General features: G+C 72.8%; 52 protein-coding genes (1 of these 52 running past the window's edge). 24 read left to right on the top strand and 28 right to left on the bottom strand.

All coding sequences use genetic code 11. The features are described from left to right. On the top strand, positions 1-1208 hold the 3' portion of the coding sequence (locus tag BLV05_RS01600) for an MMPL family transporter (RefSeq protein WP_197683496.1). Its footprint begins 916 nt before the window's first position; only the last 1208 of its 2124 coding nucleotides appear in the window; the start codon falls outside the window, past its left edge; the stop codon is at positions 1206-1208. A 6-nt stretch (positions 1209-1214) separates the two neighbouring features. Here BLV05_RS01600 and BLV05_RS01595 read toward each other — a convergent pair whose 3' ends face one another. The 4 genes from BLV05_RS01595 to BLV05_RS01580 all read right to left on the bottom strand — a co-directional run bounded on the left by BLV05_RS01595 (position 1215) and on the right by BLV05_RS01580 (position 5792). Next, the gene (locus tag BLV05_RS01595) at positions 1215-2243 is read right to left on the bottom strand and encodes a glycine betaine ABC transporter substrate-binding protein (RefSeq protein ID WP_046773038.1); all 1029 of its coding nucleotides are present in this window, start codon (positions 2241-2243) and stop codon (positions 1215-1217) included. 63 nt (positions 2244-2306) lie between these two features. Next, positions 2307-3182, bottom strand: coding sequence for an ABC transporter permease (locus tag BLV05_RS01590; RefSeq protein ID WP_083421258.1), 876 nt, complete (start codon positions 3180-3182; stop codon positions 2307-2309). Further along, positions 3179-4228 carry a quaternary amine ABC transporter ATP-binding protein gene (locus tag BLV05_RS01585; protein WP_046772885.1) on the bottom strand — a complete coding sequence of 350 codons (1050 nt, stop codon included), beginning with the start codon at positions 4226-4228 and terminating at the stop codon, positions 3179-3181. Before BLV05_RS01585 ends, BLV05_RS01590 begins: the two co-directional genes overlap by 4 nt. Positions 4229-4532: 304 nt before the next feature. After that, positions 4533-5792 carry an acetamidase/formamidase family protein gene (locus tag BLV05_RS01580; RefSeq protein ID WP_046772884.1) on the bottom strand — a complete coding sequence of 420 codons (1260 nt, stop codon included), beginning with the start codon at positions 5790-5792 and terminating at the stop codon, positions 4533-4535. A 150-nt stretch (positions 5793-5942) separates the two neighbouring features. Between BLV05_RS01580 and BLV05_RS01575 the strand changes: the two genes are divergently transcribed. After that, positions 5943-6554: a hypothetical protein gene (locus tag BLV05_RS01575; RefSeq protein ID WP_152691133.1), complete on the top strand. Its 612-nt coding sequence runs from the start codon at positions 5943-5945 to the stop codon at positions 6552-6554. Continuing rightward, entirely contained in the window at positions 6551-7612 is a 1062-nt protein-coding gene (locus BLV05_RS01570) for a hypothetical protein (RefSeq protein WP_152691132.1), read from the top strand. The genes BLV05_RS01575 and BLV05_RS01570 overlap by 4 nt, the downstream gene beginning before the upstream one ends. Here BLV05_RS01570 and BLV05_RS01565 read toward each other — a convergent pair. From BLV05_RS01565 to BLV05_RS01555, 3 genes are all read right to left on the bottom strand, one after another. Next, positions 7603-9558 carry a sialidase family protein gene (locus BLV05_RS01565; RefSeq protein WP_152691131.1) on the bottom strand — a complete coding sequence of 652 codons (1956 nt, stop codon included), beginning with the start codon at positions 9556-9558 and terminating at the stop codon, positions 7603-7605. The two genes, BLV05_RS01570 and BLV05_RS01565, sit on opposite strands and share 10 nt — an antisense overlap. Before the next feature lie 178 nt (positions 9559-9736). After that, positions 9737-11938 (bottom strand): TerD family protein, encoded by a 2202-nt coding sequence (locus BLV05_RS01560; protein WP_046772880.1) that lies wholly within the window; start codon positions 11936-11938, stop codon positions 9737-9739. Positions 11939-11989: 51 nt separating this feature from the next. Continuing rightward, entirely contained in the window at positions 11990-12664 is a 675-nt protein-coding gene (locus BLV05_RS01555) for an RNA polymerase sigma factor (protein WP_046772879.1), read from the bottom strand. Positions 12665-12784: 120 nt separating this feature from the next. Here BLV05_RS01555 and BLV05_RS01550 point away from each other — a divergent pair, with 120 nt between their 5' ends. Further along, entirely contained in the window at positions 12785-13057 is a 273-nt protein-coding gene (locus tag BLV05_RS01550; protein WP_046772878.1) for a peptidoglycan-binding protein, read from the top strand. A 5-nt stretch (positions 13058-13062) separates the two neighbouring features. On the opposite strand, the gene BLV05_RS36810 is transcribed toward BLV05_RS01550, so the two are convergent. Together BLV05_RS36810 and BLV05_RS36805 are read right to left on the bottom strand one after the other, a co-directional pair. After that, positions 13063-13257, bottom strand: a complete 195-nt coding sequence (locus BLV05_RS36810) for a hypothetical protein (protein ID WP_197683494.1) — start codon at positions 13255-13257, stop codon at positions 13063-13065. Positions 13258-13402: 145 nt separating this feature from the next. Next, positions 13403-13576 (bottom strand): hypothetical protein, encoded by a 174-nt coding sequence (locus BLV05_RS36805; protein WP_197683493.1) that lies wholly within the window; start codon positions 13574-13576, stop codon positions 13403-13405. 58 nt (positions 13577-13634) lie between these two features. Between BLV05_RS36805 and BLV05_RS01540 the strand changes: the two genes are divergently transcribed. The 5 genes from BLV05_RS01540 to BLV05_RS35400 all read left to right on the top strand — a co-directional run bounded on the left by BLV05_RS01540 (position 13635) and on the right by BLV05_RS35400 (position 16463). Further along, entirely contained in the window at positions 13635-14183 is a 549-nt protein-coding gene (locus BLV05_RS01540; RefSeq protein WP_046772891.1) for a TetR/AcrR family transcriptional regulator, read from the top strand. Next, a complete protein-coding gene (locus BLV05_RS01535) occupies positions 14180-14875 on the top strand; it encodes an SGNH/GDSL hydrolase family protein (RefSeq protein ID WP_046772877.1) in 696 nt (231 codons plus the stop codon). Before BLV05_RS01540 ends, BLV05_RS01535 begins: the two co-directional genes overlap by 4 nt. Further along, a complete protein-coding gene (locus tag BLV05_RS01530) occupies positions 14872-15306 on the top strand; it encodes an SRPBCC family protein (RefSeq protein ID WP_046772876.1) in 435 nt (144 codons plus the stop codon). Before BLV05_RS01535 ends, BLV05_RS01530 begins: the two co-directional genes overlap by 4 nt. 337 nt (positions 15307-15643) lie before the next feature. Beyond that, positions 15644-16135, top strand: coding sequence for a GNAT family N-acetyltransferase (locus BLV05_RS01525; RefSeq protein ID WP_046772875.1), 492 nt, complete (start codon positions 15644-15646; stop codon positions 16133-16135). A gap of 145 nt (positions 16136-16280) precedes the next feature. Next, the gene (locus BLV05_RS35400) at positions 16281-16463 is read left to right on the top strand and encodes a hypothetical protein (RefSeq protein WP_152691130.1); all 183 of its coding nucleotides are present in this window, start codon (positions 16281-16283) and stop codon (positions 16461-16463) included. Positions 16464-16498: 35 nt separating this feature from the next. On the opposite strand, the gene BLV05_RS01520 is transcribed toward BLV05_RS35400, so the two are convergent. From BLV05_RS01520 to BLV05_RS01500, 4 genes are all read right to left on the bottom strand, one after another. After that, on the bottom strand, positions 16499-16999 hold the full coding sequence (locus tag BLV05_RS01520; protein ID WP_082155847.1) for a MarR family winged helix-turn-helix transcriptional regulator: 501 nt from the start codon (positions 16997-16999) through the stop codon (positions 16499-16501). Between the two features lie 5 nt (positions 17000-17004). After that, a complete protein-coding gene (locus BLV05_RS01515) occupies positions 17005-17616 on the bottom strand; it encodes a DJ-1/PfpI family protein (protein ID WP_046772874.1) in 612 nt (203 codons plus the stop codon). A 50-nt stretch (positions 17617-17666) separates the two neighbouring features. Further along, a complete protein-coding gene (locus tag BLV05_RS35395) occupies positions 17667-19241 on the bottom strand; it encodes an ATP-binding cassette domain-containing protein (protein WP_063932660.1) in 1575 nt (524 codons plus the stop codon). A 103-nt stretch (positions 19242-19344) separates the two neighbouring features. Continuing rightward, on the bottom strand, positions 19345-20454 hold the full coding sequence (locus BLV05_RS01500) for a sulfite oxidase (RefSeq protein WP_046772872.1): 1110 nt from the start codon (positions 20452-20454) through the stop codon (positions 19345-19347). Positions 20455-20684: 230 nt separating this feature from the next. On the opposite strand from BLV05_RS01500, the gene BLV05_RS01495 reads away from it, so the two are divergent. Next, positions 20685-22055: an FAD-binding oxidoreductase gene (locus BLV05_RS01495; RefSeq protein ID WP_046772871.1), complete on the top strand. Its 1371-nt coding sequence runs from the start codon at positions 20685-20687 to the stop codon at positions 22053-22055. Between the two features lie 124 nt (positions 22056-22179). Here BLV05_RS01495 and BLV05_RS01490 read toward each other — a convergent pair whose 3' ends face one another. From BLV05_RS01490 to BLV05_RS01475, 4 genes are read right to left on the bottom strand one after another with little or no spacing between them, the layout of a single operon-like run. Continuing rightward, entirely contained in the window at positions 22180-22551 is a 372-nt protein-coding gene (locus BLV05_RS01490) for a RidA family protein (RefSeq protein ID WP_046772889.1), read from the bottom strand. Between the two features lie 32 nt (positions 22552-22583). Then, positions 22584-23372 (bottom strand): ABC transporter permease, encoded by a 789-nt coding sequence (locus BLV05_RS01485; protein ID WP_046772870.1) that lies wholly within the window; start codon positions 23370-23372, stop codon positions 22584-22586. Then, a complete protein-coding gene (locus tag BLV05_RS01480; RefSeq protein ID WP_046772869.1) occupies positions 23369-24208 on the bottom strand; it encodes an ABC transporter permease in 840 nt (279 codons plus the stop codon). Before BLV05_RS01480 ends, BLV05_RS01485 begins: the two co-directional genes overlap by 4 nt. After that, complete coding sequence (locus tag BLV05_RS01475) at positions 24205-25296, bottom strand: ABC transporter substrate-binding protein (protein WP_052763189.1); 1092 nt, start codon at positions 25294-25296, stop codon at positions 24205-24207. The genes BLV05_RS01480 and BLV05_RS01475 overlap by 4 nt, the downstream gene beginning before the upstream one ends. A gap of 225 nt (positions 25297-25521) precedes the next feature. Here BLV05_RS01475 and BLV05_RS01470 point away from each other — a divergent pair, with 225 nt between their 5' ends. The 8 genes from BLV05_RS01470 to BLV05_RS01435 are packed head-to-tail and all read left to right on the top strand — an operon-like array spanning position 25522 to position 32073. After that, positions 25522-26376, top strand: a complete 855-nt coding sequence (locus BLV05_RS01470) for an ABC transporter ATP-binding protein (RefSeq protein ID WP_082155846.1) — start codon at positions 25522-25524, stop codon at positions 26374-26376. Beyond that, the gene (locus tag BLV05_RS01465) at positions 26376-27395 is read left to right on the top strand and encodes an alcohol dehydrogenase catalytic domain-containing protein (protein ID WP_046772867.1); all 1020 of its coding nucleotides are present in this window, start codon (positions 26376-26378) and stop codon (positions 27393-27395) included. The genes BLV05_RS01470 and BLV05_RS01465 overlap by 1 nt, the downstream gene beginning before the upstream one ends. Then, complete coding sequence (locus tag BLV05_RS01460; protein ID WP_046772866.1) at positions 27385-27981, top strand: OsmC family protein; 597 nt, start codon at positions 27385-27387, stop codon at positions 27979-27981. The genes BLV05_RS01465 and BLV05_RS01460 overlap by 11 nt, the downstream gene beginning before the upstream one ends. Next, positions 27978-29099 carry a CaiB/BaiF CoA transferase family protein gene (locus BLV05_RS01455; protein ID WP_046772865.1) on the top strand — a complete coding sequence of 374 codons (1122 nt, stop codon included), beginning with the start codon at positions 27978-27980 and terminating at the stop codon, positions 29097-29099. The genes BLV05_RS01460 and BLV05_RS01455 overlap by 4 nt, the downstream gene beginning before the upstream one ends. Then, positions 29096-29983: an amidohydrolase family protein gene (locus BLV05_RS01450; RefSeq protein ID WP_046772864.1), complete on the top strand. Its 888-nt coding sequence runs from the start codon at positions 29096-29098 to the stop codon at positions 29981-29983. Before BLV05_RS01455 ends, BLV05_RS01450 begins: the two co-directional genes overlap by 4 nt. Positions 29984-29985: 2 nt before the next feature. Further along, positions 29986-30831 (top strand): DODA-type extradiol aromatic ring-opening family dioxygenase, encoded by an 846-nt coding sequence (locus tag BLV05_RS01445; RefSeq protein WP_046772863.1) that lies wholly within the window; start codon positions 29986-29988, stop codon positions 30829-30831. Beyond that, entirely contained in the window at positions 30828-31163 is a 336-nt protein-coding gene (locus BLV05_RS01440) for a hypothetical protein (RefSeq protein ID WP_046772862.1), read from the top strand. Before BLV05_RS01445 ends, BLV05_RS01440 begins: the two co-directional genes overlap by 4 nt. 22 nt (positions 31164-31185) lie before the next feature. Then, positions 31186-32073, top strand: coding sequence for a LysR family transcriptional regulator (locus BLV05_RS01435; protein ID WP_046772861.1), 888 nt, complete (start codon positions 31186-31188; stop codon positions 32071-32073). On the opposite strand, the gene BLV05_RS01430 is transcribed toward BLV05_RS01435, so the two are convergent. From BLV05_RS01430 to idi, 4 genes are all read right to left on the bottom strand, one after another. Then, the gene (locus tag BLV05_RS01430; RefSeq protein ID WP_052763188.1) at positions 32068-32859 is read right to left on the bottom strand and encodes an endonuclease/exonuclease/phosphatase family protein; all 792 of its coding nucleotides are present in this window, start codon (positions 32857-32859) and stop codon (positions 32068-32070) included. The two genes, BLV05_RS01435 and BLV05_RS01430, sit on opposite strands and share 6 nt — an antisense overlap. A 25-nt stretch (positions 32860-32884) precedes the next feature. Continuing rightward, positions 32885-33523, bottom strand: coding sequence for a pyridoxamine 5'-phosphate oxidase family protein (locus BLV05_RS01425; RefSeq protein ID WP_197683492.1), 639 nt, complete (start codon positions 33521-33523; stop codon positions 32885-32887). Positions 33524-33544: 21 nt separating this feature from the next. Next, positions 33545-34057: a GNAT family N-acetyltransferase gene (locus BLV05_RS01420; protein WP_046772860.1), complete on the bottom strand. Its 513-nt coding sequence runs from the start codon at positions 34055-34057 to the stop codon at positions 33545-33547. Positions 34058-34222: 165 nt separating this feature from the next. After that, positions 34223-34825, bottom strand: a complete 603-nt coding sequence (gene idi, locus BLV05_RS01415) for an isopentenyl-diphosphate Delta-isomerase (RefSeq protein WP_046772859.1) — start codon at positions 34823-34825, stop codon at positions 34223-34225. 159 nt (positions 34826-34984) lie between these two features. Between idi and BLV05_RS01410 the strand changes: the two genes are divergently transcribed. From BLV05_RS01410 to BLV05_RS01400, 3 genes are all read left to right on the top strand, one after another. Continuing rightward, entirely contained in the window at positions 34985-35377 is a 393-nt protein-coding gene (locus BLV05_RS01410; protein ID WP_046772858.1) for a rhodanese-like domain-containing protein, read from the top strand. An 86-nt stretch (positions 35378-35463) separates the two neighbouring features. After that, positions 35464-37284, top strand: a complete 1821-nt coding sequence (locus BLV05_RS01405) for an AfsR/SARP family transcriptional regulator (RefSeq protein ID WP_046772857.1) — start codon at positions 35464-35466, stop codon at positions 37282-37284. Beyond that, positions 37281-37886: a carboxymuconolactone decarboxylase family protein gene (locus tag BLV05_RS01400; protein ID WP_046772856.1), complete on the top strand. Its 606-nt coding sequence runs from the start codon at positions 37281-37283 to the stop codon at positions 37884-37886. The genes BLV05_RS01405 and BLV05_RS01400 overlap by 4 nt, the downstream gene beginning before the upstream one ends. Before the next feature lie 313 nt (positions 37887-38199). On the opposite strand, the gene BLV05_RS01395 is transcribed toward BLV05_RS01400, so the two are convergent. After that, positions 38200-39048 (bottom strand): transposase, encoded by an 849-nt coding sequence (locus BLV05_RS01395; RefSeq protein WP_083421257.1) that lies wholly within the window; start codon positions 39046-39048, stop codon positions 38200-38202. A 272-nt stretch (positions 39049-39320) separates the two neighbouring features. Between BLV05_RS01395 and BLV05_RS01390 the strand changes: the two genes are divergently transcribed. After that, a complete protein-coding gene (locus BLV05_RS01390) occupies positions 39321-40550 on the top strand; it encodes an IS256 family transposase (RefSeq protein ID WP_083421475.1) in 1230 nt (409 codons plus the stop codon). Positions 40551-40583: 33 nt separating this feature from the next. Here the strand turns inward: BLV05_RS01390 and BLV05_RS01385 are convergent, their stop codons facing one another. The 3 genes from BLV05_RS01385 to BLV05_RS01375 form a co-directional block, all read right to left on the bottom strand. After that, positions 40584-41246, bottom strand: coding sequence for a transposase (locus BLV05_RS01385; protein WP_197683491.1), 663 nt, complete (start codon positions 41244-41246; stop codon positions 40584-40586). A 92-nt stretch (positions 41247-41338) separates the two neighbouring features. Beyond that, positions 41339-42574: a Dyp-type peroxidase gene (locus BLV05_RS01380; protein WP_046772468.1), complete on the bottom strand. Its 1236-nt coding sequence runs from the start codon at positions 42572-42574 to the stop codon at positions 41339-41341. Then, positions 42574-43380, bottom strand: a complete 807-nt coding sequence (locus BLV05_RS01375) for a hypothetical protein (RefSeq protein ID WP_052763116.1) — start codon at positions 43378-43380, stop codon at positions 42574-42576. The genes BLV05_RS01380 and BLV05_RS01375 overlap by 1 nt, the downstream gene beginning before the upstream one ends. Positions 43381-43669: 289 nt before the next feature. Here BLV05_RS01375 and BLV05_RS01370 point away from each other — a divergent pair, with 289 nt between their 5' ends. Beyond that, on the top strand, positions 43670-49048 hold the full coding sequence (locus BLV05_RS01370; RefSeq protein WP_046772467.1) for an SdrD B-like domain-containing protein: 5379 nt from the start codon (positions 43670-43672) through the stop codon (positions 49046-49048). Positions 49049-49313: 265 nt separating this feature from the next. Here the strand turns inward: BLV05_RS01370 and BLV05_RS01365 are convergent, their stop codons facing one another. Together BLV05_RS01365 and BLV05_RS01360 are read right to left on the bottom strand one after the other, a co-directional pair. Beyond that, positions 49314-49871, bottom strand: a complete 558-nt coding sequence (locus BLV05_RS01365; protein WP_052763115.1) for an RNA polymerase sigma factor — start codon at positions 49869-49871, stop codon at positions 49314-49316. A gap of 99 nt (positions 49872-49970) precedes the next feature. Further along, complete coding sequence (locus BLV05_RS01360) at positions 49971-52403, bottom strand: helix-turn-helix transcriptional regulator (RefSeq protein WP_152691093.1); 2433 nt, start codon at positions 52401-52403, stop codon at positions 49971-49973. A 270-nt stretch (positions 52404-52673) separates the two neighbouring features. Here BLV05_RS01360 and BLV05_RS01355 point away from each other — a divergent pair, with 270 nt between their 5' ends. After that, on the top strand, positions 52674-55439 hold the full coding sequence (locus BLV05_RS01355; RefSeq protein ID WP_082155798.1) for a helix-turn-helix transcriptional regulator: 2766 nt from the start codon (positions 52674-52676) through the stop codon (positions 55437-55439). A 180-nt stretch (positions 55440-55619) separates the two neighbouring features. On the opposite strand, the gene BLV05_RS01350 is transcribed toward BLV05_RS01355, so the two are convergent. Continuing rightward, positions 55620-56345 carry a GAF and ANTAR domain-containing protein gene (locus tag BLV05_RS01350; protein WP_152691092.1) on the bottom strand — a complete coding sequence of 242 codons (726 nt, stop codon included), beginning with the start codon at positions 56343-56345 and terminating at the stop codon, positions 55620-55622. Positions 56346-56403 lie beyond the last annotated feature (58 nt).

Genomic DNA, 56403 nt, shown 5'->3' with positions numbered 1-56403 from the left:
TGGCCAGCGTCGCCGCGACGCTGAGCCTGACGCCCGCCCTGCTGGGCGGGATCGGCCCACGGGTGGACTGGCCCCGGGTGCGCCGCGAGCGCACCGCGAGCCGGGCGTGGACCGCCTGGGCGACCCGGGTGGTCCGGGCGCGGTGGGCGGCGGCCGGCGCCTCGGTCGCCATCCTCGCCGCGCTGGTCGGGGCGTTCTTCGGGCTGCGGATCGGACTCGCGTCCACGGAGTCGCTGGCCCAGAACGGACCGGCGTACGAGGCGCTGCACCAGTTGACCGACGGCGGCGTCGTGCCGGGTCACCTGACCCCGGTCGAGGTGCTGGTGTCCTCCGGCGAGGCCGAGGCGGTGGCCGGCGAGCTGGCGCGGGTCGACGGCATCGACCGGGCGCTGGTGCCGACGGACGAGGCGAGCAACCGCGACGGCGAGACCGTCATCGCGCTGATCCCCGACGCCGAGACCGTCGACTCCACCAGCGTCGACGTCGTCGACCGGGTGGCCGAACGGGCCGGCGACCTCGACGGCGTGCTCGGCGTGTCCGGCGTCGGCGCCGTGCAGCTGGACTTCATGGACGCCGTCTACGGCAACTTCCTGCTGATGCTCGCGCTGATCGCGCTGCTCACGTACGTGCTGCTGGTGCGGGCGTTCCGGTCGCTGCTGCTGCCGTTGAAGGCGGTGCTGCTGAACCTGCTCTCGCTCGGCGCCGCGTACGGCCTGGTGGTGCTGTTCTGGCAGTACGGCTACGGGTCGGACGCCGTGTTCGGCATCCCGGAGACCGGCGCGATCACGTTCTGGGTGCCGCTGCTGATCTTCGCGTTCCTGTACGGGCTGTCGATGGACTACGAGGTGTTCATCCTGGCCCGGATCAGAGAGGAGTACGAGGCCACCGGCTCCACCGACCAGGCGGTCGTCCAGGGGATCGGGCGCACCGGGCGGCTCGTGACCAGCGCGGCGTTGATCCTGTTCTTGGCCTTCGCCGCCCTGGCCGCCAGCCCGGCCACCGACCTCAAGGTCATGGCGACCGGGCTCGGCTTCGGCATCCTGCTCGACGCGACGATCATCCGGTCGCTGCTCACGCCGGCGCTGGTGTCGCTGTTCGGGACGTGGAACTGGTACCTGCCGGACTGGACGGCGCGGCTGCTGCGCGTCGCGCCGTCCCGGCCCGCCGCGGCGGAGCCGGAACCCCGTCCGGTCCGGACCGCGACGTGACGGCCGTCAGGTCAGCGTGCCGGCCCGCCAGTTGGTGACGAAGTCCGGGTTCGCGTCCAGCCACTGGGAGACGGCGCCGGCGTTGTCCTCGCGGTTGTTCTGCACGACCATGAGGTCCTCGATCTCCAGCAGCTGCTCGTTGGAGAGGTAGAGGTTGCGGATCAGCTGGGCGGCGTTCGGGAACTCCTCGTGGAAGCCCGGACGACCGAGGCTGTAGAGCCGCTCGGCCTCGCCGAGCGCGCCCTCCGGGTCCTCCAGGTCGCGGATGTCGTAGGCCGCGTACGCCCAGTGCGGGTGCCACAGCGTGACGGCGATGTCGTCGCCCGCGGCCATCGCGCTGTCCAGCTCGGCGAGCATGGCCGGCGACGACGACGTCGGGAAGTCCCAGTCCTCCAGGCCGTACGTGGGGATGACCTCGTCCTGCGTCGTGGTGGTCAGCCCGGCGCCGGGCTCGATGCCGACCAGCCGGTTGCCGTACGCGTCGGCCTGGTCGCCCAGGTCGGCGAGGGACTGGGCCGGCGAGTCGGCGTTGACGGCGATCGTCAGGAAGCCCTCGTCGAACCAGCAGCCGACGTCCTCGAGGTCGTCACCGAACTGCTCGATGTAGGAGGCGTGCGTGTTGGGCAGCCAGGCGTCCATGACGACGTCGATGTCGCCCTGGGCGGCGCCGGTGTAGGCGGGACCGGCTTCCAGCTCCTCGAACTCGACGGTGTAGCCCTGCTCCTCGAGCGCGACCTTCGCCAGCTCGGCCACGACGTAGTTCTCGTCCCAGCCGCTGAACACGCCGATGGTCAGCGCCGTCTCGTCGTCGCCGGTGCCCTCGGCGTCGGGGAGCTCGGCGTCGCCGTCGGCCGGGTCGCAGGCGGCGCTGTCGACGTCGCCGATGGTCTGCACCTCGGCACCGCCGCCGGACCCGCCGGACCCGCTGGATTCGCCGTCAGCCGAGCCGCCGCCGTTGTCGTCGTCGCCGCAACCGGCGAGGACCAGACCGCTCGCGGCCAGACCGGCCAGGAGGGTGAGGGTGGACTTGCGCATGTTTCTCCTCTGTATTCGACTACCAGGCACTCTGGGTTCGAGGACCTACTCGTGAAGCGACGTTCAGGCGCGCACTCTCGACGCCCGGACGACCGGGGCGCGGTCGGCCAGGGCCGAGACCACGCGGTCCAGATAGATGGCCAGCACGACGACGGCCAGACCGGCCTCTACGCCGCGGCCCACGTTGAGCGACTGCAGGCCGGACACCACGTCCAGACCCAGTCCGGCCGCGCCGACCATGGCCGCGAGGACCACCATCGACAGCGACAGCATGATGACCTGGTTGATCCCGGCCATGATCGTGGGCAGCGCCAGCGGCAGCTGGATCTGCCGCAGGATCCGCGCCGGCGACGACCCGAACGCCTGGCCGGCCTCCACCACCTCGGTGTCGACCTGCCTGATCGCCAGCTCGGTGAACCGGACGCCCGGCGGCATCGCGAACACGATCGTCGAGATCATCCCGGGGACGACGCCGATGCCGAACGCGCCCAGCGTCGGGATCAGGTACACCATGGGCGGCATCGTCTGCATGAAGTCGAGCACCGGCCGCAGCACGTTGCTCACCGGCTGCGACCGCGCCGCCCAGATGCCCAGCGGCACCGCGATCGCCGTCGCGATGAACGCGGCCACCAGCACCAGCGACAGCGTCTGCATGGCGCCGTCCCAGCGGTCCATCGCCGCGACGAGATAGAAGCCGACGACGGTGACGACGGCGAACCGCCACGACCGCACCAGCCAGCCGAGTCCGGCGAACAGCGCGATCATGACGAGGAACGGCGGCGCGCTGAGCACGTCGAAGACCCCGTTGTAGGCGCCCTCGAGCACGGAGCCGATGACGTCGAGGACCGGCTGGAAGGTCTCGGTGAACCAGTCGAACGCGTCGGAGATCCAGGTGCCGACCTCAAGGCGCGGGTCCAGCGGGTCGAAGGACTCGCTCATCGGACCACCTCCGCCTCGGGCAGCGCCTCCGCCAGGCTGGCCATCGCGGCGAGCAGGGTCACCCGCGGGATGACGCCCAGCTGCCGGCCGTCGCCGTCGACCACCGCGAGCGGCTGGTCCGACCCGGCCGACGCCGCGAACAGCTCGGCCAGCGGCGTGTCGGGGCGGACGGAGGTGACGTCGCCGGCGCTCGCCTCGAGTGGCGCGGGCACCATGACGCTGGACGCGGTGAGCACGCGCGTGCGGTCTACGTCGGCGACGAATCGGGCGACGTAGTCGTCGGCGGGGTCGCGCAGCACCTCTTCCGCGGTCCCGACCTGCACGATCCGGCCGTCGCGCATGACCGCGACGCGATCGCCGAGCCGCATGGCCTCGTTGAGGTCGTGGGTGATGAAGACGACCGTCTTGCCCAGGCGCGCCTGCAGCTCCAGCAGCTGGTCCTGCATCTCGCGGCGGATCAGCGGGTCCAGCGCCGAGAACGCCTCGTCCATCAGCATGATCTCGCTGCCGGCGGCGAGCGCGCGGGCCAGCCCGACCCGCTGCTTCATGCCGCCGGACAGCTGGGCCGGATAGCGGTCCTCCCAGCCGCTCAGGCCGACCAGTTCCAGCGCCTCGGCGGCGCCGGCCCGCTGCTCGTCCTTCGACCTGCCCTGGACGTCCAGCGCGTAGGCCGCGTTCTCGGCGACGGTGCGGTGCGGGAGCAGGGCGAAGTGCTGGAAGACCATGCTGATCTTCTGCTGCCGCAGCCGGCGCAGCTCGGCCGCGTCGATGCCGGAGAGGTCGACGCCGTCGACGTGGACCTGGCCGGCTGTCGGTTCGAGCAGGCCGTTGAGCATCCTGATCAGCGTCGATTTGCCCGAGCCGGAGAGTCCCATGACGACGAAGATCTCGCCCGGCTGGACCTCGAAGCTCGCGTCGATCACCGCCGGGGTCGCACCCTGCGCGACGACGTCAGCGCGGCCGGCGCCGGCTCGGAGCCGTTGAACGGCGTCGTCGGCGTCTCGGCCGAAGACCTTGAACAGTCCTTCCGCGCGTACCGCGGTCACGCCCTCCCCTTCGTTCGTCTGCCACGCGACGCACCGGGTTCACCGGGCGCGCTTCGGCGCCCATGGATCGAGGCGGCCGGTGAGCCACGCGACGAGCGACGCGAGCGGGGACGAAAGCGGCACCGCGGGCTTGAGCCCGCACCGTCGGCCGACAACCCCAACCGCGTCTGGTCTGGTTCGGTCGCCGGTGACGTTAGCCAATGCGGCGATGGTCGGCCAAACCGACGCGGCTGGAGCAGCGGAAATGTGATGAGTGCAATGCCAAATGTTTACGTGCTGAGACGCGAGGTGTCCATCATCTGGACTATCGGCCGAAGACGCTCTTCGGGATGAAGCCGGTGACGACCTGGGTGCGGTCGACGACCTCGGCGTTGTGGTAGTTCACCGCTATGGAGGCGAACGAGTACGCCTTCGGGACCGTCATGCCCTGGGTGGTGACGAGGAAGTCGACGGTCTTCTCGACGGCGATACGCATGGCGCGGTCGAGGTCCCAGTGGATGCCCATCATGATCCAGTGGTCGTCGGTCTCGGCCCACGGCAGTTCGGTCTCGACGTTCTTGATCAGCGTGACGCGGAACGTGCCGGAGAGCGAGTGCTCGACGGCGGTGCCGCTGACCTCGCCGTCACCCTGGCAGCTGTGCGGGTCGCCGATGAAGATCTGCGCGCCGGGCTGGAAGACCGGCAGGTACAGGGTCGTCCCGACGGTGAGGTCGCGGACGTCCATGTTGCCGCCGAACTTCCCCGGCGGGGTCGAGTTCTGCACCCCGGTGGCCGGCGGCGGCGCATCTTCGGTGTTGCCGATGAACTCACCCGTCGGCGAGGCGACCGCGATGATCCCCGGGAACTTGTGCGTCGGGATGAGGACGTCGTCGGAGAAGAAGACCACCTCGCGGCCGCGGTGCATGCCCGTGCGGTACAGGTGGGTGCGCACGTCCGGCCAGACGCCGGCCGGCAGGTCGGGCGGGATCTGCGCCGGGATGTCCAGCCCGGCGTCGCCCTCGCGCCACCCCGGGTAGAACTCGGCCATGACGCCGCTGGTCGGCGCGGTGTTGTTGAACCCGTAGGGCACCCGGGTGTCGATGTCGAGGATGTCGATCGCGACGGTGTCGCCCGGCTCCGCGCCCTGGACGTAGATGGGGCCGGTGAGGACGTGGCCGCCGTACTGCCGGTTGGTCGCCTGGCGCTCGGGCAGCGCCTCCCAGAAGGCGATCCCGTCGGACAGGATCTCCCGCGGCCGCACCCCGAACGCACCGAAGTAGTCCCGCGGGTGCACGTTCGGGTTGGTGAAGCCCTGGTGGGACAGGGTGTCGACGCGAACGGTGCGGCCCGAGCGCATCGTCAGCGCCGGCTCCCAGCCGATCGGGAAGCCACCCCAGTGCAGGTGGTCGGGGGTGGACTTCAGGTGGTGGTCGTACCGCATCCGCCCACTCTGCCCGGTGGTGCTCGCGGGCCGGACGGGGGCGGCGCCGGCGGTCGCTTGGGCGAGGGCTGCGGCGAGCGGAACGGTGAGGCCGGCGGCCAGCAGGCTGCGCCGGCTGGCGGTGCTCCAGTGCTGCGTCGACATGACGACTTCCCTTCGGGCCGGGGGATGTCGCGGGAGGGAGTGAATCTTGTATCCGCGACCACGGATACAGTCGCGGACCCGTGTTGCGCCGGTGTGACGGTCGCGCTAACCCTGACGTGCCGGTCGGCGCGAGCCCGTACCGTGTCGTCCGTGCGTGGTGTGACGATGGCAGCGCTGACGCTGTCCCTGGTGGTGCTGGCGGGCGGGTGCAGCGACGACGACTCCGGTGACGACACCACCGTCGACCTGTCCGAGATCGCTCCGACGCCGCCACCCGGCGGTGAGCTGCTGTGCGACTTCCTGCCGCGCGAGAGCGTCGTCCTCGCCCTGGGCAGCGACGGTTTCGAGGAGTCCAGCAGCCTGCTGACCCGCGACTCCGCGGGCGAGCTGAGCGGCGCCGGCTGCAGCGTGACGCTCGACGGGCAGGACCAGCAGGCGCTCTCGGTCGACGTCGACTGGGCGCTGGGGATCCTGGGCAGCGGGTTCCAGGAGCGGCTGACCGCCGACGGCTACAACCAGCTGCCGGACGCCGCCGGTCTGGGCTTCACCTGGACGCAGGAGGAGACGCGTCCGGACGACAGCGAGGGCGACACCACCCGGGCCTGGCTGCTGCACGGCGACCGCATCGTCCAGGTGTGGGTCGCGATGCCGCCCGACGGCCGCGACAGCGAGGCCGACGCCGCGGCGCTGGCCCAGCAGGTCGTCGGCACGCTCGAGCTCCCGGCCGAGTGGACGCTGGCCGGCGCGCCCCCGGCGCGGTGACGACGCTTCGAGCGCGGGCCGCCGTCGCGGCCGTGCTGCTGGGCGTGTCCCTGACGGGCTGCTCCGCGGACGACGACGGCGGCGAGCCGGCCCCGTCGCCGGCCGCGACCGAGGCGACCGGGCTGCCCCCGGTGGCCGAGGGCCGGATCACCCGGATCATGGGCGACGGCACCTGGAACGTCCTGCACGGGCCGCGCTACTTCCCGGACATCAGCATCAGCGAGCCGATCCTGCTGGCCGCCGGCCCGGACGACCGTCTGGTCGGGCTGCAGTCGAGCGTCCCGAGCGTGTTCACGCTGGCGCCCGACGGCACCGCCGAGACGGCCGCCGAGCTCGGCGGCGACGACCCGCCCATGGTGTTCGGGACCGGGCCGAACGCGGCGGTCCCGGCCGGTGACGACGCGATGCTGCTGCTGTCCGGGTCCGGTGACGAGGCCCAGGTGGGCCTGCTCGGTCTGGCCGACGGCGCGTTCACCCCCGTCGCCACGCTGACCGGCGGGATCGACGACGCCGCGGGCGCGGTGATCCTGGAACTGCCCGGCGCCACCCACCTGCAGTGGAAGGGCACCTGGTGGACGCTGACCGGCACCGTTGCGGAGCCGACCGGCGCCGTGCCGGGCGAGCCGCCGGTGCCGGACATCCTCGTCGCCGCCCGGACCGCGTCAGGGGTGTCGGCGCTGACGGCGACGGAGCTCGTCGTGCTGGACGAGTCGCTGCGCGAGGTCGGCCGGTACCCGTTCGCCCCGCCGCCCGGCGAGGTGCCGGGGACGGTGAGCGCAGCGGCGGGCGACCCGGCCGGCGAGGGGCTGTTCGTCACGACGGCTGAGCGGGAGGCCGGCTCGGTGCTGCACGTCTCTCCGGCCGGCACGACGGTGCTGGCCTCCGGTTTCCCGCGCCGCGGCGGCACCCCGTCGACCGACTGCGACGACGCCGACGTCGAGACCGGGGACGCGCGGCTGGCACGGCCGGGGTCGATCGCGGTCTGGCAGGAGCGGCTGGTGGTCGCCAACCGCGGCTGCTACAGCGTGCTGCAGCTGCCCCTCCCGCCTCAGTCGTAGTCGGCGGCGGTGGTCCGGAAGGAGACGACGGTCCGGTTGGCGACGTCGAAGCCGAAGGAGAGGAACGAGCCGTCGTCGAGCTGGACGCTGGTCGGGTTGGCCTGGTCCTCCCAGCCTGAGTTGTACAGCGGCACCGGCCGGTGCTCCGTCCACGGGCCGGACGGGTCGTCGATCAGCACGCCGTATGTCGGGCGCCCGGCCTGGGCGTAGTTGCCGTACGTCATCAGCACCGAGCCGTCGCCGGTGAGCAGCAGGTGCGCCGACGACGCGGGGAGGCCGGTCGGCTCGGGGCTGGTCCAGGTATGGCCGTCGTCGTAGGAGCGGACGAGCACCGACTCGCTCTCGATGGCCAGCAGGTTGTCGTGCCGGCGGATCTGCATGACCAGCTCGCCGCTGGGCAGCCGGACGATGTTCGGCTCGCCGTTGGAGAACCGCTCGTCGTCCTCGACGACGGTGCGCTCGGCCGCCGCGGGGAAGGTGTGGCCGCCGTCGGCGCTGCGGGCGACGCGGGCGCCGTACCCGTACAGCGGCTGCAGGATGTCGCCGTTCGGCAGCTCGACGGCGGGACCGTGCTGCCAGGCGCCGGGCTGGGCGCTCTCGACCTGCGTGACCTCGGGGAACGTCAGCCCGCCGTCGGCCGAGCGGTAGACGAAGGTGCCGACGTTGCTCTCCGGCGTGGTCGACCAGTCGGTGCGGAACACCGTCAGCAGCACCGTCCCGTCGCGCAGCACGCTGAGCTTGGGGTCGCGGTTGTCGGCGCCGGCGGTCGCCGCGACGGTGACCGGGGCCGACCAGGTGGCGCCGCCGTCCGCCGAGCGGATCATGCGGACGACACCGTCGGCCTTCGTGTGCCCGTCGGCGTAGTGGTAGGCCAGCACGATCGTGCCGTCGGCCAGCCGGACGGCGTCGGGGAAGCGCGGCTCCGCGGCGCCGGCCGGCTCCTGCGCCACGACCTGCGCCGGGATCGGCGAGTACGCCTGGATCCGCATCTGGGTGGACCGGGTGACGCCGGTGCGCAGGTCGGTGAGGGTGACGGTCACCGGGTGCAGCCCGATGTCGTCGCCGTCGATCGGGGCGCTGACGACCAGCCGCCCGGCCTCGCCGTGCACTCGCCCCGCGAACGGCCCGTCCACGCCGTCGACGACGACCCGCGCCCGCACCTGCGCCGCCCGCACGCCGGGCGCGTCGATCGTCGCGACGACGGTCGAGGCCGGGTGCTTCTCGGCGACGTAGGAGGGGAGGACGCCGGTGACGGGCAGCCCTTCGGCCAGCGCCGGGCCGGCCGGGTCGAGGTCGCTCAGCGCGACGTCGTCGAGGTAGGCGTCTGAGCCGACCCCGGCGGCGCCGCTGGAGGCCAGCTCGAGGCCGGTGATCGCCGTCCCGCCGGACGCCCGGACGGTGGTACGGAACGACATTCCGTTCACTGTCAGCACGGCCGCGGCGGCGCTGGCGTCGATGCGGACGCGGCTCGGGTGGTCCCGCGCGGTGAGCATCGGGACGGTCGCCAGGCGCACGTACTGCCGCCCGTCGTACACCAGGACCTGGGCGGTGGTGCTGCCGCCGTACGCGTACACCGGGGTGATCATGAACCGGTACGCGCCGAGCGCCGGGTTGTCGCCCTCGGCGTGCACGGCGACGAACACCGCCTGCCGGGTCGTGTGCATCGCGAGGTCGACCTCGAATCGCCTGGCAGCGGCCGCGGGAGCGGGGATGTGCAGGCGCGACTGGAGCGTCGCCGTGTAGTCCGCCAGGTGCACCGCGCGGTTGCCGGGCCGGCCGAACGGCGCCTCGGCGACCGTCACGTCGCCCTGCGTCGTGTACCCGGCGGGTGGCGCGCCGATCGGCTCGTCGTCGAAGCTCCGTACGGCAGGCGCCTCGGCGCCCGTCGCTGGGAGGGCGGTCAGCAGCAGGGCGGCGATGATGGCGGCGACGGCGGTTCGCGGCATGCGGTCCACTCCCGGTCCGGGGTCAGCACAGCAGCATGGAACGTCGTGCCACGGTAGCCGCGAGGCCGTTCCATGCCAAGGGGCGACAAGGACGGGGTGGAGGAGAGCGAGAGAGCTGAATGGCCTGAGTAGGAGAAGGAAGCTCTCTCATGGCCTCCGAGCCGAGGCTAACCGGCGCCTACTGCGGGATCAACTCCTTGTGCCGGTCGAGGCCGTAGCAGTCCGAGCCCGCGGGCAGCCCGTCGGGCACCTCGATGCCGACGTAGGTGACCGGCACGCCCGGGTCCAGCCCCAGAGCGGCCGGCGACGGCGACACGGTGACGGTCCCGCCGCGCGCGGCCATGAGGTCGACCAGGTGCGACATCCGCAGGTAGGAGCGGCCGTCGATGGCCCGGGCCAGTGCCGACGCGGTGACCCGGATGCCCTCGACGGTGTTCCCCCAGGCCGCGCCGCGCAGATACACCTGCATCCACCGGGCCGACCACGTGCCGTCGTCGGCACGGGCGAACAGCAGCGGAACGGCCACCCGTCCCGTCCCGCGCAGGTCCGACTTCATCCGGACGGTGCGCGGCTCGAACGGGCGCCCGGCCTGTGCGGGGTCGCGGATCATGAAGCCGAAGAACGACTCCGCGACGGTGTCGAACCCCTCGCCGGAGTAGACGAGGATCTCCGGCACCACATAGCGGGCGGTCACCGCGCTCAGGTCCATGTCGATGAACTCCGACGCCCCGTCGGGCGCCTCGGTGATGTCGCCGGAGTAGATGGCGCCGCCGTCGGCCAGGTTGGTCCACGACACGTGTCCGGCGCTCTCGAAGTCGGCGTCGAGCAGCGCGACGGAGAGGTCGAAGTCGGTGCGCACGCGCTGCTGGCGCCAGTAGGTGAAGAACCGCACCGCCGGCCCGTCGACCGGCACGACCGAGCCGCGCGCCATGACCCCGAAGCCGCCGCCGGCCGTCTTGTCCGACAGCGGCACGGCGAGGTCGAGCACCTGCGGGTCGACGACGATCGTCCCGCGCTCGGGCAGCCGCCGGACGATCTCGCCGTCCAGCAGCGCGGTCAGCCGCTCGACCACCGCGGACTCCAGCGGCGGCCGCAGGTCCGGCTCCGACCACGCGCGGGCCGACCGGTTGACGAAGAAGCGGGTCGCCTCGGGCGCCGAGCGGTTCGCCAGGTGCTCGCGCAGCGACAGCAGCACCCGTCCCGACACCCGGCCGGCGACCTCCTCGACCGTCTCGAGCGCGAACGACAGATCGTCCGGCGCGGCTGTGCGCAGGATCCGGTCGAGCGCGCGCACCAGCAGTCCGGGCGCCGCGGACAGCACCGTCACCGCAGCACGGACGTCGCCGGCGGCGAAGGCGACCTCGGCCCGGGCGCTCAGAGACCGGGCCGTCTTCTCGCGTCGTGCGACCGCGAACACGTCCCGGGCGTGCGACAGGGCGGGGTACTCGTGCGGGTGTAGCCGCTCGCCCAGCCGCTTCCACGCCTCGCGGTGCCGGTGCACGTCGGCCAGCTTGGCCGGCGAGTCCGCGACGACGGCGTCGAGCGCGGTCAGGAGCGCCCGCCGCTGCGCCCGCCGGAACGAGGCGAACCGCGTCGGCTTCTCCAGCGTCACGTCGCCGTCCGAGAGTGCGCAGGCCAGCCGGAGCACATCGGTGACGGTGTCGGCGAGCAGCGGGCGGCCGGCCTCGAGCCGGACCCGGTTGACGACGGCGCGGCTCTCGCGCATCGGGACGGTCTCGGGCTGCGCGTCGTCGAGGCAGAGGCGGGCGAGGTCGGCGAGCGCGGCGAGGTCGTCGTCGCCGAGCGGCACCGGGCTGCCGGCGAGCGCCAGGTACAGCTCGTGCGTCTCCTCGGCCAGGCTCCGGCCGAGCCGCAGGACGGTGACGCGGTCCTTCAGCGACGGGATCAGCTCGTCGTGCGCCGCGAGCAGCTCGGCGTAGGTGTGCTGGTAGCGCCCGTACGCCGGCAGGTCCAACAGGCTGATCGGCAACCCGCCGGTCGAACCGTCGCCGTCGGACAGCACGTCCGGGACCGCCGCCCGCTCGATCGCGTCGCGCAGACAGGTGATCCAGAACTCGACGGTGTCGGGGACGCCCGCAGGGAAGTCGATGAAGTAGGCGTTGTGCTCGACGTGGTCGCCGACCAGCTCGCGCACGGTGCCGAGGACCAGGACTGACCGGTCGATCGCGGTGCCGACGTCGAGGCCGGAGAGGTGTTCGAGGAGGTCCCGCGCCGCCTTGAACCCGACCGTCGTGAGGACGGCGTCCAACTGCCGTGCCACGACAGCGCCGTCGCCGGGTGGGCCCGCGACCGCCGGGACTCGCAACGTCTTCCGGATCAGCAGCGGCTCGATCGTCGGCACCCGACCACCCTGACACATGCCCAGGATGGACGCCGCGCGGCCGGCCCGGAGAAGCCCGCGCGAACGCCGTCAGGCCGAGTCGGCGCGGTCCAGGTAGGCGTGCAACCGGCGCCGGACCCGATGCCGCGCGGTACCTAGCGCCTTCCGGGCGGCTGCCGGCTCGAGCCCGACGGTGCGGGCGGCGACGTCGAGCGGCACGTCCTGGACGTCGACCAGGTTCAGCAGCGTGGCCTGCGCCGCGGGCAGCTCGCCGAGCGCGGCGTCGACGACGCCGAACAGCTCCTCGGTGTCGATCTCCGCGTCGGGGCCGAGGACGCGGCTGCCGTCGGGCCAGGAGTTCGCGGAGTCGACCCAGTCGCCGAGGTCGATGGTCTCCTCGTAGAAGTCCGGGTAGAACAGCTCGTCGGGGCTGTCCTCGTCCGGGCCGGTGTCGGCGATCTCGGTGATGCGGTCCTCGCGCACCGGCTCGGTGTCGACGTCGGACCCGCGCTGCTGCTCGGCCAGCTCGGCCAGCCGCTCCAGCACGGCGGGCAGCTCCACCGAACCGGACCGCTCCAGGACGTCGGCGTACGCCGTCTGGACGAGGTCCTCGGCGTTGTCGGGGTCGATGGCGCGGGCCAGCGCCAGAAGCTGCGGCCCGCCGCCGGCGATGCTCTCGTGCAGGCCGGCGGGGACCTCATCGCTGCGCCGGCTGCGGAGGACGCCGAGGGTGATGCGCAGCTGGTCGTGGTGCTCCGTCGTCATGGGATCCTCCCGAATCGATGCCGCCGTGCGATGCCAGCGTACGAGCATGAACCGCTGCGCGGGCGGCTGGTCAGTCCCTACGCTGAGCCCAGGACCGTCACTGATGACGTTGGAGGGGACATGCCCGAGCCCGTGGTTGTCGAAGTCGTCCCGTACCCCGGACCCGATGTGTTCGGAGCCGGCAAGGAGAACGACTACGTGCTCCTGGTCGGCTCCGCGCTGGTGCTGCGCGCGAAGGAGTACCGCGACCTCTACAAGGAGGGCCCCAGCCGCAAGTGGTCCAGCGTCGACCAGGCCGCGGTCAAGGCGTTCCAGGAGGACCAGGGCTGGAAGGGCTCCGACGCCGACGGCATCCCCGGCAAGCAGACCTGGCAGCGGCTCGGCTTGGGCTGACCCCGTCACGGCTCGACGGTGAGGGTGGCCGGCCCGAGCCGCAGCACGCCGTCGTCCAGCGGGGTGCAGCGGATGCCGCCGCGGCCGCGGAGCCCGCGGAACGCGCCCGGCGCCAGCACGACGTCCATCCAGGCGCACGGGTTCGCCGGCCGGTTGGCCTGGAACCGGATCGGGCCCGCGCCGGAGTCGAGCGCGAACACCGCGCCGGGGGTCGGCCGCCGCGCCGCGAGCTCGTCGACGGGAAAGCCGCGGAGGACGATGTTGCGCTGGTCAGCAGCGGGTCCAGCGGCTGGTCCAAGCCGAGTCGCACGGCCAGCTCGTCCAGCGCGGCCGCGTCGATGACCGTCACGGCGGCGTTGCGGTGCGCCGGCCGGCCGAAGTAGCGGTCGCCAGCCCGAGCCCGGCCCGGACCGTCACTTCCGTGCGGGCGACGGGCTGTGCGTCGGGCCGTGGCCCGTCCTGTGGCCGTCCCTCGTAGGCGTGCTCCGGCGCGACCAGCAGCCCGACGATCTCGACCATCGCGCCAGTCTATGGACGACTTTGTAAGTAAGTACTTACTTCTGTCATGCTGCGGGCTATGGCACCGGTGCGCAGTACCGCGGCCCAGCGGCGGGCCGAGGCCGTCGCCGTGGCGATGCGGGTGGTCGCCGACGACGGCCTGACGACGGCGGCGCTGCAGCGCGTCGCGGACGAGATCGGGGTGTCGCAGCCGTACGTCTTCCGGCTCTTCGGCAGCAAGCAGGGACTGCTGCTGGCCTGCATCGACGAGGTGGGGTCGCGGGTGCGGACGGAGTTCCGCGCGGCCGCGGCGGGCCGGCCCGGCGACCCGATGACGGCGATGGGCGCGGCCTTCCGCGAGCTGCTCGCCGGCGGCGTCACTGGGGGCCTGTGGCTGCAGGCGTCCGCGATCGCCCGTCGGGACGAGGTGGTGGCGGCCCGCTGCCGCGAGGTCATCGCCGTCCTGCTCGCCGAGGCGGCCGGGCTGACCGGCGCCGGCGGCGACGACCTGGCCCGGTTCCTGGCCGACGGCGCGCTGGTGGTGCTGCTGCAGGCGATCGGCGTCGATCTGCGCGACGGCACCCGGGCCGCCGTCGGCACGCTGCTCCCCCGAGAGGACACCCCATGAACCGCTTGCTGTTCCCCCTCGTCGCGCTGCAGGGGATGTGGGTGCGGTCGACGTTCACGCTGGCGCAGCCGGTCGACGGGCCTTCGACCGGGACGCTCGGCGCCGGCTCGGGTGGGCCGCTGCGGGTGGCGATCCTGGGCGAGTCGACGGCGGCCGGGTCGGGCGTCGACTCCCACGACGACGGGTTCGCCGGCGGCCTCGCGTCGGTGCTGGCGGTACGGACCGGGCGCCCGATCGAGTGGGAGGTGGCCGCGCAGTTCGGCGCGACCGCGCGGCGCGTCCGGCATCGCCTGCTTCCCCGGCTGACCGGCGAGTACGACGTCGCCGTGCTGCTGGCCGGCGCAAACGACGTGCTCACCCGGCGCCCGCCGGCCGACTGGGGCACCGACCTCGCGGCGATCGTCGACGGGCTCGCGGAGCGGGCCGAGCGGGTCGTCGTCGCGGGCATCCCGCCGTTCGGGCTGTTCCCGGGGCTGCCGCGGACGCTGCGGCGCTACCTCGGCGAGCGGGCGGCGACCCTCGACGAGGTGTCGCGGACGGTGTGCGCGGGGCGGCCGCGGGTGACGTGGGCGACCAGCGCCGGCGACGTGTCGCCGTCGCTGGACTTCTTCTCGGCCGACCGCTTCCACCCGTCGTCGACCGGCTACCGCCTCTGGGCCTCCGCCGTCGCCGACGCGATCCCGCCGCGGTGACCGTCCTCCCCTTCGTCGACGAGCACCGGCTGCTGGTGCCCGCCCCGCCGGCGGCGGTGTGGCGCGCGCTGGCAGCGCATGTCGGCGCGATGACCGGGGCCGGGCCGCTCGCGTGGGCGCTTGGGACCGACCCGCGGCAGGCGTCCGGAACGCCGCTGCAGGTGGCCGCGACCGTCCCGGGGTTCGCCGTCACGGAGGTCGAGCCGGAGCGGCTGGTCCGGCTGACCGGCCGGCACCGGTTCTCCCGCTACGCGCTGACGTTCACGCTGGCCGCGGCGCCGGGCGGGACCATGCTCGGCGCCCGCACCGACGCGGCCTTCCCCGGACCTCATGGCCGCGCCTACCGCCTGCTCGTCATCACCTCCGGCGCCCACCGCCTCGCCGTCGCCCGCCTCCTCCGCGACATCCGCCGCCGTGCCGTCACACCGTGACGACCTGGTCGATCGCCTCGGCGCAGCTGCCGGCGATCGCCGACGGCCGGTACGCAGGCTCGGCCCAGGTGCGGGCGCGTCCTGGTCTGCCGTGATGTCGTGGTCCTGTGCCACGCGACACGCCTGATTCTTGCCCGAGAACGTGACTGGAGACCAGCAGGCGTGGGCGCCGACACCGATAGGCACGGCCGTCTTCAATAGCGAGGGTCGTGTTCTGGGCCTCTGTTGGGGTGTGGAGGACGGTTCTGACTATTGAGGTCGGCAGCGGCCATCGAGGGCGACCGGGACAGGGGGCCGCGAAACATTCGAGTGACATGCGCGTCCTAATGTCGTGACCATGCGGATCGCCGTTGACGACCTTCGAGGCGCCGAGATCGCCGCGTTCCTGGACGAGCACGTCAGGGAGATGCTGTCGATCACGCCGCCGGAGAGCAAGCACGCCCTCGACCTCGACGGGTTGCGACGCCCCGAGGTGACGTTCTGGGTGGTGCGCGACGACGACGGCGACATCGTCGGGTGCGGGGCGATCAAGCGGCTGGACGATCGGCACGCCGAGCTGAAGTCGATGCGGACGGCGGTCGCCCGCAAGCGCAGCGGCATCGCGTCGCTGCTGGTCGGGCACATCGTCGACGAGGCGCGGCGGATGGGGTATCGGCGGCTGAGCCTCGAGACGGGGTCCGACGAGTTCTTCCTACCGGCCCGGCGGCTCTACGAGAAGTTCGGCTTCGGGTACTGCGAGCCGTTCGCGGACTACGTGCCCGACCCGCTCAGCGTCTTCATGACCCGCACCCTCTGGGCGAATCGGGACGAAATCGGTGATGTGACGTAGATCACGGCGAGCCTCGCGTGCTGATCCGGGCGCCGGTGGTCTCCTTCTCGGTGAGGGAGTGCAGCCTCCTCCGGGCTCGCCGCGTGGTGGGACGCCGGCCGAATGGCCCGGAGGAGGTGCCCTCGCAGGGGAGGGAGGTCGCGACATGGCGACTCCGCGGCGGGGGAGGTTCCGGTTGCGCCGGCGGCGGTTCGCCGACGTCGTGACTCCGGCGTTCGCGCGTGAGCTGCGCGGGACGCTGCTGCAGGTCCAGGTGACCGCGTCGGCGGTGATCGTGCTCGCGCTGGTGGGCGCGGTGCTGGTGGCCGGGCTGCGGGTCGGCCCGTAGCGGCTCGACGGCGTCGGCTGCCGGCCGGACGGGGGTCAGTCGGCCGCCGGGCGGTCCGACTCGAGGACGGCGACCAGCGTGCGCATGGTGGCCAGCGCGTGCGTCAGGTCGTCGAGGTCGACCTGGCCGCCGATGTGCTCGGCCCACGGATGCTGCACCAGCGAGATGCGGCGGATCGCCCAGTAGCCGGCCTCGGTGCAGGCCAGCAGCTTGGCCCGGCGGTGCGCGGGGTTGTCGCGGTACTCCGCCAGCCCCTGCTCGACCAGCAGGTCGGCGACCCGGCGCACGCCTTGCCGCGACATCCCCATGAGCCGGCCTATGTCGGCGTGCGTGCGCGGCTGGTCGAGGACGCCGCCCAGTACCTGCCACCACGCGGCGGTGATGCCGCCGGCCGCGGCCATCTCCTGCGCGGCCTCCATGAGCCGGGCGTTGAGCCGGAACGTCGTCAACGCGATCTCCGTGAGGACCTGGCCGGCCGGACTGGCCGGAGACGGCTCCGGCCAGTTCGCCCGCGGCGGGATCTCCGTCGTCGTCATGCGGGTCAGTGTGCCTGCATGAGCACCGGGAAGGCGCTCGCGTCGGCGCGGTGGAACACGTCCTCATACGCCTGGAGCGTCTCGTTCGACGCCAGCCCGAGCCGGCTCAGCGTGGCGCGGGTGAACTGCACCGGCGAGTCCGGCCCGGCCGTGACGAGGTCGCCGCCGACGACGGCGCGCGCGTCGACATAGCGGTCCTTGCCCTGGTAGCCGGGCTGCGCCGTCAGGTACTCGACGGCCGCGCTGGTGTGGGCGCGGTCGTCCAGCAGCCCGGCCCGCGCGAGGCCGGCCGTCGCGCCGCAGATCGCGGCGACCGGCACCCCCGCGTCGAGGAACCGCCGCGCGGCGTCGGTCCAGACCTTGCCCTCGCCGGCGTCCCAGTGCTCCGCGCCGGCCAGCACCAGCAGGTCGCTCGCGCCCGGCGCGAGCTGGTCGAGCACCAGGTCCGGGACGACGCGCAGCCCGCCCATGGTGGTGATCGGCTCTGCCAATTCGGCGACCGTCACGATGTTCCACGGCGTGCCGGTGAACCGGCCGGTCCGGAGCTCGACCAGCAGGTGGCCGATCTCCCAGTCGGCGAGCGTGTCGTACAGGGCGATGTGTGCGGTAGTAGTCATGGACAACATGTTGTCATTTCGGGAACATGTTGTCAATAGGTCCTTGGCCGTCAGTCGTAACGGCGGACCAGGCGGATGTTCAGGAACAGCATCAGCGCGCCGAACGCCGCCACCACGCCGAACCCGCGCGCCAGCACGTCCCACTGCAGCTCCTGGAGGATCAGCGCCCGCAACGCCTCCATCACATACGTGACGGGGTTGAACGTCGCCGCGATCTCCATGGGCCGGGTCAGCAGCTCGCGCGGCACGAAGTTCGGGGTCAGGAACAGCAGCGGGAAGAACACCAGCCCGCCGGAGTTCGTGGCCGCCGCGCTGCGCGTCTTCAGTGCGATGAGCTGCATGAACCCGGCGAAGACCATGGCCCACAGGGACGTCAGGACGAGCAGCAGGACGAAGCCGAGCGGGCCGCTGGCGATCGACACCCCGAACGGCAGGGCGATGATGATCAGCGCGACGGTGAGCACCGCGGTCTTCAGACCCTCGGCGATCAACCGGCCGAGCACCAGCGCGCTGCGCGAGACCGGGGCCGCGCGCAGCTTGTCGAAGTAGCCGCCCTCGATGTCCTCGACGAGGTAGAGGGCGGCCGAGCCGAACGACGCGGCCAGCAGCAGCGAGCTGGGCAGCTGGAACGCCGCGTAGGTCTGCCCGAACAGGAACGGCGTGGAGTCGGACGGGAAGATGTCGCCGGCCTGCCCGAAGTTGACCACCAGGAAGAACACCGGGATGAACAACGTCGGCGCCAGGGCCTCGGGTGTGCGCAGCGACTCGCGGATGGCCCGCCGGCCGAGCAGTTCGGTCTGGACGAGGGCGCTCATGCTCGCACCTCCTGGACGTCGCCGGCCACGCGTTCGCGGGTGCGTCCGGTGGCGTCGAGGAACACCTCGTCCAGCGTCGGGTCGGGGGCGTCGCCGGGCAGCCCAAGCCGCTCGCGCAGCTCCTTCTTCAGCGACGCCGGCGTGCCGGAGCGGACGATGCGGCCGTCGTTCGATGATCGCCAGCCGCTCGCAGAGCTGGTCGGCCTCCTCGAGGTACTGCGTGGTCAGGAACACCGTGGTGCCGCGCTGGTTGATGCGCCGCACCTCGTCCCAGACGCCGAGCCGGCTGGCGGGGTCGAGGCCCGTCGTCGGCTCGTCGAGGAACAGCACCTCGGGCCGGTGGACCAGCGCCGACGCGAGGTCGAGCCGCCGCTTCATGCCGCCGGAGTAGCCCTTGATGCGCCGGTCGGCGGCGTCGGTGAGCTCGACCAGCTCGAGCAGCTCTTCCGCGCGCTGCTCCGCCTCGGCAGCGCTGCTGCCGAACAGCCGCGCCTGCAGCACGATCAGCTCGCGCCCAGTCTGGCGCGAGTCGAGCCCGGCCTCCTGCAGCGCGACGCCGATGCGCCGGCGGACGGTGTCGGGGTCGGCCGTGACGTCGATGCCGGCGACGCGCGCCGTGCCCGACGTGATGGTCAGCAGGGTGGTGAGCATGCGGACGGTCGTCGACTTGCCGGCGCCGTTCGGGCCCAGGAACCCGAAGACCTCGCCCGCGGCGACGCTGAGGTCCACACCGCGGACCGCGTCGACCGTGCCGGTGCGGCCCCGGTACTGCTTGACCAGGCCCTCGGCCTCGATGGCCAGAGCGTTCATCGTCCCTCCTCGTGGTCAGTGCCACAGGGGGCGCACGCTGCGTCCCCACCGAGACGTCGAACCGTAGTGGCCGATACCGACAAGGTCGGGCGAGGAGATTTCGTCAGCGGACGACGACGCTGACCCGCTGCGCGTGGTTGCTGGCCATGCCCTGCCGGTTCCAGGCCTGGTCGACGGGCTGCTCGTGGCCGGCGGCGTCGCGGGCGCGGGCCCGCAGCTCGTACCGTCCCGGGTGGGCGGCCGTCCACGCGTACCGCCACGACCGCCACGCGTACGGCGCCGGCTGCGGGCCCAGCTCGGCGGGCCGCCAGGTGGCGCCGTCGTCGGTGCTGACCTCGACGGACTCGACCGGCGCCCAGCCCGACCACGCCCGCCCGGTCAGCTCGACGTCCCCGCGGCCGACGACGCGGACCCGGCTCTGGAAGTCGGGCACCCCGGGCGGCTGGATGAGCGCCTTCGGCAGGATCCGGGTGACGGCCTCGCCGGGCTCGTCGGCCGTCTGCTTGACGCGATACGCCGTCACGTTCTGGAAGCCGTCGAACTCCGACTCCAGCACGGCGACGCCGACCAGCCACTTCACGTGCGCCATGCCGTACCAGCCGGGGACGATCAGCCGCACCGGCGCACCGTGCTGCGGCGGCAGCGGCCCGCCGTTCATCTCGTAGGCCAGCAGGACGTCGTCGCGCAGCGCCTCGGCGAGCGGCAGGCCGCGCCGGTAGGTCTGCTCGACGCCGCGCTCGAAGCCGCGGTCGGCGCCGGTGAACGCGACGTCGACGGCGTCGGCCGCCACACCCGCCTCGGCGAGCAGGCCGGCCAGCGGCGTGCCGGTCCACTCCGCGGTGCCGACGGCCTCGTCCAGCCACGGCTGACTGACCGGCCGCGGGCTCAGCCGGGCCCGGCCGTTGCCGGCGCACTCCAGCGTGACGCGGTGGGTCACCCGCGGCCGGGCGCGCAGCTCGTCGAGGCGCAGCGAGAGCGGCCGGGCGACCGCGCCGGACACCGTCAGCCGCCAGGCGGCCGGGTCGACCGCCGGGATGTCGTAGTGCGTCAGCAGGTAGTGCAGACCGGCCGGCGTGACGTCGTAGCGCAACGCCTCCAGCGGCAGGCCGTGGTTGCGCGCGGCGAGCCGCAGCTCGTCGGCCGAGATGCCCTCGTCCGCGCCGGCGATGCGCGCCGGCGCGCTCCACTCGTCGACATCAGTCGGTCGGCTCATGCGGCGACACCTCCTTCGCCCTTTTCGGCAAGCGGCCTGGACCAACGGCTCGGCGAGACCTCCGGCCCCGCGTCGCCGTCGGTGCCGCATGAGCCTCCTGGGGACCGTGCTCATCGTCCAGTCGTACTCCCGGCAGGACCGGCTGGCAACCGTCCGGGCAGGTCACACGCGGCGTCACACGCTTCAGTGGAAGAACCGGTGGGTGTTGGACACCAACGAGGGGGAACACCATGTCCGAATTCACGCTCGACCAGTTGCGCGAGCAGGTCCGCGGTCCGGTGATCGCCGCCGGCGACGACGGCTACGAGCAGGCCCGGCGCGTGTACAACGCGATGATCGACCGGCGTCCGCGCGTCGTCGTGCGGGCCGCCAACGCGGGCGACGCGGCGAGCGCCGTCCGGTACGCCCGTGAGAACGACCTGGAGGTCGCCGTCCGCGGCGGCTCGCACAGCGTGCCCGGCTTCGGCACCGTCGATGACGGCGTCGTCATCGACCTCGGCGCGATGCGCGGGCTCAGGGTCGACCCGGGCGCCCGGACGGCGCGCGCGGAGGGCGGCGCGACCTGGGGCGACTTCAACGCCGCGACCTACCCGTACGGGCTGGCCACGACCGGCGGCATCATCTCGACGACGGGGGTCGGCGGGCTGACGCTGGGCGGCGGGATCGGTTACCTGGCCCGCGGCTGCGGGCTGTCCTGCGACAACCTGGTCTCGGCCGACGTCGTGCTGGCGGACGGCCGGATCGTGGTCGCGAGCGAGCGCGAGAACGCCGACCTGTTCTGGGCGCTGCGCGGCGGCGGCGGCAACTTCGGCGTCGTGACGTCGCTGGAGTTCCGGCTGCACCCGGTCAAGGACATCTACGGCGGGCCGATGTTCTTCGCGCTCGACGACGCCGCCGACGTGCTGCGGTTCTACCGCGAGTTCATCCAGGACGCGCCGGAGCAGTTCGGCGGCTTCCCGGCGTACCAGATCGCGCCGCCGCTGCCGTTCATCCCGGCCGAGCGGCACGGCGAGCCGTTCCTGGCGTTCGTGTCCTGCTGGGCCGGCCCGCTGGAGGACGGCGAGCAGGCGCTGAAGCCGCTGCGCGACGTCGCTCCGGTCGTCGCCGAGCACGTCGGGCCGATGCCGTACCCGGCGCTGAACAGCGCGTTCGACGGTCTGGTGCCGCCCGGGCTGCAGCACTACTGGAAGGCGAACTTCGTCCGGTCGCTGACGGATGAGGCGATCGACGCGCACCTCGTGCACGGGCCGCAGGTGCCGGTCGTCAACTCGACGATGCACATCTACCCGATCAACGGCGCCGTCCACCGCGTCGCACCCGACGCGACCGCGTTCGCCTACCGCGACGCCACGTTCGCGACGGTGATCGCGGGTATGTGGCCCGACCCCGTGCAGAACGACGCCAACACCCGGTGGGTGCGCGACTACTACGCCGCGACCGCGCCGCACTCGGAGGCCGGCGGCTACGTCAACTTCATGGCCGGCGACGACCAGGACCGCGTCGCCGCCAACTACAAGGGCAACTATGAGCGGCTGCGGACGGTGAAGCGCGCCTACGACCCGGACAACGTGTTCCACCTGAACCAGAACATCGCGCCGTGATTCGCAGACCGATGGCATCCACGCTCTGGCGCGGGTGTGGCGCCGAGGCCTAGCCGGCTGTCGGCGCCAGCGGCCGGGTCGCTCGCGACCATCGGCCCGAAGACCGCATCCCGGAGCATCGCGATCACAGCACGGCGACGGCCTCGACCTCGATGCGGTAGCGGGCGTCGGCGAACCCGGCCACGCGCACCAGGGTGCTGGCCGGGAAGGTCCCGGTGAAGTAGCGCGACCGCACGTCGCGCAGTTCGTCACGGCGGGAGGGGTAGTCCTCGCCGACGTAGACGGTGACCTTGACGACGTCGTCGAGGGTGCCGCCCGCGGCGGCGAGGACCGCGCGGAGGTTGGCGAACACCAGGTCCGCTTGCTCGACGATGTCGTCGGGCATGGTGCCGTCGGGCCGGAAGCCCATGATGCCGCTGACGTAGACGGTGCTGCCGCCGGTCACCTTCACAGCCTGACTGAACTGCCAGGTCGGCGCGTACACGTCCGGCGGCATCACCACGTCTCGCTCCACCACAGAGAACCCCCTCAGCCGATCGACCGGACGCCGGCGTCGTACCAGGGCGCCCAGCGACGGCGCGCCGCGGCGATGGCGAGCAGCAGCCCGTTCGCGACGATCACCATGACCAGCACGATGGCCAGCGCCTCGTCCATCCGGAAGTCGAACGCGACCTGCTCCAGCCGGTGACCGAGCCCGCCGGCCCCGCCCAGGAACTCGCCCAGCACGACACCGGTGAACGCGAGCGCCGACCCGCGCTGGATGCCGGCCAGGGCGAACGGCAGCGTCGCCGGCAGCACGATCCGCAGCCCGAGCGCCGGGCCGCGGAAGCCGAACACCCGCCCGGCGCGGATCAGCGAGCCGTTCACCGTCTCGACCCCCTCCATGGTGTTGAGCAGGATCGGGAAGACCGCCAGCAGGAACGCCAGTGCGATCTTCGACGCGCTGCCCAGGCCCAGGGCCAGGATGAACAACGGCGCCAGCGCCACCTTCGGCGTCGAGTACAGCAGCCACAGGAACGGCGCGACGGTGAAGTGCAGCACGGGGAACCAGCCGACCACCAGCCCGACGGCGAGGCCGACGACGATCGCCAGCGCCAGCCCGGCGAACAGGTTCTGCAGGCTGAACACGAACGCGTCCCAGAACTCCGGGTCGCCGAGCAGGTCGACGAAGGCCGCGCCGACAGCCGTCGGCGGCGGCAGGAACGCCTCCTCGACCAGCCCGAGCCACGTGACCGCGAGCTGCCAGAACACCAGCAGGGTCACGACGACGCCAGCGAGCAGCAGGCTGTACTTCGCATCAGTGCGGCGACGGCTCATCGTGCCCCCTTCGTCCAGGGCGCGAGCCAGCGCCCGGCGCCGCCGATGAGCTGGGTCATGCCGACGCTCCAGATCACGACCATCGCGATGGCGGCGAACGACTGGTCGGTCTGGTAGCTGTTCGCCGTGCGGACGATCAGCGCGCCCATGCCCGTCGACGTGCCGGCCAGCTCCGCGACGACCAGCGCGATCGTCGCCATCACGGCGCCCTGCCGCATCCCGGCGATGAGGAACGACACCGTCGACGGCAGGAACACCTTGCGATAGAGCTGCAGCCGGCCGCCTCCGTACACCCGCGCCGCGTTGACCAGCGACGGGCTGGTGGTGCGCATGCCGGCGGAGACGTTGAGCAGGATCGGGAACAGCGCGCCCATGACCACCAGGAACACCACCGGCCCGGTGCCGAACCCGAACCACGCCAGCGCCAGCGGCTGGTATGCCAGCATCGGCGTCGCGTAGATCGTCCAGGCCAGCGGCCCGACGACGCGGTCGACGGCCAGCGACGTGCCCATCAGCAGCCCCAGCGGCACCCCGATCAGCGTCGCCAGCCCGAACCCGGTCAGCCACGACCGGATCGAGGTGACGACGTGCTCGCCGAGCTGGCCCGACGCCAGCAGCTCGTCCAGCCCCTCCAGGATGCTCAGCGGCGGCGGCAGGAAGATCGGGTTGACCACCCGCCACGACCCGACCAGGAGCTGCCAGGCAGCCAGGACGACCAGCACCTCGCCGAGGACGATCAGCGCCTTCTGCCACGGGTCGAGGGCGGCCAGCCGGGCGGCGAGGCCGGGCCTCGCCGCCGGCCCCGCCCCGGACGGACGCGTCGCGAGGCTCGTCATGGATAGGTCAGCTCGCCGGCCGGCATCGCGTCGTCCAGGCCCAGCAGCTCCTGCGCCCTGTGCAGGTAGGCGAGGTCGACGTGGTCCTCGAACGGCAGCGGCTCCAGCTCCTGCGTCTCGATGGTGGTGTCCCACGCCTCCTGGTCGAAGTAGAGGTTGGGGCAGGCCAGGTGCGCGTCCAGCACCCACGGGTGGTCCTGCGCCCGCAGGTCCTCGACCTCGAAGTCGTTGGCCGCGTAGATGTCGAGGATCTCGTCCTTGTTCTCCGGGACCTCGCCGACGCCGGGCGCGACGATGTGCTCGACCGCCTTCATGGTGGCGCGCAGGAACCGGACCGCGCTGTTGGGGTTCTCCTCGAGCCAGCCGGCGCCGGCGACGTGCAGGTCGTTGGCCCACGGACGCAGCGCCTCGATGACGATGTTCGCGCCGTACTCGTCCAGCGCCGGCCGGTCGTCGCCGTAGAACGGGATGAGCGAGACGCGGTCGGTGAGGAAGAACTCGCGCCAGGTGGCGGAGTCGGGGCCGGGGTAGACGACGTCGACGTCGACGCCGTCGAGGTCCCAGCCCTCCTCGCTCAGCACCCGCTGCCGCTGGAACTCCGCCGGGTCGCCCGTGGTGCCGGCGAGGACGACGTCGGTGCCGGTCAGCTGGTCGACGGACGTGACGCCGGGCTGCACGGCGAAGTCGAAGTTCTGCCGGCAGAAATGCCCGGCGAGCGGCATGACGCCGACTCCGCCGCGCACCGCTTCGATCACCGCGCCGGCACTTTCCACGCCGATGTCGGCGCTTCCGCTCGACACCGCGGCGTTGACGTTGTCGGCGGTGATCACTTCCACGGAAAGACCTTCGTCCTCGTAGAAGCCCAGTTCGGTGCCGATCACGTACATGGAGTACATGGTGATGTCCGGAAAGGGGATCGCCACCGTGATCTCGGTGTCCTCGGCGTCCCCCGGCTCGCCGTCGCCGAGCTCGGCGGCCTCGACCGGCCCGTCGTCCCCGGCGGTCGAGGGCACGTCGGTGCAGGCCGCGAGCGTGATCATGGCCGTGCCGGCGATCATGGCGGCTGGCAGCACCACTGATCTGCGCATTTTCACGTCTCCGTTCCTGAGGTCCACTCGTGGGCCCGCCGGGGTTCGGGGCCGTCGGTATTCGCATCACCATATTGATTGCGCCGCCACAGTCGAGGCCCGCGATCTCTCCATTTCCGTATCACCCGATGCGAATTTCGCCGGGTGCCTTTCTCTTCCGTCCGCGCCCGCCTTTTCCTACGCTCGACGAACGCACCTCGAGGTTTCACGACGGGAGAACACCGCATGGGCATCTCGCTCGCCACCGAGGCCGGCCAGCCGCCGGGGCGCCGCCCGCAGGACCGCCGGCCGCTCATCAGCGTCCGCGGCCTGTCGGTCCGCTACGGCGCGGAGCGGAAGGGCAAGCAGGTGGTCGCGATCGAGAACGTGAGCCTGGACGTGTTCCCCGGCGAGGTGCTCACCGTCCTGGGACCCAGCGGCTGCGGCAAGACCACGATGATGAACACCGTCGCCGGCATCGTGCCCGCGACCGAGGGCACCGTCACGGTCGACGGCGCGCCGGTCACCGGCCCCGGGCCGGACCGCGCGGTCGTCTTCCAGGACTACGCGCTGATGCCGTGGCGGACGGTCGCGGCCAACGTCCGGTTCGGCATGGAGATGCAGCCGAAGCTGCGCGGCGGTGACGCCGACCGCCAGGTGCGCGAGGCGATCGAGCTGGTCGGGCTGACCGGCTTCGAGAACGCGTACCCGCGCGAGCTGTCCGGCGGCATGCAGCAGCGGGTCGGGCTGGCCCGGGCACTGGTCGCCGAGCCGCGCATCCTGCTGATGGACGAGCCGCTCGGCGCCGTCGACGCCCTCACCCGCGAGGTGATGCGCGGCGAGCTGGAACGGATCATCTCCACGACCGGCAAGACGGTCATGTTCATCACGCACAGCATCGAGGAGGCGATCCTGCTCGGCGACCGGGTGGCGGTGTTCAGCAGCCATCCGGGCACCGTCGCGGAGATCCTCGACGTCGACCTGCCCCGGCCGCGGTCCGAACGGGCCGCCCAGGGCGACCCGCGCTACGTCCAGCTGCGCAACCACCTCTGGGACCTGCTCGAGAGCGACGCCCGCGACGCGGCGAAGGACCAGCGGTGATGTCCGCCGCGGCCCTGGTGGCGCCTGGAGACGCCGGCGGGGTCGTCGTCGGCCCGCTGCCGGTGCCGCGCCCGTCCGCCGGCGAGGTGCTGATCGCGGTGCGGACGGTCGGCGCCAACCACCTCGACCTGCATGTCATGCACGGCCGCGGCCCCGGCGCGACGGCCCGGCTGCCGCTGGTGCCCGGCATCGACCCGGCCGGCGAGATCGTCGACCAGGGCCCGGACGTCCCCGGCGACCGCCGCGGCGAACGGGTCGTCGTCAAGCCGAACATCGCCTGCGGGGTCTGCGTGTACTGCCTGGCCGGCGAGGAGGCCGACTGCACCGACCAGCGGGTCGTCGGCGGGCACCGCGACGGCGGCGCCGCGGAGTTCGTCGCGGTGCCGTCGCGTAACGCGATCCCGATCGGCGGGCTCGACTTCGCGACCGCCACCGCGGCGGTCCACAGCGTCCCCGTCGCGCTGCACGCGATCGAGGCGGCGGGCGGGATCGAGGCCGGCGCGACCGTCCTGGTGACCGGCGCGACCGGCGCCGTCGGAGCGGCCGCCGTGCAGCTCGCCCGGCACGCCGGCGCCCGCGTGCTCGCGGCGTCGACGTCGGCGGACGTGAGCACCGCGGGCGCGGAGCCGCTGCGCTACACCGACCCGGACGATCTGCCCGCGCTCGTCGCCGCCCGCGCTCCGGACGGCGCCGGCCTCGTCGTCGACGGCACCGGCCGCGGCGACGTCCTCACCGCCGCCGCGCGCTGCCTGGCCTGGCGAGGCCGGCTGGTCCTCTGTGCCGCGGCGTCGGCCGGTGACCTGCGTCTGGACCCGCGGACGTTCTACCAGCGACGTCACACGGTCGTCGGCGCGGCGTCGGCCTCCTACGCCGACGTCGCCCGGGCCTTGGAGCTGGTCGCCGCCGGCGTCGTCGTCCCCGAGATCGCCGCCGAGTTCCCGCTCGCGCAGATCCACGCCGCGTGGGCCGCCCTGGGCGATCGCGGCCGGCGCGGGAAGGTCGTGATCCGTGTCCGGTGAGCTGACCAACGCGCCGCACCTGCGCGAGGTCGTCCTGTCGACCCGCGAGCGGCTGGCCCGGGAGCCCGCCGCGGCGCGGATGCGGCCCTGGGTGTCCACTCGGCTGGAGCAGGACGTGCGCGCCGTCGCCCGGTTCATGCAGTACGACCAGCCGTACGAGTTCTACTGCGACGAGTCGGTGGCCCGGGCCGGCTTGGGCTCGGCGCCCAGCCCGATGCGCTACCTGCTCAGCGGCCTGGCGTTCTGCCTGCAGGTCTGGTGCGCGAAGGTGGCCGCGCTGCACGACGCCGCCCTGCACGAGCTGCAGATCGACGTCCGCACGCTGCTGGACATGCGCGGCGAGCACTTGGTCGACGACGTCCCCGCGCACCCGCAGTGGTTCGTGCTCGACGTCCGGCTGCGTAGCCCCGCGGCGCCGGACGCCGTGATCGCCGTCGTCCGCGAGGCGGCCCGGCGCTGCCCGGTCACCTCGCTGGTGAGCGAGGCCGTTCCCGTGCACCTGCTGATCACCCACAACGGCGCCACCACGTACGACGACCGTCCCGATGAGCTCAGCGAGGAGCACGAAGAGATGACGACCCGATGAGCGGCCCGCTGGCCGGCCTGCGCGTGATCGAGCTGGCCCAGTACATCTCCGGGCCGTTCGCCGGGAAGCTGCTGGCCGACCTGGGCGCCGACGTACTCAAGGTGGAGGCGCCCAGCGGCGACCCGATGCGCCGGTGGGAGGGCGGCGACGCCGCGAGCAGCCCGCAGTTCGCCGCGTACAACCGCAACAAGTCCGGCGTCGTGCTGGACCTGAAGACCGAGCCGGGCAAGGCCGAGCTGACCCGGCTGGTGGCGACCGCCGACGTGCTGATCGAGAACTTCCGGCCCGGCGTCATCGGCCGGCTCGGCTTCGGCTACCCCGAGCTGGAGCGGGTCAACCCGCGGCTGATCGTCTGCTCGATCACCGGGTTCGGCCCGGACGGCCCGTACGCCGGCCGGCCCGCGTACGACACCGTGATCTCCGCGCTCAGCGGCATGTACAGCCAGGTCGTGCCGGCCGGGACGATGCGCCCGCTGGGCCCGGCCTTCTCCGACCTACTCTCGGGGATGTCCGCCGCCCAGGCGGTCCTCGCCGCGCTGCACGCCCGGCAGCGCACCGGGCGGGGCGAGCACGTCGAGGTGTCCATGCTCGGTTCGGTCGTCGACTTCCTGACCGAGCCGGTGTCGACGTACCTGCGCACCGGCGAGATCGCCCGGCCGGACAGCCGGCCGCGGCGTGCCCAGGCGTTCGCCTGCGTCGGCTCCGACGGCGGCGCGTTCGTCGTCCACCTGTCCGTGCCGGAGAAGTTCTGGACGGCGCTGCTGGACGTGCTCGAGCGGCCCGACCTCGCGCACGACCCGCGCTTCGCCAGCCGGGAGAACCGGGTGCGGCACTACGACCTGCTCGACGCCGTGCTCAAGGAGATCACCGCCGCCCGGCCGCGGGAGCAGTGGCTGGGCCGGCTGGCCGCCGCCGACATCCCGCACGCGGCGCTCAACGACGTCGACGAGCTGCTGGCCGACCCGCAGGTCGCGCACCTCGCGCTGACCGCGCCGGTGGCCGAGCCGGACGGCCGCGAGGTGCTGCAGCCGCGGCTGTCGACGGTGTTCCACCGCAGCGGCGCGCCCGAGTACCGGCCGGCCCCGCCGCTGGCGGCCGGCGAGACGGTGGCGTCGTGACGGTCCCCGACGACCTGGTGGCGATCGACGTCCACACGCACCCGCAGACCGAGGAGTTCCTCGCCGCGATGGGGCCGCGCCGGGCGCAGATGGCCCAGCACTTCGGGCAGCAGCGGCCGGTCGTCTCGTTCGCCGAGCAGGCCGACCAGTACCGGTCCCGCCGGATGATGGCGGTGATCGTCAACTCCGACTCCGAGACCACGTCGGGCATCCGCGGCGCGCCGAACGACCTGCTCGGCAAGGCGCAGGCCGACCATCCCGACGTCTTCCTCGCCTTCGCCGGGATCGACCCTTGGAAGGGCGCGGCGGCGGTCGCGGAGATCCGCCGCTGCCACGGCGAGTACGGCATCGCCGGCGTGGGCGAGCTGAACCCGTCGCGGCAGCGGTTTCTCCCGAACGACCGGCGGTTCTTCCCGCTCTGGGAGACCTGCGCCGAGCTGGGGCTGGTGGTGATGTTCCACGGCGGCTTCCCCGGCGCGGGCGCGGGGACGCCGGGCGGGGGCGGCCACCGGCTGGAGAACGCCCGGCCGATCCCGTACGTCGACGACGTCGCGGCCGAGTTCCCCGAGCTGCGGATCATCTCTGCCCACCCCGCCTGGCCGTGGCACCTGGACAACATCGCCATGGTCTGGCACAAGTCCAACGTCTACCTGGACCTGTCCGGCTGGGGGCCGAAGTACCTGCCGCCGGAGGTCGTGCGCTACGCCGACTCGGTGATCTCCGACCGGGTGCTGTTCGGCACCGACTGGCCGGTCCTGACCGCGGACCGCTGGCTGGCCGAGTTCGACCAGCTCGGCTGGAAGGAGACGTCGCGGCGGAAGATCCTGCGCGACAACGCGGTGCGGCTGTTCGGGCTCGCCGGGTCGGGGTCGGGGGAGGACTGAGGGTGGCCGAGCTGGTGCTCACCGCGGCGACGCCGCACAACCCGCTGCTGTGGCGGGTGCTGACCGACCCGCCGCCGGACGACCTGCGCGGCGTCGCGGCCAACTTCGCCCGGATCCGCGCGGCGCTGGAGGCGGCCGCCGTCGACGTGATCGTGGTGATCGGGACCGACCACATCAGGCAGTTCTACGCCGACAACTGCCCGGCCTTCGTGATCGGGCTGGCCGACGGCTACCACGGGACGTTCGAGAACGAGGTGCGCACGTTCGGGCTGCCGTACCGCGAGGTCCGCGGCCACCGGGCGCTGGCCGAGGCGATCGCCGGGCGCGAGCTGCTGACCGGCCGGATCGACTTCGCCGTCAGCCACGAGTGGCGGCTGGACCACAGCTTCGTGCTGCCGCTGTTGTACCTCACGCCGGACTTCGACGTCCCCGTCGTGCCGATCCACGTCAACGGCGTCCTGCCGCCGCTGCCCGGCCCCGAGCGGTACGTCGCGCTGGGCGAGGCGATCCGCGACGGCATCGCCCGCTGGGACGCCGACGCCCGGGTGGCGCTGCTGACGTCCGGCCACATGGCGACGGAGATCGGCGGGCCGCGGCAGTTCCTCGGCGGCGCGTCGTCCGACCCCGGGTTCGACGCCGAGGCGGTCGGCTGGATGCGCGACGGCGACCTGGCCGCGGCCATCGCCGGCTGCACCTACGAGCGGGTGACCTGCGCCGGCAACATGACCTACCAGTACGTCAACGTGGTGGCCGCGCTCGCCGCGGTCAGCGGCCGGCCCGCGGACCTGGCCGAGGCGACGCCGTCGCGGTTCGCCCCCAGCCCCTTCTTCCTCTGGACCGGGCCATGAGCACGTACATGATGAACAAGTTCATGCGCGCGGTCGAGATGAGCGACGACGCCGTCCGGGCCTACGTCGCCGACCCGGCCGCGTTCGTCGACGCCTGGCTGGCCGGCGCGGCCGGGCCGGACCGGCGCACCGATGACCGCGTCCTGACCGACGCCGAGCGGGCGGCGTTCGCGGCCCGCAACTACGCCGCGCTCTACGCGCTGGGCGCCCACCCGTACCTGCTCTGGCACTTCACCGAGGCCGTCTACATCCACGAGGTCCCCTGGCCGGAGCTGAACGAGCGCTACCGTGAGGCAGTACGTCCGAGCGGCTACCCGGACGCGATCGTGTGACCGGCGGGCACGAGGATGAGGCATGGAGCTGGAGGACCTCACGGCGTACATCGCCGTCGTCGAGCACAACGGGTTCCGGCGCGCCGCCGAGGCGCTGTACGTCTCGCAGCCGTCGCTGACCCGGCGCATCGCCCGGCTCGAGCAGGAGCTCGGCGTGCTACTGCTGGAGCGCAGCCGGCACGGGGTCAAGGTTACGACCCAGGGTGAGGCGCTGCTGTCCACCGCGCGCCGGGTGCTGGCGACGGTCGAGGAGGCGCGCGCCGTCACGACCGGCGCGTGGTCGCACACCATCGTCGTCGCCTGCACGACCACCGCCGTCAGCACCTACCTCACCGACTTCCTGGCCGACTGGATCCCCCAGCACCGCTCGACCCGGGTCCGGCTGATCGAGGACACCCCGATCCGGACCCGGCAGCGGCTGATGGACCACGAGTGCGACGCCGCGATCGCGTCGCCGCCGGTGCCGCGCGAGGTCGACAGCCTGCCGATCACCCGGGTCGAGGTGAAGGCGCTGATCCCGAGTGGTCACCGGCTGCACGAACCGGGGCCGCTGCGGGTCAACGAGCTGGACCGCGAGCCGGTGCTCGTCATCGGCGAGCACTTCCGCTCGACGAAGCTGCTGCGGTCGGCCTGTCAGATGGCGGGCGTCCAGCCGGAGGTCATCTTCGAGTGCAGCGCCGGGCAGACGATCGCCGCGCTGGTCGCGGCCGGGGTCGGCATCGGCGTCCTCAGCGACGCCGTCGACCGCCGCAGCGGCGACCTGCTCACCCGGCCGCTGTGCGACGCGGACGGCCGGCGGCTGGCGTTCGACCTCGCGATCAACTGGGTGCGCGGCCGGACCCTGCGCCCGCTGGTGCACGAGTTCGTCCACGACCTGTCCGCGTTCACCCGTCAGCTGCGCGAGTCATAGCGCTAGGTCGGCGACGACGGCGAAGTGGTCCGACGCGTACAGCCCGTCGACCGGCTCGTCCACGACGGCGGCGTGGGTCACCGCGGGCGCCGGTCCACCCGTGGAGCGGCGGAACAGCACGTAGTCGATGCGGCGGTCCAGCTGCTTGACGGCGCCCAGCGGCGCGATCGGCAGCGCGGCGCTCAGCGTGACGCCGTCACCGTCGCCGCCGCCGCTCGCGGTCCAGGCGTCGACGATGCCGTCGTGCGAGGTGAGCGCAGCGATCTCGGGTGTGTCCGGGCCGGCGTTGAGGTCGCCGAGCAGCAGTACCGGCAGCGCGCTCCCGAGTGTGCTCAGTTCGGTGACCAGCCGGGCCAGTTCCCGCGTCTGCGCGAGGTGGTCGTCGGCGAGGTCGGCGTGGTGCTCGGCGCACACGCAGACGTGCAGCACGCCGTCGGGATGATCGACGGCGGCGACCAGCGCGACCGGCGGCGCGGCGCGGCTCGACGGCAGCCGGTGCGTCCACGAGTGCCGGATCGGCCAGCGGCTGAGGATCGCCAGTCCGAGGTCGACGCCGTCGTGGCCGGGTTCCTCGACCGGGTCGGGCAGGGACGGGCCGCCGAACACCGAGTGCAGGCCCAGGGGTGCTGCCAGCACCGAGGCCTGTGACGCCTCGCGGGCGGCCCAGGACTCCTGCAGGCCGACGATCTCCGGCTGGTGCGCGGCGAGCGTCGCGGCAATGGCGATCTGCCGCTCCCGCCACTGCTCGCCGAATCGCCACCACACGTTCCAGGTCAGTACGCGCATGCCGGGTCCGTACCCGCAACGCGGCTCAGTCAGACAGTGCGCGCACCGACGGCGGGACGGGGATGCCGGCGCGCAGGTCGGGCGCGGGGACGGGGTCTCGGTAGCCCTGCTGGAAGGGGACGATGCCGGCCCACGTCGGGCCCTCGACGTCCTCGGGGAGGTCGTCGGGCCAGCGTTCGGACACCTTGAGCGACCACTGGTCGATGGGCAGCCCGAGGATGAGCGTCGCGGCCAGCTCACGCTTCGTCGGACGGCGCAGCTCGGCGGTGCGGCCGGGCAGGATGCGGTCGACCAGCACGTCGAGCGCGCGCTCCTTGTCGTCGCCCGCGAGCGTGGTGAACCGGCCGAAGAGCACGGCGCTGCGGTAGTGGAACGACGACTCGAACGACGCGCGCGCCACCACGACGGCGTCCATCGCGGTGACGGTGACCGATGCGGGCGCCCCTGTGCTCAGCGCCCGCAGCCAGGACGAGCCGGTCGAGCCGTGCACCAGCAGCTGGTCGCCGTCGCGGGCCACGGCGGTCGGGAACGCGACCGGATGGCCGTCGACCACCACCGCCACATGCCCCAGCAGGACGTCGTCGAGCAGCGCGTGCAGCGCCGGGAGGTCGGTGACGGCCTTGTCGGCCATACGGGTCAGGCGGGTCGGCGGGGTCATCACCATTGGGGCATTCTGCCGTGTGGTTCAGCCGACCGGCGCCACGTCGAAGCGGATCCAGACGTCCGGCGCCAGGTCGGGCCGGCCCGGCACCGCCCGCCGCTCCTCCGTCCACCGCCGGCCGGCCAGGGCCGTGGCGACCCGGCGCCAGAACCGGACCGCGCCGGCGTTGGCCTCCTGGAACGCGACCTCCCACGCGCCCGGGTGCCGCTGGACGACCTCGCGGACGGCGGCCAGCCCGACCCCGCGGCGACGTACCCCGCGCACCACGAAGAAGCTGTTCAGCACCCGGGTGGGTTGGTCGAGGCCGCGGACGATCGCGAAGCCCGCGGGGTGGTCATCGCTGGTCAGGAGGTAGGCCAGCCGGTCGGGATCGGTGAGCGCGGCGGCCAGCCGGTCGCTGCGGAACGTGCCGTCGGGGTTCGGCAGTCCGCCCTGGAACTCGGACATGTCGTGCCGGAACATCAGCCAGAGCCGGTCGAGGACGGCCCGGTCGGCGGCGTCGGCGGTGTCGGCAGGACGGACGACGGGCATGGGCATGCTGCTCCCTCGGAGTGTGTGGTGTGGACGGCGGGCGCGGGCGACGCTGTCGCGAAAAGGGCCCAGAAACGCCGAATGCCTCCCGGGTCGGGTGAAGCCGAGCCGGAAGGCGTGCCGTACTCGATCATGATAGCGGTTCGGCGGGTGCGACGGTAGACCTGAGGCTCAGGCGGCGGAGCCGAGGGCGGCGGGCGGCAGCGCGGCCCAGTCGCCGGCCGGCCAGGCGAGCGGGTCGTCCGGCAGCGCGGCCAGCTCGGCCACCTGCCAGGCGCACCAGGGCGACACCTCGCGGCGGCCGGCCAGGACGTCGTCGCGGAACATCGACCAGGGGACCCACTCCAGGGCGCTGACCTCGGAGGCGTGCGGCTCGGGCGGATCGGCCGTCGTCGCGGCGAAGACCGGGCAGACCTCGTTCTCGACGACGCCGTTGGGCATCACCGCGCGGTAGCGGAACCGGGGGAGGACGGGGCGCAGGTCGCCCAGCCGGATGGTCAGCTCGTCGACCGCCCGCCGGGCCAGCGCCGTCGCGATGTCCTCGTCCGGTCCGGGGTGGCCGCAGAACGAGTTCGTCCACACGTCCGGCCAGGTCGCCTTGTGCGCGGCGCGCTTGGTGACCAGCAGCGATCCGGCGGCGTCGAAGACGTAGCAGGAGAACGCCAGGTGCAGCGGCGTCGCCGCGTGGTGGACCTCGCTCTTCAGCGCCGTGCCGACGGCGGCGCCGGCGGGGTCCAGCAGCACGACCCGCTCACCGACCAACGTCTCTGCCATCGCGCCGTCCCCCTTTCGCACAACGCCGTCGAAAGTGCGTCTGTGCAGGATGCCCCACGCGGACACTCCACGGCAATTGCCCATCACACGCGCTTTCACACGCCCGTGCCGGATCGTCCTGCGACGAACCGCACCACATCGACCAACGGGGGAACAACCGTGAGCACACAGCATTCCGTCCAGCACCTCGTCGCCGCTGCGAAGAGCGGCATCCGCAACCTCACCACCGACGAGGTGGCCGACCGGCTGGCGGCCGGCGGCGTCACGCTGGTCGACCTCCGCGAGCAGGACGAGGTCGGCCGCGACGGCGTCATCCCGGGCGCCGTGCATGCGCCGCGCGGGATGCTGGAGTTCTACGCCGACCCGGCCAGCCCGTACCATCGGGCCGAGTTCAGCCCGGGCGACCAGACCATCCTGTACTGCGCGTCCGGCGGCCGATCGGCGCTGGCCACGCGGGCTCTGCTGGGCCTGGGCTACACCGATGTCGCACATCTTGACGGCGGGCTGAAGGCATGGACGGCCGAGGGTCGCCCCGTCGCGCCGCCGGCCTGACCGGTGCGCGGCCGCGAACCGGCGGGCCGCCAGGCATTCCGCGGCCCGCCGTTCGGGGTCACAATCGACCCAGCGGGGGGTATCGCATGGGGACGATCCGGCTCCTGGGGCCACCGGCCATCGAGCGCGACGGCCGGCCCGTGCGCGCGCCCCGCGGCCGGAAGGCGTGGGTGCTGCTGGCCTACGTCCTGCTCGCGGACCGCCCGCCGAGCCGGCAGCGGCTGGCCGAGCTGTTCTTCGCCGACGCCGAGGACCCGCTCGGCGCGCTGCGTTGGACGCTGGCGGAGCTGCGCCGCACGCTCGGCCGGTCCGACGTGCTGACCGGCGACCCGGTCGCCCGCGGCGGCCTGCCCGACGACACCGTCGACGCGCGGTGGCTGGTCGACGAGCTGGCCGACCCGGCGCAGCTGCTGAGCGCCGGCCACGAGCTGCTCGAGGGCGTCCACGTCGCATCCTGCCCGGAGGTCGAGTCGTGGCTGGCGGTCGAGCGGCACCGGGTGTCCGCGCTGATCGAGGCGCGGCTGCGGCAGACGGCGGTGGCGCTGCTGGCCGGCGGCCGGGCCGCCGACGCCGTCCCGTACGCCGCGCGGGTGGTCGAGCTGAACCCGCTCGAGGAGGGCAACCACGAGCTGCTGGTCCGCAGCCTGGCGATGGCCGGGGACCGGACGGCGGCGCAGCGGCAGGTGGCGGCCGGCCGCGACGTGCTCATGCGCGAGCTGGGCATCGAGGCGTCGGTGGCGCTGACGGAGGCCGCGTCGGCCGCGTCGGACTCGCCCCGGACGCCGGCGCTGAGCGGCCGGGCGGCGGCGCTGAGCCAGCTCGACGCGGGGCGCGCGGCGATCCTCGCGGGCGCCGTCGACCCGGGCATCCAGTGCCTGCGCCGGGCCGTCGCCGAGGCGGCCCGCTGCCGGGACCCGCAGTTGCAGGCCCGGACGCTGACGGCGCTCGGCGGCGCGCTGGTGCACGCGGTGCGCGGCCGCGACGAGGAGGGCGCGCTGGTCCTGCACGAGGCGCTGCGGTTCGCGACGGCCGCGGGCGACCGCGTCTCCGCCGTCACGGCACATCGCGAGCTGGGCTTCGTCGAGGTGCAGGCCGGCCGCCGGTCGGCCGCCGCGACCTGGCTGTCCCGCGCCCAGGGGTTGGCCGAGACCGACGCCGAGCTGGCCGCGATCCTCGGCGTCCGCGGCCAGAACGCCTCCGACGAGGCCGACTACCCGGCGGCGTTCACCCACCTGGCCGACTCGATCGACCGGGCCCGCACCGCCGGCGACGACCGGCAGGAGGCCTGGTCGCTGTCGATCCTGGCCCGGGCACACCTGCTGCGCGACGAGCGGCACCAGGCCACCGTCGCCGCGGACCGGTCGCTGCGGATCGTCCACGAACAGCGCTGGCTGGCGTTCCTGCCCTGGCCGCAGGCGCTGCGGGCCGAGGTCGACCTGCGCAACGGAGAGCTCACCGCGGCCGCCGACGCGTTCGAGCAGTCCTGGGTGCTCGGCTGCCAGGTCGGCGACCCGTGCTGGGAGGGCTTCGCGGCGCGCGGGCTCGCCCTCGTCAGCGCCGGCCGCGGCGACGAGCGGGGGGCGGCGGAGTGGCTCACCGAGGCGACCGTCCGCTGCAACCGGGTGACCGACCGCTACCACTGGATGCAGGGCCACGTCCTCGACACCGCGATCGGCGCCGCGCTGGACCGCGGCGACGTCGACCTGGCCCGGCCGCTGGTCGCGTCGCTCGGCACGCTGGCCGCCCGCGGCAGCATGCGCGAGCTGGTGGTCCGCGCGCAGCTGCACCGGCACCGGCTCGGCGACGGCGGCGCGCTGGCGACCGCGCGCGTGCTCGCCGCCGACGTCGACAACCCCGCCCTGACCGTCCTGATCGACGCTCCCGACCGACCGAAGGTGACCCGATGACCAGTCCGCACTTCCTCGGCGACGCACCGGACTCACCCGCGGCGCAGCGCCTCTACGAGCACTACCTCGCCGAGGACGGCTACGTCATGAACGTGTCGCGGCTGTGGGCGTACGGCCCGGAGGACCACGAGAAGCTGTTCGACCTGATCACGCACGTGTGGGAGAGCAACGGCATGACGTTCCGGCAGCGCGGCATCCTGGTCGGCGCCGCCGCCTCGGCGCTCGGCAACTCGGTCTGCTCGCTGGTGTGGGGCACCCGGCTGGCCGGCGAGGCCGACCCGGAGACCGCGGCCGCCGTCCTCACCGGCCGCGACGACGGGCTGACCGCGAAGGAGCGGGCGATGGCGTCGTGGGCGCGCAAGGTGGTCCGCGACCCGAACGGCACCGCCCAGCGCGACGTGCAGGACCTGCGCGACGCCGGCTGGGCCGACGGCGAGATCTTCGCGATCACGCTGTTCTGCGGCCTGCGGGTCGCGTTCTCGACGGTGAACGACGCGCTCGGCGCCCGGCCCGACGCGGAGATCCTGGACCGCGCCCCGCAGGCCGTCCTCGACGCCGTCGACTACGGCCGGCCGGTCGAGGACGCCGTCACGGCAGGGTGACGCCGCCGCCGGGCTCGTCTCTGGTGGTGAGTTGGGCACGACCATGTCAGCCCAAGGGTTGGAAGCGCGCAGGACGACCCCGCGAGGCCGGGCGTTCCTGCTGTTCATCACGGATCCTAGGGAGCGCCTGGGCACCCAGCCGTGAATCAATCGGACCATCGCTGCCCGATCGAGGACGCCACCCGAGTTTCCATGATCATGTCCCTTCGCGGCGCTACAGAGCCCGTTGCTCTTTGCGGGTTGTGGGTGGCGGGCGTGGTTCTGGCTGATGGGCGCGGCTTCGTGGGCGTGTCGGGTCGGTGCTGGTGGCCTGTCAGGCGGTGGCAAGCTGGGTGGTGGTGATGCCGTTGGTGGCGATCTTGAGCAGGTTGGTGACGGCGGCGGCGAGGGAGAGTTCGGCTTGGACGGCGTCGATGCCGCGGCGGGCGAAGCCACGTCGTAGTCCGCGGCGGTCTTTGAGCCAGCCGTTGGGGGCTTCGACCATCGGGGCGCGGCGGGCGTAGAGGGCGTGCCCGTCGTCGGTGCGCAGCCGGTGGTCCATCTGTTCGCGGGTGGTGGCGTCGGGTGGTGGTGGGCCGGTGGCCGGGTCGGTGGCGGCGGCCTGGTTCAGGTCGCGTCGGGTGGCGTTGGCGATGAGCCGGTCCGGGCCGGGCGCGGTCAGGTTGGCGTGGCTGTCGTAGCCGGCGTCGCCGATCATGGTGCCCACGGCGAGGTCGTCACGGCCGGTGTGCTCGGCCAGCATGCCGGCGGTGGCGGTGACGTCGTTCATGGTCGGGACGAACTGGTGCACGTCGTTGGCGTCCTGGGTCGCGCGGGCGGAGATGATGAACCCGTCGGCGCTGGTCGCGGTCTGGCAGTTGTAGCCCTGCATCCAGCCGTTGCGGGTCTTGAGCAGCCGGGAGTCCGGGTCGGTCAGGTTCGCCCGGTGAGCGCTGGTGGTGGTGTCCGGGCCGGGTGTGGCCGGTTCGGCCTGGCGGGCCAGGGCGTCCTGGTAGGCTTGGCGCAGCCGCATCACCGTGGGGTGGTCGTCCGGTGCCGCGGTCGGGGTGCCGGGCAGCCGGTGTCCTCGTGCGGCCGCAGCGGCGGCCTTGACCTGGTAGGCGTCGAAGCGGGCCTGGGCGCGGTCGTGTTCACGCTGCCAGCGGGCCCGAGCCACCGCCACCGGGTCCGCGGCCTTCGGTGCCTGCCCCGTCGGAGCCCGGCCGGCCGGGTCACCGGCCTTCGCGACGTATTCCGCCGCCGCGGCCCGCTCGGCCTCGGTCCCGGCCTGCTCGGCGGCCCGGCGTCGTTCGATCTCGGGGGCGTGTTGAATCTTTCGTGTAAGGCCGGGTGGGCCAGGATTGGTCCGGGCGTGTTTGCGTCGTGGCCGCGAGAGGATTCTTTGTGTCGGAGCAGGAGAAGGTTGTCGATTCCTCGGATGAGGCAGCTCGTCGGTTGGCGGCGGTGTTGCCGGATGAGGCGATTGATAATCTGTTGGCGGATGCCGAGTCGTCCGGGACACCGGTTGATGGTGTTCATGGGTTGTTGAATCGGTTGACGTCGAGAGTTCTGGAGCGGGCGTTGGAGACCGAGATGACCGATCATCTCGGTTATGAGCCCGGTGATCCGGCTGGGCGCGGATCGGGGAACTCCCGGAATGGGCGTTCGGCCAAAACGGTCGCGACGACGGCCGGCCCGGTGAACGTGACCGTGCCACGAGACCGGAATTCGACATTCGCCCCGCAGATCGTGCCGAAACACTCCCGGCGTGTCGGCGCGATCGAGGACATCATTCTGTCGTTGTATGCGCGCGGGCTATCGACCCGGGAGATCGAGGCGCACCTGAAGGAGATCTACGACATCAACACGTCGCCGGCGCTGATCTCCAAGATCACCGACGTGGTCGTGGACGAGATCACACTGTGGCAGAACCGGCCGGTCGACGAGGTCTACCCGATCGTCTACGTCGACGCCATCCGGATCCGGGTCCGCGACCGCGGCTCGGTCACGCTGAAGTCCGCACACCTGGTCGTGGGCGTCGACGTCGACGGGTTGAAGGACGTGCTGGGGATCTGGATCGCCGCGGAGGAGGGCGCGAAGTTCTGGGCGCACGTGCTCACGCAGCTGCGCAACCGGGGCCTGCGCGACGTCCTCATCCTGTGCTGCGACGGGCTCACCGGGCTGCCTGACGCCGCGCGCAGCGTGTTCGACAAGGTCACCGTGCAAACCTGTGTCGTGCACGTCATCCGCAACACGATGCGATTCATCTCCTACGGCGACCGGAAAAAGGTCGCCACGGCGATGCGTCACATCTACACCGCTCCCGGCGTCGCGGCGGCCGAGATCGCGTTGAAAGAATTCGAGCAGAATTTCGGGCAGCAGTATCCCGGCGCGATCGAGGTGTGGAAGAATGCGTGGAACGAGTTCATCCCGTTCCTGGATTACCCGGCCGAGCTACGCCGAATCGTCTACACGACGAACCTGATCGAATCAATCAACTACCAGCTGCGGAAGATCACCAAGACTCGCGGCCACTTCCCCGACGATGACGCCGCCATGAAGCTGCTCTTTCTCGGGATCCGTAACATCAGCCGGAAACGAGGAGGAGCATCAGGCACCGGAACCCATGGATGGAAGAAAGCACTCAACTTCCTGGTCGTGGAATTCCCAGGACGACTCACCTAGAAAAGTCACATCAAGGTAAAGGTTTGCCCTGTCTTACACGAAAAACTTGACAGGCCCGATCTCGGCCAGCGCCTGGCTGATCCGCTCACCGCGGCGGGACCGGTCGGTCAGGTCCTCGGGCAGCTCGTCCCCGCGCTGGTCCTCGCCGAACAGCTCATCTTCGGCGTCATCGGTGGCCGCGGCCCGACCCAGATACTGCCGGGCGAGTTTGCGCAGGTGCGCCTCGGACCGGTTCGCTCCCATCGACGCGTTCGCGGCGATCTTGGTGCCGTCGAAGGCCACCGTCCCGAGCCGGACCATGCCCAGTTCCGTGGCCAGCAGCAGCGACGCGGTCAGCAGGTCTTCCAGCGCCTGCCCGTGGTCGCGGCGGAACCGGGCCAGCACCGTGTGGTCGGGCACATCGGAGGCGCAGATGATCCGGAACGCCACATCGGTGCCGCACAACCGTTCGATCTGCCGCGACGAGGACACCCCGTGCGCCATCGCGTAGATGAACAAGGTGAGCAGCATGTCCGGGTCGAAGCCCCGCCGGCCCACCGAGCCGAGCCTGGCCCGGGCGTGGAACGCGGTCGTGTCCATCCGCTTCACCGCCGCGATCACGAACCACACCAGATGATCACCGGGCAGCCAGTCCGTCATCGACGGCGGCAACAGAAACGCCTGGTCACGATCGACCGGCCGGTATCCCTTCGCCATGACCCGCACCATTCCAAACCATGATCAACCAGGCCAGACGCCACGCCGAGACAAAAAGCAACAGGCTCTACAGCGACCGCGAAGGGACATGATCATGGGAGTGACGCGCCGAGGGGGTGGTCGGCGTCGAAGCCGGGCAGGACGAGGAACGTCGCGCTGCCGGTGGGGGTGACGTACTCGCCCAGGTCGTCGACCTCGTCGAGGCGGAACTGGGTCTGCGCGAACGTGCGCAGGTCGCGCTGGAAGCAGATGAACAGCAGCCCGGCGTCCGTCGCGCCGTCGTCGAAGGCGTAGCCGCGGCGCAGCATCAGGGCGCTGCCGGTGACGGACGGGTGCGCGGCCCGCACGTGCGACCGCGCCGGCGTGACGTACTGGCCGTCGGGCGTCTTGGCCAGCAGGTCGACCTCGCCGGTCGGGCCGCCGCCGGACAGCGGTGAGCCGTCGTTGCGGTGCCGGCCGACGACCGCCTCCTGCCGCTCGACCGGCTCGGCGGTGAACCGGGCGGCGTCGAGGCAGAGCCGCCGGACGACGCAGATCGAGCCGCCGGCCAGCGGGCCGTCGGCGATCCACACGTGTTCGTCCTGCTCAGCGGCGTCGCGCGGGACGATGACGCCGTCGTGGAAGCCGAGCGGGTTGCGCGCGATGGTGTCGGTGCCGGGCGCCCGGAAGCCGCGTTGCGACCAGCGCGGGACGGCGTCGGGCGCGGCCCGCTCGGTCAGCCAGGCGGCGGCCCGGTGCACGTCGTTCGGGTCACTGGCGTAGACGGCGATCAGCAGGTCGCCGCCGGTCCGTTCGGGCGGCACCGAGGCGTCGGCGGCGAACACCGGCAGCGGCTCCGCGCCCGGCAGGTCGGCGCCGAACGCCGCGACCACCCGCGGGCCGAGCCCGACCGTCGCCGTGAGGTCGCCCGGCCCGTCCAGCAGCCCGGCCTCCGCGGCTCGCTCACCGGTGAGGTCGAGGATCGCGGTGCCCAGCCGCGCGCACAGGGCACGGACGGCGTCGCGGTACGGCGCCGTGGGTGACGGCGTCGCGACGAGGTCGAGGACCAGCAGCAGGCCGTGCGGCTGCGGGGTGCCCGGACGGGCGATGCCGGCCTGGTGGGCGCCGGTCGCGTCGACGGCGTCCCGTCGCCCGCCCGCTGCGGCCGGGGTGGAAGGCTCCTGCGACGCCGCCGCCCGCCGGTCGCCGTCGTCGGCCGTCGCACGACCGGCGGCCAGCCCCGCGGCGCCCGCGAAGCCCGCGGCCGCGCCGGCCGCGGCCAGCCCGCGCAGCAGGTCGCGGCGCCGGGTGCGGCCGGCCGGGGCCGGCGGCTCGGTGGGCTCGCTCATCAGCCGCGCGCCGTGGTCGTGAGGAACGCGGAAGCGACGTCCACGCCTTGCGCCTCGGCGAAGTCGACGGTGGTCCAGTCGCCCGCGCCGCCGAGGCGCGTCTCGAGCCGCAGCAGCCGGCCCTGCTCGTCCAGCCAGTACCGCACCGTCGCGTCGCTGCCGTCCGGCGCGGTGGTGGCGGTCGCGGGGTCGTAGGCGCGGTCGGCGGTCGGCCCGGCGACGACGTCGACCCGCACGCCGTCGACCTCGTCGGAGCGCAGCCAGCGCGCGTCGGTCTGCTGCAGCAGCAGCGGGTTGTCCGGCCGGTCGCTGGCGGCCTGGAAGACCAGCGCCAGCACCGCGTGCAGCCGGGACTGCTCCGGCACCAGCGTCGACGACGTCCACGCGGTGTCGTCGGGCGGCGGCAGCGGCGGCCCGGCCTCGCCCGCGGGCCCGACCGGCGCGTGCGACGTGAGCTCCGACAGCGTCCACGCCACCAGCTCCGGGTCGGCGCCGTCCTGGCTGACGTTCGCATAGCCGACGTGCTGGGCGAAGTCGGCCCAGCCGTCGACGGTGTACGTCCGGCCGCTGTCGGTCACCTCGAACCGGACCGCGCGGACGCCGTCGGTGTAGTTCGTGTATCGCATCATCGACAGCCGCTGCGCCTCGTCGCCGGTCAGCGGCCGCGGCCCCTCGCCGGACTCGGACGGGCCAGACGCGCTCGGCGCGGCGCCCGGATCGTCGTCGCCGGAGCAGCCGCCCAGCGCGACGAGCGCCGCGAGAAGTGCGGCCGTGGCCAGCGCCGCACGGCGCCCGGGACTGCTCATGGGCCCGAGTGTAGGCACGGCCGCGGCTCGCTCACCTGGCAATTCGGACACTCGGGTCACGGAGTTCCGACCTGAAACGTGATCTGTGTCACACCGCGTGCTGAACGCCATGCGGACGGACTCTTCATGGTCAGCGCCGTCGTGTACCCCCGCACGGGAGCACGCCGGCTCGGGATGTGCAACCGCAGTTGTGCGACAGTGACGGAGGACCCCCGTGAGATCGCTCCACGAACGAGGCCACGGCCATCCGGCCCCCGCTCGCCCGAAACGGGCCCGGTCAGCGCTGAGCGTGTTCGCATCGCTCGCCGTCGTGGGTTCCGTGCTCGGCGCCGCCGGCGCATCGACGATCCCGGCGCAGGCCGCGGTCGGTGACCCGATCACCGGCACGATCTGGCAGGACTACGACTCCGACGGCACGTACGACACGTTCGAGGCGTCGGGCCTGCTCGAGGGCATCGAGGTCTACGCCTACGACGCCGACGGCAACGTCGCCGGCCCTGCCATCACGGACGCGAGCGGCAACTACTCGCTGCCGGTCACGAGTGACGCCGGCCCCTGGCGGGTCGAGGCGAACGTGCCCGACACACCCGAGTGGGCCGAGTGGCGCGACTCCGTCGTCGGCCGGGCGGCCGGGCGCAGCAACGGCACCACCGTGCAGTTCATCGACACGGTCCCCGCGACCCAGGTCGACTTCTCGTTCCAGACACCCGGTGCGTTCGTCGAGAACAACCCCTACGTCTACCTGCCGGTATTCCGGTTCGGCGGTCACGACGGCGTCCACTCCACCGAGTTCGCCGGCGCGGCGCACGAATACGAAGCGATGAGCCCGAACACCACGACCGCGGTGCCGACCAGCATGCAGGTGCCGTTCGGCCAAATCGGCGCCACCTACGGCACCGCGTGGCAGCGGGCCGAGGAGCCTGGCGGCGTCGGCACCGTGTTCGCCTCGGCGTACGTCCGGCGGCACACGGGTCTCGGCCCGGGCGGGATCGACGCCGTCTACCGGGTCACGCCGGACGGCGGGTCGCCGGCCTCGCCGACGGCCAGCGCCGATCTCTTCGTGAACCTGTCGGACTACGGCGTCGACCTCGGCAGTGACTCCGACCCGGGCGCGCTGCCAGGCGACCCGAACGGCTTGCGGCCGGTCATGGCCCTGGACAACCCGGCCTACGACTGGCTGCGGGACGCCCAGGCGTGGGACACGGTAGGCCGCACCGGCCTCGGCGCGATGGAGATCTCCAACGACCAGGAGTCGCTGTTCGCGGTCAACCTGTACAACCGGTCGCTGGTCGAGGTCGAGATCAGCCGCGACGGCACGCAGGTGCTCGGGGTGACCGAGCACGAGTTGGACGCGTACTTCCCGGACGGCAGTGACCTACGCCCGCACGGCATCTCGGCGAACCCGTTGACCAACGAGATGTACCTGACGGTCACCAACACGGCCGAGTCGACCGGCAACCGCGCCGACCTGCACGCCTACGTGTACGCGTTCGACCCGGCCGACCCGACGAACCTGACCGAGGTGCTGGACTTCCCGCTGGACTACAACCGTGGCCTGTTCGCGGGCCTCTACCCCGCGAGCTACCAGCCGTGGACCACCAATTCCGCGCAATGGGCGACGTTCCTGCAGGGACAGGTCATGTACTCTTCCGTGCCGATCGTCGCCGACGCGCGCTATCTGCACGGCGACCTGATCGTAGGCGTCCGCGATCTCGGTGGCGATCTCTTCGGCCACCTGGCCTACCTCGCCCCGGACGACGACACGATCGTGGTCCCCCGGTCGCTCGGCGGTGAGCTGCTGAAGGCCGGCTCCAACGGGGACGGCACCTGGTCGATCGAGCAGAACGGCGTGGTCAACGGCCAGCCAGGTGCGGTGACGAATCAGGTGACGCTGAACGGTCCCAATGGTCAGCCTGGCAAGTTCTTCATGGACACCTGGGTGAACAGCGCTGAGCACCTCGGTGCGACGCTGGTGGTGCCCAGCCGCGCTGACGGCATCATGGAGACAGGGATCCACGTCGCCGAGGCCGGCTTCCAGGCCGGCACCCGCCGGTACTTCCAGGACAACGGCACGCTCGTGGAGCCGCGCGGTGCGGCCGTCATCGTCGGCACCAACGACATCGGCGAGACCGGCAAGGGCAACAGCCTGGGCGAGCTGACGGCGATGGCGTCGGCGGCGCCGATCGAGATCGGCAACTACGTCTGGTTCGACAACGACAACGACGGCATCCAGGACCCGGACGAAGAACCGGTGCCGGGCGCGACCGTCAACCTGTACGAGGTCGACGCCGACGGCAACCGCACTCTCGTCAGCACCACGACGACGGACGCGAACGGCGAGTACTACTTCTCGTCCAACGACCAGGACTACCAGCTCCAGACGCACACCGACTACGTCGTCGGCGTCGACAACCCGGCCGACTACGAACCCGGCGGGCCACTGGAGAACTGGTATCCGACGGTGCCCGACACCGGTGACCCGAACTCCGTCGACGCGAACCGGAACGACTCCGACGGCCTGGTGGAGACCACCGAGGACGGCGACTTCCCGTACGCCGGCATCACCACCGGCGGACCGGGCGAGAACGACCACACGATCGACTTCGGCTACGCCAACATCGACTACGAGTTCGACAAACGCACGGTGTCCGGACCGACGGAGAATCCGGACGACGACGGCACGTGGACGGTCGTCTACGAGCTGGTCGCCGAGAACACCGGGATGATCCCGGGGGCGTACCTGCTCACCGACGACCTGACCGGGTACGGCGACGGCATCGAGGTGGTCGACACGCAGGTGGTGTCCGGTCCGCCGGAGGCCGACGGGCTGCTGAACCCGAACTGGGACGGCACGACGGATCTCAACGTCGTCACCGGCGAGGTGCCGATCGCGCCGCAGTCGACCGTCGAGAACGGCAGCGAGCACGTCTACACGCTCGAGGTCACCGTCGCGCTGACGACCGACCCGGAGACCGGCGAGGTGACGGCGCCGCCGGAGAACCTGGCCTGCACCGACGGCCAGCAGGCCGGCGACCCGACCACGGGGCTGTTCAACCACGCCACGATGTCCCCCGACAACCACGAGGACCTCACCGACGACGAGTGCGGCGACCTGCCGATCGTCACGCTCGACAAGACCGTCGTCACCGAGCCGCACGTGGTGGACCGGGAGAACCAGCCCGGCGTCTGGGAGATCACCTACGGCCTCACCGTCACCAACGAGTCCGAGGTGCCGACCGACTACGACCTCGAGGACGCGCTGCGCTTCGGCACCGGCATCGAGATCGTCGACGGCTCGGTCGTCGCGGCGAACACCGTCCCGGGCACCATCACGACCCGGCCGGAGTACGACGGCGTCACCGACCTGCTGATCGTCGAGGACGAGCCGATCGGCGCGCTGGAGTCGCACGAGTACACCGTCACCGTCCAGTTCACCGTGAACCTGCCCAACCCGCCGGCCCAGCCCGACCCGTCGGACTGCACGCTGGCCGGCGACGGCGGTGAGGATGGCACGGGGCTCTACAACGACGCGAACTCGTCGTTCAACGGGTACCCGGACACCGACACCGAGTGCCGTGAGGTCGGCCAGCCGACCCACGACAAGACGCTCATCTCGGCCACGCCGATCGGCAACGGCCAGTGGGAGATCGTCTACGGCATCGACGTGACCAACAAGGGCGTCCAGGCGACGCTCTACGACCTGGCCGACGAGCTGCACTTCACCGACCAGGTGACCATCGTGTCCGCCGACGTCACCGCGTCGCCGGCCGAGGCCACGCTGTTCGACCCGCCGTGGAACGGGCAGGACCAGCTGGTCATCGCCGAGCAGGTGCCGTTGCTGGGCACCGACGACGACGGGTACGCGCCGCACCACTACGAGCTGACGGTGATCGCGGAAGCGCCGCTGCAGCTCGTGCCCGGTGAGGGCGGCGAGGACCCGACGGCCTGCCCCGGCGAGGGCGAGGACCCGACGTCGGACACGGCGTTCAACAACACGTCGACGCTGACCGACGAGTCCGGCCTGACCGAGGACGACCAGGCCTGCGCGCCGCTGCCGTCGATCGACATCGAGAAGACGGTCAGCGCCGGCCCGACCGCCAACGGCGACGGGACGTGGACCATCACCTACGACCTGGTGGCGTCGAACACGGGCGCGGCTGACGGCGACTACACCATCAGCGACCAGCTCCGGTACGGCGAGGGGATCCTCGTCGAGGACGCCCAGGTGGTCACCACGCCCGAGGGCGTCACCGCGCTGGACACCTGGACCGGCCAGGGCGCTGACGGCGACCCCGTCAACGTCATCGCCGAGGACGTGCCGCTCGCCGCCGGCGGGGTGCACACCTACCAGGTGCAGGTGGTCTTCTCCCTCGACGAGGAGACGCTCACCGAGGAGTCGATGACCTGCCCCGAGCCGGACTCCGGCGAGAACGGCGGGCTGGCCAACAGCACCGGCATAGAGCACAACGACCTCACCGACGACGACGAGGCCTGCCTCTCGCTCGGCGAGCCGGACCTCGACAAGGAGCTGGTGTCCGCCGAGCCCGTCAACGACGGTCAGTGGGAGGTCGTCTACACCCTGACGGTGAACAACCTGCTGCCGGGCGAGACCACCTACGACCTCGAGGACGAGCTGCTGTTCGGCGACACCGTCGAGGTCGACTACGCCGAGGTCACGGACTTCCCCGACGGGGTCTCCGTGAACGAGGACTGGGACGGTCTCGAGGACACCCTCATCGCCGAGGATGTGACGCTGCCCGGCATGAACGACGAGGGCTACGCGCCGCACGTCTACACCATCACGGTCGTCGCCGACGTCCCGCCGAACTTCGAGGTGGACGACGACGGCAACACGGCGGCCGCGTGTGCGGGTGAGCCCGGCGACAACTGGGAGAACGGCGGTCTGAACAACGGCGCCACCCTCACCACCGAGGGCGGCGACGAGATCACCGACACCGACTGCGCCGACCTGCCGTCGATCCACCTGGATAAGACGATCGCGTCCGGGCCCACGTCGACCGGCACGAACGCCTACACGATCACCTACGAGCTGGAGGTCCAGAACGACGGGGCCGCGGCCGGGGACTACGTCCTCAGCGACCAGCTCAACTACGGCGCCGGCATCACCATCGTCGACGTCACGGCCGAGAACACCGAGCCCGGCGACGTGCCGACCCTGGACACGTTCACCGGTCAAGGTGAGGAGCCGGACGCGCCGGAGAACGCCATCACCGGCGACGTCACCATCGACGTCGACACGACGCACACCTACGAGGTGACCGTCGCCGTCACGGTCGACCCGGCCACCGCGACCGCCGAGTCGGTCCAGTGCCCGGACGACCCGGGTGCCGGCGAGAACGGCGGGCTGCTCAACCTCGGGCTGCTCGACCACAACGGTCACGAGCTCGACGCCGACGCCTGCGCGCCGCTCGACCCGCCGACGCCCCCGGAGACCCCGGGCACGCCGCCTCCTGGTGGCGACGACGGTGACGACGACGGCAACGGCGATGGTGGCGGCGGCGGTGACGGTGGCGACGACGACCTCGCCGACACCGGCAACGGCCTGTCCGTGCTGCTGGCGCTGGCCGGAGCGTTGCTGATCATCGTCGGCGGGACGGCCCTGGTCGTCACCCGCCGCCGGACCGGGACGGGAGGCCTGACCGGCTGACACACGACCGCGGGGCCGGCACCAGCAGCCGGCCCCGCGGTCGCGTCGTCAACGCGAAGGCCCGATCGTCGCGCACGCCGCGGCGGCCGGGTCTTCGCACGTTCAGTGTCCTGTCAGCGGCGCTGGTGCTCTGCCGTCTCATCCGACTGCAGAGCACCATCGCGCGCGATGGAGGTCTGCCGTCTCATGCGACGGCAGAGCACCAGCAGGTGTGGATGAGCACTGACCGGCGACGATGTGGGGCGGCCAGGCCCTGGCGTGCGGGTCAGGCGGCGTCGGCGGCCGTCTCGAGGTAGGCGGCGCGCAGGGCCTTGCGGGCCCGGGCTGCCAGGCTGGAGACGGCGTTCGGGGTCATCGACATCCGCGAGCCCAGCTCCGACGGCGAGTAGTGCTCGACGTCGACCAGCCAGAGGACGTGGCGCCAGCGGGCCGGCAGGCTGGCCAGCGCGGCCGCGACCCGCCCAGCGTCCGCGGCGTCGGAGCCGGGCCGGCCGAGAAGCGCGTCCCAGGCGGCCGGGTCCTGGACGATGACGGTGCGGCCGCGCGCGGTCGAATGCCGGTAGGCCAGCCGCTTCACCGTCGACAGCACGTAGCCGGGGAACGACGAGCGCGGCCCGCGGCCGGCCCGGACGGCGTTCAACACGAGGCAGAACGTCTCCTGGACCAGGTCGTCGGCGGCGTGCCGGTCACGCACGATGTGCTGGGCCGCGCGGTGGGCCATCGGCGCCGTCTTCTCGTAGAGGATCCCGAAGGCGTCGTCGTCGCCCTCGTGGGCCCGGTCGAGCAGGATGGCGAACTCCTGATGATCCCACTCAGCTGCCATGGAAAGAACCTGGTGGCAGGCGGGTCCCCCGCGCGTCGGCACTCCCCGCAGAACTTCCTAGGGGGATTCACGATCTTGCCGCAAACCGGGAGCAACCGATCAGGTGACGGGCGGCAGGATCCCCAGCGCCCGGGCCACCGTGACGGCCTCGTAGCGGTCGGCCGCGCCGAGCTTGCGGTAGAGCGATCGGGCCGTCGTCTTCAAGGTGTTGCCGGAGATGTACATCGATTTAGCGATCTCGCTGAGCGTGTCGGGCCCGTCGAGCGACAGCAGCACCTCGGTCTCGCGCTCGGACAGCGCGGGCGCGCCGGCGGTGTTGGCGCGGTGCAGCGCCGCCAGCTCGACCGCCAGCGTGCTCAGCGGGCCTGACGGCGGCAGCGGCAGCTCGCCGCCGGTGAGCGCCGCCCGCAGCAACGGCGGCAGCAGCAACTGCCGACGCGCGCCGGTCCGCTCGGCCAGCGCCAGCAGCTGGTGGACGTCGCCGTCGGCGCTGACGCCGCGCTGCAGGGCGCTCTCGACGTGCAGGGCGAAGACGTCGGCGCGGACTGTCAGCGAGACGGCGCCGAGGTCGCCGAGCGCGGCCAGTTCGCGCCCGGCCGCCAGCGGGTCGTCGGCGGCCAGCAGCGCCCTGGCCCGGGCGACGGCGAGCAGGGCGGCGTGCCCGGGCGGCGCGATTGCGGTGTCCAGCACAGCGGACGCGGCCTTGGGGTCGTCGCGGGCCAGCAGCGCGTACGCGCGGGCGATCGTCGCGAGCAGCCGGTTGAGCGGCAGCCGGTTGGTTGTGTAATCGTCGCCGGTCAGCAGCTCGGCGTGCCCGGCGGCGGTGCGGTCGCCGGCCAGCAGCGCGAGGGTCGACCACGCGAGCGCGAGCCGCGCGGCCGGCGGGACGGCGTCGCGGTCGACCCGGCGCTGGGCGCGGTGCAGCCGCTCGGCGACGCCGGTGGTGCGCCCGTGCTCGAGGTCGAGCGCGCCGCGGGTGAGGTGCACGTGGTCGGTGAACTGGTTGTCGGCCCAGCCGTGCCGGCGGGCGATCTCCGCCGCCGACCGCGTCTGCCGGGCCGCGCCGGCGAGGTCGCCGCGCAGGAACGACGTGTACGAGCGCAGCGCCTCGCTGTTCGCCTCGTGCCAGGCGATGCCGTGGTGCCGGGCCTGGGTGGCGGTGTGACCGAGGACGGTCTCGGCGGCGTCGAGGTCGCCGGTCGCCAGCCGGTTGGCGCCGGTCTGCCAGTCGAAGTAGACGATGCGGTCGAGGTGCTCGCGCAGCTCGTCGTCGCCGGCGGCCTCGATCAGCGCCTGGCCCATCCGCTCGACGGCGAGCGCGGCGGCCGCGTCTCCCCGGGCCCGGGCCAGCACCATCTGGAAGCACCGGATGGTCAGCAGCGTCCCGCTCAGCATGTGCTGGTCGACAAGCCGGTCGGCCTGCGCGACCCGGCGGGCGAACGTGTCGAGATCGGGCGGCGGCGCGACCGCGGAGATGGCCGCCAGCAGCAACAGCACCGGGTCGGCGGCGACGACGTCGTCGGGCAGCGTGTTCACCGCAGGCAGCAGGTCGTCGAACTGGCCACGCGCGACCGCCGGCTCCCAGCTGGCCCGCACCACGCTGCCGGCGGTCGCCTTGTCCAGCGTGGAGTCGACCACCAGCGGCAGCGCGTCGGTCGTGCGGCCGCGGGCGACCAGCAGCCGGACGGCCCGCGTCACCAGATCGGTGCGCCGCCCCGGCTGCTCGAGGTCCAGCTGCGCCAGCAGGCAGCGGCGCACCGGCAGCGGCAGCCGCCAGTGGCCCTCGTCGGAGGCGGGCACCAGCCGGCCGGCAGTCGCCCACCGGTCGATCAGCGTCGCCGTGTACGCCGGCAGGGCGTGGTCCTCGAGCAGCAGCGCCAGTACGGTCGCGTCGAACCGCGGCGCGGCGGCCGCGTCGGTGAGCAGCGCACGGTCCGCCGGGCCGAGGTCGCCGAGCACCTCGATGCGGACGAAGCGGTCGATGAGGTCGTGCAGCGCGCGCGCGGACAACGTCGCGTCGGTCCGCCGGGTGCGCAGCCACGCGACGACGAGCGCCGGCCAGCCGTCGGCCGTCTGGTCCAGCTCGGCGAGGTCGTCGGCGCTCAGCGCGACCCGGAACCGGGTGGCCAGCTGCTGGATCTCCGAGGAGTCGAACAACAGGTCAGGCAGCCCGACGAGGTGGATGGTGCCGTCGAGCAGCCGGTCCGACGTCACCCAGCCGGGCAGCGTCCGGGTGCTCAGCAGCAGCCGGGTGTCGTGGTCGCGCACCGATCGCAGCGCCGCGCGCACGCCCTCGCCGTCGGGCCGGACGACGCCGTCGAGCAGGACCGCCGGCGGGTCGGCCGCGTCGTCGGCGACCGCGTGGGCCAGGATGTCGTCGACGACGGCGCCGAGGTCGTCGCCGGCGTCCGGGTCCACCCGCGCCACCCGGCCCGGGCCCAGCCGGCGGGCGACGTCGTCGAGCAGCAGCGACTTGCCCAGTCCGGGTGGGCCCTGCACGACGACGATGGGCGCGGCATCGCGCCTGGTCAAGGGCTCGCTCAGGCGCGGTCTGGACAGGACGGGACGCGGCCCCGCCCGCCGTCGGTCACCTTCAGCACCTTGCATCGCACAGCCTCCCCCGAGCCCCCCGCCCGAAGTCGATCTTAGACTCACCCCCTCCCTCACCCCACGATCCACCCCCGCTCACCCGTCAGCAGTGTCGGCTTCTGCCGTCATGGGAGGGTGCCGGACGCGATGCTTGGGGGTGAAGATCGCGATGGGGGGCCCGGCGATGGTGTGATCGCAGGGTGAGGGGAACGGGTGGACAAGGAAGTACGCGACGCGTTGATCGGTCGCGACAGTGAGCAGACCAGGATCCGGGAAGTCCTGCTGAGGTTGGCGGCCGGCGAGGGTGGCGCGGTCGTCGTGGAGGGCGTCGACGGCGTCGGCAAGAGCGCGCTCGTGCGCGCCGTGTCCGACGACGCGCGCGCCGGGCGGCTGGCCGGCCTCGACGAGGTGACCGTGTCGTCGGTCGTGGCCGCCGACTCCGAGCGCGGCTGGCCGTTCTCGGGCCTGCACCTCGTGCTGTCCGCCGTCGTGGGCTCGCTGGAGCCTGAGCAGCAGCGGCAGGCGGCGCGGCTGGTCGACGAGCTCACGACGCAGCTGGACCAGACCGCGTCGGCGTACGAGATCGCCGTCCAGGTGCAGCCGCTGGTCAGCCGGGTGCGGCGGCCGCTGGTCATCGTCATCGACGACGCGCACCGGCTCGACCCGCAGTCGCTGGAGGTCCTGGGCTTCGTGGCCCGGCGGGTCGGGACGTCGCCGCTGGTGTTCCTGGTGGTCGTCGACACCGCCGAACGGGTGCCTCCGCTGCTCGGGCTGCCGCTGATCCGCCTCGGCGAACTGCCGTCCACCGAGGCGACCGAGCTGGTCCGCCGCGCGGCCGGCTCGCACACCCTGCACAGCGTCGCCGCCCGCCTCGCCGCCCGGGTCGGCGGCAACCCGCGGGCCCTGCTCGACGTCGTCGGCCGGGTCCCGGACGTGCAGCTGCTCGGGCAGGTCGAGCTGGACCGCCACCTGCCGCACTCGCCGGTGCTGCAGGCGCAGCAGCTGCCCGAGCTGGCGACGCTCGGCGACGACCAGCGGTTTGCGCTGCTGGTCGCCACCGGCAGCGAGGACCATCGGCTGGCCCCGGTGCTGAACGCGCTCGGCTCGCCCGACGCGCCGCACGTCGCCTGGCTGTTCGCCGAGCATCTCAACCGGTCCGACGGGACGTTCACGCTGCAGCGCCCGGCGGTCCGCTCGATCATCTGGCAGGCCGCCACCATGGCCGAGCGCGACGCCGCCCACCAGGCACTGGCCGCCGCGTACGCCGACTCCGACCCCGGGCGGCAGCTCTGGCACCTGGCGCAGACCCGGCACGACCACGACGACGAGCTGGCCACCCGGCTGGAGCGGGTGGCCGCCGAGTCGCTGGTCCGTGGTGAGGTCGAACGGTCGCTGGCGTTCGCGCGCGAAGCGGTCCGGCTGACGTCCAAGCCCGGCGAGCGCATCGGGCGGCTGCTGCAGGCCGGCCGGTTCGCCGTCCTCGCCGGCCGGCTGGACGAGGCGGTGCACATCGCGCGGGAGCGGTTCCGGCTCGACACCACGGCCGAGCAGCGGGCCGACTTCGCGCTGCTGGAGGTGCGCGCCCGCAACCTGCTCGACGGCGAGGTCGCGACCGGCCTGGTCAGCCGGCACGTCGAGGAGATCGCGCCGATCGACCCGACCCGCGCGGCCGCGCTCGACCTCGCCGCCGCACACGGGCTGGCCGGGCGCATGGAGCAGGCCGAGGCGGCCCGGTTCCTGGCGCTGGCGGAACGGTTCTGCGACGACTTCGACGCCGCCACCGGCGCCGCGCACCAGCGCACGGCCGCGCTGCTGGCCTCCGTGAGCGGCGAGCTGGATCGCGCGGTGGAGCTGGTCGAGAGCGGGCCCACAGGTGCGGAGGACCTGTTCGGCGAGGCCGAGGCGAACCTGCTGCACGCGACCGTGCTGGTCCGGGCCGAGCGGTACGGGCAGGCGCGGCGGCTGCTGCGCGCCGTCACCAGCGGGCAGTTCGGCGACTCGCCGCTGCTGCTGCGGGCGTCGCTGGCCGGGCTGGTCCAGCTGGAGCTGCGGGCCGGCCGGCTGCGCGAGGCCGTCGAGGCCGCGGCCGCCTGGGACCGCGTCGACGCCGACAGCGCCCACCGCGCGCTGGTGCCGGCGTACATGATCAGGGTCAACGCCTACCTGGGTGAGGACGAGGCCGCCTGGGACCGTCGGCGCCAGTCCATCGAGGGGTCGCGGCGGCACAGCGACTCGTGGGCGACCGCCGTCATGCAGGCCGAGACCGGCGCGTTCCTGCTGCTGCTCGGCCGATTTGACGAGGCGATGTCGGTGCTGGACCACGCGCGCCGGCAGGCGCTGGAGCACGCCGACCCGTCCATCCTCGCCGTCGAGCCCGACTACATCGAGGCCTGCGTGCGCAGCGGCGAACTGGGCCGGGCCCGGGCCGCGCTGGCCGAGTTCGAGCTGCGCGCCGGCCGGGTCCCGACGGCGTGGGCGCGGCACACCGTCGCGCGCTGCCGGGCGCTGGCCAGCGAGGGCGAGGAGGCGCTGACGCTGTTCCGCGAGGCGGTCGAGACCGCGCCCGACACGGTCTCACCGGTCGAGCAGGCCCGCACGCTGCTCTGTTTCGGCGAGCGGCTGCGCCGGCTCGGCCGCCGCACCGACGCGCGGTCGTGGCTGCAGCGCACCGTCGTGCTGGCCCAGGAGAGCGGCGCCATCGCGCTGGCCGGCCGGGCCGGTCAGGAGCTCGGCGCGGCCGGGGGACCGGTGCCGCCGACCACCCGGCTGGCCGACCTCACCGACGCCGAGCAGCGCATCGCCACGCTGGTCGCCAGCGGCCGGCGCAACCGCGAGATCGCCGCCGAGCTGTTCGTGTCCGTCCGCACCGTCGAGGCGCACCTGGGCCGCATCTTCCGCAAGCTCGGCATCCGGTCGCGCACCGAGCTGACAGGCATCGTCGTCGCCGGTCTCGACGACGACAGCGGCGGGGCGGCGTAGCGCCGCTCAGAAAACCTGCGATTCCCGCGTGCTGATCCGGTGCGCTGGTGCCTCCTACACAGTGACGGGTGGAAGGGTGCAGGGCCGGCCGGCACATCCGTCTACGGGGGAATCGGCACTCCGCTCCCCGCGAAGCCCCCCTTCCCGGGAGCGGAGTGGCCGTTCCGCCGTCACCGCCCGTCAGCGCCGTCGTGGGCGGCCGCCGGACGCGAGGCCCACGACGTTGTCCAGGACCTGCCGCGCGACCTCGTCCAGCGTGACGCCGGACGCGTAGGCCCGGGCGCGCAGCAACGCGAGCGCGTCGTCCGGCGACAGGCGCAGCCGCGCCATCAGGACGCCGGTGGCGCGGTGCACCTCGGCCCGGACGCCGGTGGGCGCGCCGTCCGGTGCGTCGAGGCCGAGATCGTGGCCGAGGCCGGGGTCGCGCAGCAGCGTCGTGCCGGCGGCAGCCGCCAGGTGCGTCGTCAGCTCCGCGTCCGGCACCGGATGGCCGGTGCCCATCCAATACGCCGTCAGCACGCCGAGGACGTCCGTGCCGGCCGGGACCGGGACCGCCACGACGGTGAGCGGGCCGGCAGCGTGCAGCGCCGCCTCGGCGAACAGCGGCCAGGCGGCCGCGGCGTCGTCGGAGCCGATGCGGCCCACGACCGTCCGGCCGTACCGGTAGGCGTCAGCGCCGGGGCCCTCGCCGAGGACGTCCTGCAGGCCCTCGACCCGCGCGATGACGTCGTCGGTGACGCAGACAGTGAGCCGCTGCGGGAGCGTGGCGGCGAGCACGACGGCGACACCGTCGGCGCCGAGGACCAGGCGGCAGGCCTCGCCCAGCCGCTGCGCCGGCCGTGTGCCGGAACCGGCGTCGGCGACCGCCCGGGCCAGTCGCGACGTCAGCTCGGCAGGGGTGGTCACGTGGCGGCTCCCGGCGGTGACCGGCGCACGAGGCCGGTCGCCGCTGGCCACACTACTG

Source organism: Jiangella alkaliphila (genome assembly GCF_900105925.1).
GTDB lineage: Bacteria > Actinomycetota > Actinomycetes > Jiangellales > Jiangellaceae > Jiangella > Jiangella alkaliphila.
This window is presented reverse-complemented; position numbering and strand designations above follow the sequence as displayed.

Bases quoted from the DNA above. Each gene is read 5' to 3' on its own strand.
- BLV05_RS01595 (WP_046773038.1), bottom strand. From the start codon at position 2,243: ATGCGCAAGTCCACCCTCACCCTCCTGGCCGGTCTGGCCGCGAGCGGT.
- BLV05_RS01590 (WP_083421258.1), bottom strand. From the start codon at position 3,182: ATGAGCGAGTCCTTCGACCCGCTGGACCCGCGCCTTGAGGTCGGCACC.
- BLV05_RS01580 (WP_046772884.1), bottom strand. From the start codon at position 5,792: ATGTCGACGCAGCACTGGAGCACCGCCAGCCGGCGCAGCCTGCTGGCC.
- BLV05_RS01565 (WP_152691131.1), bottom strand. From the start codon at position 9,558: ATGCCGCGAACCGCCGTCGCCGCCATCATCGCCGCCCTGCTGCTGACC.
- BLV05_RS01560 (WP_046772880.1), bottom strand. From the start codon at position 11,938: ATGTGTCAGGGTGGTCGGGTGCCGACGATCGAGCCGCTGCTGATCCGG.
- BLV05_RS01555 (WP_046772879.1), bottom strand. From the start codon at position 12,664: ATGACGACGGAGCACCACGACCAGCTGCGCATCACCCTCGGCGTCCTC.
- BLV05_RS01550 (WP_046772878.1), top strand. From the start codon at position 12,785: ATGCCCGAGCCCGTGGTTGTCGAAGTCGTCCCGTACCCCGGACCCGAT.
- BLV05_RS36805 (WP_197683493.1), bottom strand. From the start codon at position 13,576: ATGGTCGAGATCGTCGGGCTGCTGGTCGCGCCGGAGCACGCCTACGAG.
- BLV05_RS01540 (WP_046772891.1), top strand. From the start codon at position 13,635: ATGGCACCGGTGCGCAGTACCGCGGCCCAGCGGCGGGCCGAGGCCGTC.
- BLV05_RS01535 (WP_046772877.1), top strand. From the start codon at position 14,180: ATGAACCGCTTGCTGTTCCCCCTCGTCGCGCTGCAGGGGATGTGGGTG.
- BLV05_RS01525 (WP_046772875.1), top strand. From the start codon at position 15,644: ATGCGGATCGCCGTTGACGACCTTCGAGGCGCCGAGATCGCCGCGTTC.
- BLV05_RS35400 (WP_152691130.1), top strand. From the start codon at position 16,281: ATGGCGACTCCGCGGCGGGGGAGGTTCCGGTTGCGCCGGCGGCGGTTC.
- BLV05_RS01520 (WP_082155847.1), bottom strand. From the start codon at position 16,999: ATGACGACGACGGAGATCCCGCCGCGGGCGAACTGGCCGGAGCCGTCT.
- BLV05_RS01515 (WP_046772874.1), bottom strand. From the start codon at position 17,616: ATGACTACTACCGCACACATCGCCCTGTACGACACGCTCGCCGACTGG.
- BLV05_RS35395 (WP_063932660.1), bottom strand. From the start codon at position 19,241: ATGAACGCTCTGGCCATCGAGGCCGAGGGCCTGGTCAAGCAGTACCGG.
- BLV05_RS01500 (WP_046772872.1), bottom strand. From the start codon at position 20,454: ATGAGCCGACCGACTGATGTCGACGAGTGGAGCGCGCCGGCGCGCATC.
- BLV05_RS01495 (WP_046772871.1), top strand. From the start codon at position 20,685: ATGTCCGAATTCACGCTCGACCAGTTGCGCGAGCAGGTCCGCGGTCCG.
- BLV05_RS01490 (WP_046772889.1), bottom strand. From the start codon at position 22,551: ATGCCGCCGGACGTGTACGCGCCGACCTGGCAGTTCAGTCAGGCTGTG.
- BLV05_RS01485 (WP_046772870.1), bottom strand. From the start codon at position 23,372: ATGAGCCGTCGCCGCACTGATGCGAAGTACAGCCTGCTGCTCGCTGGC.
- BLV05_RS01480 (WP_046772869.1), bottom strand. From the start codon at position 24,208: ATGACGAGCCTCGCGACGCGTCCGTCCGGGGCGGGGCCGGCGGCGAGG.
- BLV05_RS01475 (WP_052763189.1), bottom strand. From the start codon at position 25,296: ATGCGCAGATCAGTGGTGCTGCCAGCCGCCATGATCGCCGGCACGGCC.
- BLV05_RS01470 (WP_082155846.1), top strand. From the start codon at position 25,522: ATGGGCATCTCGCTCGCCACCGAGGCCGGCCAGCCGCCGGGGCGCCGC.
- BLV05_RS01465 (WP_046772867.1), top strand. From the start codon at position 26,376: ATGTCCGCCGCGGCCCTGGTGGCGCCTGGAGACGCCGGCGGGGTCGTC.
- BLV05_RS01455 (WP_046772865.1), top strand. From the start codon at position 27,978: ATGAGCGGCCCGCTGGCCGGCCTGCGCGTGATCGAGCTGGCCCAGTAC.
- BLV05_RS01440 (WP_046772862.1), top strand. From the start codon at position 30,828: ATGAGCACGTACATGATGAACAAGTTCATGCGCGCGGTCGAGATGAGC.
- BLV05_RS01435 (WP_046772861.1), top strand. From the start codon at position 31,186: ATGGAGCTGGAGGACCTCACGGCGTACATCGCCGTCGTCGAGCACAAC.
- BLV05_RS01430 (WP_052763188.1), bottom strand. From the start codon at position 32,859: ATGCGCGTACTGACCTGGAACGTGTGGTGGCGATTCGGCGAGCAGTGG.
- BLV05_RS01425 (WP_197683492.1), bottom strand. From the start codon at position 33,523: ATGGTGATGACCCCGCCGACCCGCCTGACCCGTATGGCCGACAAGGCC.
- BLV05_RS01420 (WP_046772860.1), bottom strand. From the start codon at position 34,057: ATGCCCATGCCCGTCGTCCGTCCTGCCGACACCGCCGACGCCGCCGAC.
- idi (WP_046772859.1), bottom strand. From the start codon at position 34,825: ATGGCAGAGACGTTGGTCGGTGAGCGGGTCGTGCTGCTGGACCCCGCC.
- BLV05_RS01405 (WP_046772857.1), top strand. From the start codon at position 35,464: ATGGGGACGATCCGGCTCCTGGGGCCACCGGCCATCGAGCGCGACGGC.
- BLV05_RS01400 (WP_046772856.1), top strand. From the start codon at position 37,281: ATGACCAGTCCGCACTTCCTCGGCGACGCACCGGACTCACCCGCGGCG.
- BLV05_RS01385 (WP_197683491.1), bottom strand. From the start codon at position 41,246: ATGGCGAAGGGATACCGGCCGGTCGATCGTGACCAGGCGTTTCTGTTG.
- BLV05_RS01380 (WP_046772468.1), bottom strand. From the start codon at position 42,574: ATGAGCGAGCCCACCGAGCCGCCGGCCCCGGCCGGCCGCACCCGGCGC.
- BLV05_RS01375 (WP_052763116.1), bottom strand. From the start codon at position 43,380: ATGAGCAGTCCCGGGCGCCGTGCGGCGCTGGCCACGGCCGCACTTCTC.
- BLV05_RS01365 (WP_052763115.1), bottom strand. From the start codon at position 49,871: ATGGCAGCTGAGTGGGATCATCAGGAGTTCGCCATCCTGCTCGACCGG.